Source organism: Sphaerisporangium fuscum, assembly GCF_018531465.1.
Lineage (GTDB): Bacteria > Actinomycetota > Actinomycetes > Streptosporangiales > Streptosporangiaceae > Sphaerisporangium > Sphaerisporangium fuscum.
On record NZ_JAHDTF010000031.1, the window covers coordinates 55,068 to 111,484 of the forward strand.

Annotated in this window: 55 protein-coding genes and 4 pseudogenes (1 of these 59 only partly in view); 27 read left to right on the forward strand and 32 right to left on the reverse strand. The window is 69.1% G+C overall.

Going from position 1 to position 56,417, the window contains the following annotated elements; all coding sequences use genetic code 11:
- Positions 1–1,173: 1,173 nt before the first annotated feature.
- Entirely contained in the window at positions 1,174–2,127 is a 954-nt protein-coding gene (locus KIK05_RS34570; protein WP_214415048.1) for a Gfo/Idh/MocA family protein, read from the forward strand.
- Between the two features lie 604 nt (positions 2,128–2,731).
- Here KIK05_RS34570 and KIK05_RS34575 read toward each other — a convergent pair.
- The gene (locus KIK05_RS34575; RefSeq protein ID WP_214415049.1) at positions 2,732–3,715 is read right to left on the reverse strand and encodes an AraC family transcriptional regulator; all 984 of its coding nucleotides are present in this window, start codon (positions 3,713–3,715) and stop codon (positions 2,732–2,734) included.
- Between the two features lie 81 nt (positions 3,716–3,796).
- On the opposite strand from KIK05_RS34575, the gene KIK05_RS34580 reads away from it, so the two are divergent.
- Together KIK05_RS34580 and KIK05_RS34585 are read left to right on the forward strand one after the other, a co-directional pair.
- The gene (locus KIK05_RS34580; protein WP_214415050.1) at positions 3,797–4,642 is read left to right on the forward strand and encodes an NAD(P)H-binding protein; all 846 of its coding nucleotides are present in this window, start codon (positions 3,797–3,799) and stop codon (positions 4,640–4,642) included.
- A 19-nt stretch (positions 4,643–4,661) separates the two neighbouring features.
- Complete coding sequence (locus KIK05_RS34585; RefSeq protein WP_214415051.1) at positions 4,662–4,892, forward strand: hypothetical protein; 231 nt, start codon at positions 4,662–4,664, stop codon at positions 4,890–4,892.
- A 71-nt stretch (positions 4,893–4,963) separates the two neighbouring features.
- On the opposite strand, the gene KIK05_RS34590 is transcribed toward KIK05_RS34585, so the two are convergent.
- Positions 4,964–5,896: a tetratricopeptide repeat protein gene (locus KIK05_RS34590; RefSeq protein ID WP_214415052.1), complete on the reverse strand. Its 933-nt coding sequence runs from the start codon at positions 5,894–5,896 to the stop codon at positions 4,964–4,966.
- A gap of 830 nt (positions 5,897–6,726) precedes the next feature.
- Here KIK05_RS34590 and KIK05_RS34595 point away from each other — a divergent pair.
- The 6 genes and pseudogenes from KIK05_RS34595 to KIK05_RS49530 all read left to right on the forward strand — a co-directional run.
- Positions 6,727–7,380 carry a hypothetical protein gene (locus KIK05_RS34595; protein ID WP_214415053.1) on the forward strand — a complete coding sequence of 218 codons (654 nt, stop codon included), beginning with the start codon at positions 6,727–6,729 and terminating at the stop codon, positions 7,378–7,380.
- A 95-nt stretch (positions 7,381–7,475) separates the two neighbouring features.
- Entirely contained in the window at positions 7,476–7,622 is a 147-nt protein-coding gene (locus tag KIK05_RS34600; protein ID WP_214415054.1) for a hypothetical protein, read from the forward strand.
- Between the two features lie 327 nt (positions 7,623–7,949).
- Complete coding sequence (locus tag KIK05_RS34605; protein ID WP_214415055.1) at positions 7,950–8,639, forward strand: L-2-amino-thiazoline-4-carboxylic acid hydrolase; 690 nt, start codon at positions 7,950–7,952, stop codon at positions 8,637–8,639.
- Between the two features lie 146 nt (positions 8,640–8,785).
- A complete protein-coding gene (locus KIK05_RS34610; protein WP_214415056.1) occupies positions 8,786–8,980 on the forward strand; it encodes a hypothetical protein in 195 nt (64 codons plus the stop codon).
- Positions 8,981–9,366: 386 nt separating this feature from the next.
- Complete coding sequence (locus tag KIK05_RS34615) at positions 9,367–9,870, forward strand: GNAT family N-acetyltransferase (protein WP_308250224.1); 504 nt, start codon at positions 9,367–9,369, stop codon at positions 9,868–9,870.
- 543 nt (positions 9,871–10,413) lie between these two features.
- Positions 10,414–10,647 (forward strand): annotated as a pseudogene (locus tag KIK05_RS49530) (IS110 family transposase); the annotation flags it as partial.
- Positions 10,648–10,843: 196 nt separating this feature from the next.
- On the opposite strand, the gene kilB reads toward KIK05_RS49530, so the two are convergent.
- On the reverse strand, positions 10,844–11,317 hold the full coding sequence (gene kilB / locus KIK05_RS34625; RefSeq protein WP_214415058.1) for a plasmid transfer protein KilB: 474 nt from the start codon (positions 11,315–11,317) through the stop codon (positions 10,844–10,846).
- Positions 11,318–11,682: 365 nt separating this feature from the next.
- On the opposite strand from kilB, the gene KIK05_RS34630 reads away from it, so the two are divergent.
- Positions 11,683–12,000, forward strand: a complete 318-nt coding sequence (locus KIK05_RS34630; protein WP_214415059.1) for a pentapeptide repeat-containing protein — start codon at positions 11,683–11,685, stop codon at positions 11,998–12,000.
- A 328-nt stretch (positions 12,001–12,328) separates the two neighbouring features.
- On the opposite strand, the gene KIK05_RS34635 is transcribed toward KIK05_RS34630, so the two are convergent.
- Together KIK05_RS34635 and KIK05_RS34640 are read right to left on the reverse strand one after the other, a co-directional pair.
- Positions 12,329–12,790 (reverse strand): hypothetical protein, encoded by a 462-nt coding sequence (locus KIK05_RS34635; protein WP_214415060.1) that lies wholly within the window; start codon positions 12,788–12,790, stop codon positions 12,329–12,331.
- Positions 12,791–13,352: 562 nt separating this feature from the next.
- Positions 13,353–13,916 (reverse strand): dihydrofolate reductase family protein, encoded by a 564-nt coding sequence (locus tag KIK05_RS34640; protein ID WP_214415061.1) that lies wholly within the window; start codon positions 13,914–13,916, stop codon positions 13,353–13,355.
- A 676-nt stretch (positions 13,917–14,592) separates the two neighbouring features.
- On the opposite strand from KIK05_RS34640, the gene KIK05_RS34645 reads away from it, so the two are divergent.
- Positions 14,593–15,249, forward strand: a complete 657-nt coding sequence (locus KIK05_RS34645) for a maleylpyruvate isomerase N-terminal domain-containing protein (RefSeq protein WP_214415062.1) — start codon at positions 14,593–14,595, stop codon at positions 15,247–15,249.
- 251 nt (positions 15,250–15,500) lie between these two features.
- On the opposite strand, the gene KIK05_RS34650 is transcribed toward KIK05_RS34645, so the two are convergent.
- Positions 15,501–15,869, reverse strand: a complete 369-nt coding sequence (locus KIK05_RS34650; RefSeq protein ID WP_214415063.1) for a TSCPD domain-containing protein — start codon at positions 15,867–15,869, stop codon at positions 15,501–15,503.
- A gap of 367 nt (positions 15,870–16,236) precedes the next feature.
- On the opposite strand from KIK05_RS34650, the gene KIK05_RS34655 reads away from it, so the two are divergent.
- Both KIK05_RS34655 and KIK05_RS34660 read left to right on the forward strand, forming a co-directional pair.
- Positions 16,237–16,713 (forward strand): LysR substrate-binding domain-containing protein, encoded by a 477-nt coding sequence (locus KIK05_RS34655; RefSeq protein ID WP_214415131.1) that lies wholly within the window; start codon positions 16,237–16,239, stop codon positions 16,711–16,713.
- A pseudogene (locus KIK05_RS34660) lies at positions 16,679–16,840 on the forward strand (IS5/IS1182 family transposase); the annotation flags it as partial. The gene KIK05_RS34655 and the pseudogene KIK05_RS34660, both read left to right, overlap by 35 nt.
- Positions 16,841–16,880: 40 nt before the next feature.
- On the opposite strand, the gene KIK05_RS34665 reads toward KIK05_RS34660, so the two are convergent.
- Positions 16,881–17,513: a TetR/AcrR family transcriptional regulator C-terminal domain-containing protein gene (locus tag KIK05_RS34665; RefSeq protein WP_214415064.1), complete on the reverse strand. Its 633-nt coding sequence runs from the start codon at positions 17,511–17,513 to the stop codon at positions 16,881–16,883.
- A gap of 76 nt (positions 17,514–17,589) precedes the next feature.
- On the opposite strand from KIK05_RS34665, the gene KIK05_RS34670 reads away from it, so the two are divergent.
- On the forward strand, positions 17,590–17,838 hold the full coding sequence (locus KIK05_RS34670; RefSeq protein WP_214415065.1) for a hypothetical protein: 249 nt from the start codon (positions 17,590–17,592) through the stop codon (positions 17,836–17,838).
- On the opposite strand, the gene KIK05_RS34675 is transcribed toward KIK05_RS34670, so the two are convergent.
- Both KIK05_RS34675 and KIK05_RS34680 read right to left on the reverse strand, forming a co-directional pair.
- Positions 17,823–18,008, reverse strand: a complete 186-nt coding sequence (locus KIK05_RS34675; protein ID WP_214415066.1) for a hypothetical protein — start codon at positions 18,006–18,008, stop codon at positions 17,823–17,825. The two genes, KIK05_RS34670 and KIK05_RS34675, sit on opposite strands and share 16 nt — an antisense overlap.
- 122 nt (positions 18,009–18,130) lie before the next feature.
- A complete protein-coding gene (locus KIK05_RS34680) occupies positions 18,131–18,325 on the reverse strand; it encodes a hypothetical protein (RefSeq protein ID WP_214415067.1) in 195 nt (64 codons plus the stop codon).
- Between the two features lie 129 nt (positions 18,326–18,454).
- Between KIK05_RS34680 and KIK05_RS34685 the strand changes: the two genes are divergently transcribed.
- The gene (locus KIK05_RS34685) at positions 18,455–18,793 is read left to right on the forward strand and encodes a hypothetical protein (protein ID WP_214415068.1); all 339 of its coding nucleotides are present in this window, start codon (positions 18,455–18,457) and stop codon (positions 18,791–18,793) included.
- A 998-nt stretch (positions 18,794–19,791) separates the two neighbouring features.
- Here KIK05_RS34685 and KIK05_RS34690 read toward each other — a convergent pair.
- Positions 19,792–20,358 (reverse strand): TetR/AcrR family transcriptional regulator, encoded by a 567-nt coding sequence (locus KIK05_RS34690; protein ID WP_214415069.1) that lies wholly within the window; start codon positions 20,356–20,358, stop codon positions 19,792–19,794.
- Between the two features lie 70 nt (positions 20,359–20,428).
- Here KIK05_RS34690 and KIK05_RS34695 point away from each other — a divergent pair, with 70 nt between their 5' ends.
- Both KIK05_RS34695 and KIK05_RS34700 read left to right on the forward strand, forming a co-directional pair.
- Positions 20,429–21,358: a zinc-binding dehydrogenase gene (locus tag KIK05_RS34695; protein WP_214415070.1), complete on the forward strand. Its 930-nt coding sequence runs from the start codon at positions 20,429–20,431 to the stop codon at positions 21,356–21,358.
- 33 nt (positions 21,359–21,391) lie between these two features.
- Positions 21,392–21,547 (forward strand): NAD(P)-binding protein, encoded by a 156-nt coding sequence (locus tag KIK05_RS34700; RefSeq protein WP_214415071.1) that lies wholly within the window; start codon positions 21,392–21,394, stop codon positions 21,545–21,547.
- Here the strand turns inward: KIK05_RS34700 and KIK05_RS34705 are convergent.
- Positions 21,544–22,851, reverse strand: a complete 1,308-nt coding sequence (locus tag KIK05_RS34705; protein ID WP_214415072.1) for an MFS transporter — start codon at positions 22,849–22,851, stop codon at positions 21,544–21,546. The two genes, KIK05_RS34700 and KIK05_RS34705, sit on opposite strands and share 4 nt — an antisense overlap.
- A 54-nt stretch (positions 22,852–22,905) precedes the next feature.
- On the opposite strand from KIK05_RS34705, the gene KIK05_RS34710 reads away from it, so the two are divergent.
- Complete coding sequence (locus KIK05_RS34710; RefSeq protein WP_214415073.1) at positions 22,906–23,781, forward strand: winged helix-turn-helix transcriptional regulator; 876 nt, start codon at positions 22,906–22,908, stop codon at positions 23,779–23,781.
- A 227-nt stretch (positions 23,782–24,008) separates the two neighbouring features.
- Positions 24,009–24,524 (forward strand): hypothetical protein, encoded by a 516-nt coding sequence (locus KIK05_RS34715; RefSeq protein WP_214415074.1) that lies wholly within the window; start codon positions 24,009–24,011, stop codon positions 24,522–24,524.
- 553 nt (positions 24,525–25,077) lie between these two features.
- Here the strand turns inward: KIK05_RS34715 and KIK05_RS34720 are convergent.
- The 11 genes and pseudogenes from KIK05_RS34720 to KIK05_RS34770 all read right to left on the reverse strand — a co-directional run bounded on the left by KIK05_RS34720 (position 25,078) and on the right by KIK05_RS34770 (position 36,970).
- Positions 25,078–25,977 carry a tyrosine-type recombinase/integrase gene (locus KIK05_RS34720; RefSeq protein ID WP_214415075.1) on the reverse strand — a complete coding sequence of 300 codons (900 nt, stop codon included), beginning with the start codon at positions 25,975–25,977 and terminating at the stop codon, positions 25,078–25,080.
- Complete coding sequence (locus KIK05_RS34725) at positions 25,974–26,600, reverse strand: hypothetical protein (protein ID WP_214415076.1); 627 nt, start codon at positions 26,598–26,600, stop codon at positions 25,974–25,976. Before KIK05_RS34725 ends, KIK05_RS34720 begins: the two co-directional genes overlap by 4 nt.
- A gap of 395 nt (positions 26,601–26,995) precedes the next feature.
- Positions 26,996–28,024, reverse strand: a complete 1,029-nt coding sequence (locus KIK05_RS34730; RefSeq protein ID WP_214415077.1) for an NAD(P)/FAD-dependent oxidoreductase — start codon at positions 28,022–28,024, stop codon at positions 26,996–26,998.
- A gap of 170 nt (positions 28,025–28,194) precedes the next feature.
- Complete coding sequence (locus KIK05_RS34735; protein WP_214415132.1) at positions 28,195–29,436, reverse strand: Tn3 family transposase; 1,242 nt, start codon at positions 29,434–29,436, stop codon at positions 28,195–28,197.
- The gene (locus KIK05_RS34740) at positions 29,358–30,746 is read right to left on the reverse strand and encodes a hypothetical protein (RefSeq protein ID WP_214415078.1); all 1,389 of its coding nucleotides are present in this window, start codon (positions 30,744–30,746) and stop codon (positions 29,358–29,360) included. Before KIK05_RS34740 ends, KIK05_RS34735 begins: the two co-directional genes overlap by 79 nt.
- The gene (locus KIK05_RS34745) at positions 30,634–31,263 is read right to left on the reverse strand and encodes a DUF4158 domain-containing protein (protein WP_214415079.1); all 630 of its coding nucleotides are present in this window, start codon (positions 31,261–31,263) and stop codon (positions 30,634–30,636) included. Before KIK05_RS34745 ends, KIK05_RS34740 begins: the two co-directional genes overlap by 113 nt.
- Before the next feature lie 728 nt (positions 31,264–31,991).
- Positions 31,992–32,231: pseudogene (locus tag KIK05_RS49535) on the reverse strand (FAD-dependent thymidylate synthase); the annotation flags it as partial.
- 131 nt (positions 32,232–32,362) lie between these two features.
- Positions 32,363–33,196, reverse strand: a complete 834-nt coding sequence (locus KIK05_RS34755) for an alpha/beta fold hydrolase (protein WP_214415081.1) — start codon at positions 33,194–33,196, stop codon at positions 32,363–32,365.
- A 498-nt stretch (positions 33,197–33,694) separates the two neighbouring features.
- Positions 33,695–35,434 (reverse strand): dihydroxy-acid dehydratase, encoded by a 1,740-nt coding sequence (locus KIK05_RS34760; RefSeq protein WP_214415082.1) that lies wholly within the window; start codon positions 35,432–35,434, stop codon positions 33,695–33,697.
- A gap of 21 nt (positions 35,435–35,455) precedes the next feature.
- Complete coding sequence (locus KIK05_RS34765; protein ID WP_214415083.1) at positions 35,456–36,214, reverse strand: SDR family NAD(P)-dependent oxidoreductase; 759 nt, start codon at positions 36,212–36,214, stop codon at positions 35,456–35,458.
- Between the two features lie 9 nt (positions 36,215–36,223).
- The gene (locus KIK05_RS34770) at positions 36,224–36,970 is read right to left on the reverse strand and encodes an IclR family transcriptional regulator (RefSeq protein ID WP_214415084.1); all 747 of its coding nucleotides are present in this window, start codon (positions 36,968–36,970) and stop codon (positions 36,224–36,226) included.
- 70 nt (positions 36,971–37,040) lie between these two features.
- On the opposite strand from KIK05_RS34770, the gene KIK05_RS34775 reads away from it, so the two are divergent.
- The 5 genes from KIK05_RS34775 (at position 37,041) to pdxR (ending at position 43,960) form a co-directional block, all read left to right on the forward strand.
- Positions 37,041–37,697, forward strand: coding sequence for an RraA family protein (locus tag KIK05_RS34775; RefSeq protein ID WP_214415085.1), 657 nt, complete (start codon positions 37,041–37,043; stop codon positions 37,695–37,697).
- Positions 37,694–39,256 carry an alpha-amylase family glycosyl hydrolase gene (locus tag KIK05_RS34780; RefSeq protein ID WP_214415086.1) on the forward strand — a complete coding sequence of 521 codons (1,563 nt, stop codon included), beginning with the start codon at positions 37,694–37,696 and terminating at the stop codon, positions 39,254–39,256. The genes KIK05_RS34775 and KIK05_RS34780 overlap by 4 nt, the downstream gene beginning before the upstream one ends.
- Positions 39,257–40,277: 1,021 nt before the next feature.
- Positions 40,278–40,616 carry an ArsR/SmtB family transcription factor gene (locus KIK05_RS34785; protein ID WP_214415133.1) on the forward strand — a complete coding sequence of 113 codons (339 nt, stop codon included), beginning with the start codon at positions 40,278–40,280 and terminating at the stop codon, positions 40,614–40,616.
- Positions 40,613–41,794 (forward strand): MFS transporter, encoded by a 1,182-nt coding sequence (locus tag KIK05_RS34790; RefSeq protein ID WP_214415087.1) that lies wholly within the window; start codon positions 40,613–40,615, stop codon positions 41,792–41,794. Before KIK05_RS34785 ends, KIK05_RS34790 begins: the two co-directional genes overlap by 4 nt.
- A gap of 714 nt (positions 41,795–42,508) precedes the next feature.
- The gene (pdxR, locus tag KIK05_RS34795; protein WP_214415088.1) at positions 42,509–43,960 is read left to right on the forward strand and encodes a MocR-like pyridoxine biosynthesis transcription factor PdxR; all 1,452 of its coding nucleotides are present in this window, start codon (positions 42,509–42,511) and stop codon (positions 43,958–43,960) included.
- A gap of 138 nt (positions 43,961–44,098) precedes the next feature.
- On the opposite strand, the gene KIK05_RS34800 is transcribed toward pdxR, so the two are convergent.
- From KIK05_RS34800 to KIK05_RS34815, 5 genes and pseudogenes are all read right to left on the reverse strand, one after another.
- Positions 44,099–44,611, reverse strand: a complete 513-nt coding sequence (locus KIK05_RS34800) for an HAD family hydrolase (protein ID WP_214415089.1) — start codon at positions 44,609–44,611, stop codon at positions 44,099–44,101.
- A gap of 400 nt (positions 44,612–45,011) precedes the next feature.
- Positions 45,012–45,236 carry a hypothetical protein gene (locus KIK05_RS34805; RefSeq protein ID WP_214415090.1) on the reverse strand — a complete coding sequence of 75 codons (225 nt, stop codon included), beginning with the start codon at positions 45,234–45,236 and terminating at the stop codon, positions 45,012–45,014.
- Positions 45,223–45,342 (reverse strand): annotated as a pseudogene (locus tag KIK05_RS49540) (hypothetical protein); the annotation flags it as partial. The pseudogene KIK05_RS49540 and the gene KIK05_RS34805, both read right to left, overlap by 14 nt.
- A gap of 87 nt (positions 45,343–45,429) precedes the next feature.
- Complete coding sequence (locus KIK05_RS34810; protein WP_214415091.1) at positions 45,430–45,588, reverse strand: hypothetical protein; 159 nt, start codon at positions 45,586–45,588, stop codon at positions 45,430–45,432.
- A 248-nt stretch (positions 45,589–45,836) separates the two neighbouring features.
- Entirely contained in the window at positions 45,837–46,493 is a 657-nt protein-coding gene (locus KIK05_RS34815) for a TetR/AcrR family transcriptional regulator (protein ID WP_214415092.1), read from the reverse strand.
- 106 nt (positions 46,494–46,599) lie between these two features.
- Here KIK05_RS34815 and KIK05_RS34820 point away from each other — a divergent pair, with 106 nt between their 5' ends.
- Positions 46,600–48,756, forward strand: a complete 2,157-nt coding sequence (locus KIK05_RS34820; RefSeq protein WP_214415093.1) for an MMPL family transporter — start codon at positions 46,600–46,602, stop codon at positions 48,754–48,756.
- Positions 48,757–49,260: 504 nt separating this feature from the next.
- Here the strand turns inward: KIK05_RS34820 and KIK05_RS34825 are convergent.
- The 4 genes from KIK05_RS34825 to KIK05_RS34840 form a co-directional block, all read right to left on the reverse strand.
- Positions 49,261–49,950 carry an alpha/beta fold hydrolase gene (locus KIK05_RS34825; RefSeq protein ID WP_214415094.1) on the reverse strand — a complete coding sequence of 230 codons (690 nt, stop codon included), beginning with the start codon at positions 49,948–49,950 and terminating at the stop codon, positions 49,261–49,263.
- Positions 49,951–50,621: 671 nt separating this feature from the next.
- The gene (locus KIK05_RS34830; RefSeq protein ID WP_214415095.1) at positions 50,622–51,479 is read right to left on the reverse strand and encodes an NAD(P)H-binding protein; all 858 of its coding nucleotides are present in this window, start codon (positions 51,477–51,479) and stop codon (positions 50,622–50,624) included.
- 119 nt (positions 51,480–51,598) lie between these two features.
- On the reverse strand, positions 51,599–51,862 hold the full coding sequence (locus KIK05_RS34835) for a hypothetical protein (RefSeq protein WP_214415096.1): 264 nt from the start codon (positions 51,860–51,862) through the stop codon (positions 51,599–51,601).
- Between the two features lie 151 nt (positions 51,863–52,013).
- Entirely contained in the window at positions 52,014–52,739 is a 726-nt protein-coding gene (locus KIK05_RS34840; RefSeq protein WP_214415097.1) for a GbsR/MarR family transcriptional regulator, read from the reverse strand.
- A gap of 235 nt (positions 52,740–52,974) precedes the next feature.
- On the opposite strand from KIK05_RS34840, the gene KIK05_RS34845 reads away from it, so the two are divergent.
- Positions 52,975–54,648 carry a CocE/NonD family hydrolase gene (locus KIK05_RS34845; RefSeq protein WP_214415098.1) on the forward strand — a complete coding sequence of 558 codons (1,674 nt, stop codon included), beginning with the start codon at positions 52,975–52,977 and terminating at the stop codon, positions 54,646–54,648.
- Here KIK05_RS34845 and KIK05_RS47465 read toward each other — a convergent pair.
- Positions 54,607–55,260, reverse strand: a complete 654-nt coding sequence (locus tag KIK05_RS47465) for a pyridoxamine 5'-phosphate oxidase family protein (RefSeq protein ID WP_250563947.1) — start codon at positions 55,258–55,260, stop codon at positions 54,607–54,609. The genes KIK05_RS34845 and KIK05_RS47465 overlap by 42 nt on opposite strands.
- A gap of 296 nt (positions 55,261–55,556) precedes the next feature.
- Here KIK05_RS47465 and KIK05_RS34855 point away from each other — a divergent pair, with 296 nt between their 5' ends.
- Positions 55,557–56,417 carry the 5' portion of a sensor histidine kinase gene (locus tag KIK05_RS34855; RefSeq protein WP_214415099.1) on the forward strand. Its footprint extends 285 nt past the window's final position, so the window shows 861 of its 1,146 coding nt (coding positions 1–861); its start codon is at positions 55,557–55,559; its stop codon lies off the right edge, out of view.

Genomic DNA, 56,417 nt, shown 5'->3' on the forward strand with positions numbered 1-56,417 from the left:
GGGGCGGTCGCGCGGATGCATACCGGGTGCGGATGGTCAACGGTGGCCAGGTCCAGGAACTTTACCGACCGGTCGTCTGCGCGAAAGGGGTGCGGCCCTGGCGGGTGGGCGTGCGGGCGGATCCCGTTGTGAGCGGGAGTCGGGCCGGGGTGGCGGCGGTGTGCGATTCCTGGGATGCGAGGACTGCGGGCATGTTGGCTTCGACGTGGCCGATGAACGCCATGAGATGGTCGGGTAGGGCGTTCACCAGGGGCTCCCTTGCTGGACGGGGGGACGGGCCTCGGCCGTTGGAAAGGCTGTCAGGATCTGCCCCATGCTCTGGGCGCCCACCTGCGCGGGGCGCGGGCAGGCGGACCTCGGCGGCCTGGGCGCCTTTGGCGATGGCGGCATGGCGGCAGTGTGGGCAAGGGCGTCATCGCATCATCCTGATCGGTCTGGCCGGGTTACACACCGCTGTGTCGCATACGGCCGGCCGCCCACGCGACGCCGGGGGCGAGGGATCAGGTGGAAGGGGGAAGTTCCTACTTGCTCACCGGAGATATCTCCCCGTATCTGCGAAGGGATGGTGCTCTAAACCCTCTCGGAAGGGGTTCGCGAACCCAGTCGAGGCGGGAGCAGAGAGTCCTCCTGACTGGGGCAGAGCCACCACAGGCTGTGGTGCTTTCTGGAAGAGGGGTCCCTAACTAGGTCGATCGTCTCTGCGCGTAACCCACCAGGGTGGTCTGGCTCCTCCTGCCTACTGATCGCGACGCCCTACCCGCGCCTGCCGTCGTCCGGGCGCTTTTTGTTGTACGACGTGGCGGCCTTTACATAGTAAGGCAGGGCCGTGCGCCGTAGGGGTTTCCGATCGGCCGACGCCGACTTGGGGAAGGCGGCGCCGGCGGCCAGGAGGGTGGGGGTGGCAGGAGCCGGGCGAGGTTCGAACGCCCGGCCGTCTGTCGTTCGGGGCGTGTCATACGGCCGGGCTCGCGCTCGGCCGGAGAGCGTCCGGCAGACGAAGCTTGGCGTGCCGCCGCTGCAGCTGATGCTGCCGATCGGCACCGAGACCGCCGTCGAGTTGCTCCCCGGGTCATAGCTGACACCTGGCAGGCGGTCGAATGGCTGGAGGGACGCGAGGCCTTCCCCACCGACCGCGACCTGGCCGGATCTGGACCGGTACGGCAGAGTGCTCACATGCTGTCGATGAAAGCGGCGATTATCGGTCTAGCTCATGTGCATGTACGTGATCACCTGGCGGTGATCGAGGAAGATCCTGGGCTGCATCTGGCCGCGGTGTGGGATCCAGACGCCGAGCGCACTCGGGCGCTCCCTCGTGAGATGGTCGTCGGTGACCTGCGGACCGCGGTGAACCGCGCCGACATAGTGATCATCGATTCGGTCACGGGCACGCACGTCGATCTCGTTCCTGTGGTTGCGAGCGCGGGCAAGCCGGTCTTCGTTGAAAAGCCCTTGGGGCGTCACCATGAGGAGTCACGGCACCTGGCCGCGGTGATCGAGCAGGCCGGTGTCCCCTTCGCTACAGGGTACTTCCTGCGATGCCTGCCCGCCTTGCGGCGAGTGCGCGACCTGCTCCGAGATGGGAGGCTGGGCCGACTGGTCCGTGTGCACGCCGAGTTCGGCCATTCGGGATGGCGGGACGGGGTGTTCAGCGGACCGGCGGCGTGGATGATCGATCCGGATCAGGCGGGCTTTGGCGGCTTCGGCGACCTCGGCACCCATCTGCTCGACACGCTGTTGTGGCTGCGCCCTGATCACCGCCTTAGAGTCAGGCAGGCGCAGCTCACAACCGTCCCCGCACTGGAGCTTGACATCGGCGGCAGCGCGGTGCTCGCCTGGGATGACGATGTCCACGCGACGATCACCGCCAGTTGGGACACACATCCCGGCGGCCTGCGCGTCCTGCTTGAGGGGACAGTCGACACGGCGACCGTGGACGACGGCACGCTGACACTGGCCAGCGGTCCGAGCTGGACTGGCGAGGGCCCGGATGCCCGAACGGCGCTTCGGGCCTTCATCGCCGACATCCGCGGTCAAGCCAGCTGGGACCCCCCGTCTCCACGTCAGCCCGTGAGTGTCGCGCGGCTACTCGACGACGCCTATCGGACCGCAACACGATCGTCCAAGTGACTGGCGTGGGGCGACACATCCGAGCTGCCCCCACGCCTCTCGCGGCGCGTTGAAAACGTGTCGAGAAGCCGAGGCGTTCAACGGGTGCCACCGGAATACGGCAGATTCGGGCCGCTGGGTCTCTGACCTGCGGCGTTGTGAGGCTAGCCATTCGCCGTTCAGACTTGTTCTCGGACGGCGAGCCCGCCTGCGCGAACGCCGTCCGAAAACCTGTGCCCAAGAAGTCCCTGCGGTTCGGCGGCCCATGTCAGCCGTATTCCGGCGGCACCCGCTGCGGCGCTGTCCTGCGCCGGCCGGAGAGCCGATCCCCGCGGTACTGCTCCACCGCCTGCCGCCAAGCGGCCTACCGCGACCGGTGCCGCGCCCGTCAGAACGCCGGGAAGGCCGGGCAGGTCCTGGCCGACATCCGCGAAGGCCGCTGCGGACACCATCGAGGACGTCCCCACTGCCACCGCGGCCCTCGGCGCGGGCCTCGAAGCATGGCTGGCGCGACCTGAAGGCCGCTGCGGAGGCCCGCACCGGTCGACCCGGCGCCTGAGAGCGACCCTGCCGGCGGCGACCGCGCCCCGCCACCGTCCGCCGGGTGGCCGGTACGGGTGTCGAGCTACCGCCTGGCCGGCTCGGGTCGAGCGTCGGACACAGTGGGCTCATCAGGACCGGTGCGCCGATTCCCCGCCCGGTGGTCACTGGGGCGCGTGCCGCGTAGCCGTTTGAACGCCACGCTCAGCGCGAAGGCGTTGGCGTAACCGACCTTTCTCGCGATCGTGCCCACCGTATGGTCCGTCGTGCGCAGCAGGTCCGCGGCCAGGGCGATCCGCCAGCTCGCGAGGTAGGACATCGGTGGTTCGCCCACCAGCGCGGTGAACCGCCGGGCGAGCGCCGCCCGTGATATCCCTACCTCGGCTGCCAGATCCGCCACCGTCCACGGGTGGGCGGGTTCGTCGTGCAGCAGCCGCAGTGCGGCGCCCACGACCGGGTCGTCCAGTGCCCGGCACCAGGCCGGGGCGTCGGAGTCCGGACCGTCGAACCAGGAACGCAGCGCGGAGACCAGCATCAGATCCAGCAGCCGGTCCAGCACCAGCTGCTGTCCCGGTCGGTCTCTGGCGACTTCCTCGGCCAGCATCTCCACCGACGGGTAGGGGCTGCTCTCGGCCGGCACCACCAGCACCGCGGGCAGGGCGTGCAGCAGCCGGTCGCTGAGTTCTCCCCGGCGCTCGAAAGCCCCGCTGACCAGGACGGCGGCCCCATCGGTGGGCGTGCCGCAGGTCCGGGCGGGTCCGGCGGCGTGCTCGACACCTTCGGCTCCCGGGCAGTAGTCGGCGCTGGTCACCACCAGCGAGGGGGTCGTGCCGGGGGCGTCGGTGACCGTGTAGGGCGCATCGCCCCGGATGACGGCGATGTCGCCGACGCCGATGGGCACCGGTTCGTGCCGGTCGGAAACGATCCAGGCGTGGCCGTTCAGCATCGTGGCCAGCGTCAGCGGGGCACCGCTGGCCATCCGCAGTGCCCAGGGCGGCCGCATGATGGTCCGCCGGAAGACGGCGCCGCGCGCCCGCACCTCCGCCAACAGATCGGACACGGCGTCCACAGCCCCCAATATAGACGTCCAGACATCAACGAGAGCTCTCTGGGCATGGCTCGTCTCATCCGCACCTGGTTGGCTGGGATCATGTCTGAACATCCGATTCTGGTAACCGGCGCGACGGGTAAGTCCGGCCGCCGCGTCGTCGGCCGGCTCCGGGCCAAGGGACTGCCGGTTCGAGCGGCGGCTCGCACCGGCGAGGTCGTCTTCGACTGGACCGACCAAAGCACCTGGGATGCCGCCCTGGAGGGTGTGCGGTCCGTCTACATCGTGCAGTTGGACGGCACGAACCTCGTTCGCCCCTTCGTCGAGCGGGCGGTGCGGCATGGGGTGCGGCGGATCGTGCTCGCCTCCGGGCGCGGGATCGACCTGCCCGGCTACGCCAAGGACAGCGGCGGCATCCTGGAGGACATCCTCGACAGCGAGGCCGCCGTGCGGGAGAGCGGTGTGGAGTGGACGATCAGCAGGCCGGGCTGGTTCGCGCAGAACTTCAGCGAGGGCTTCTTCGCGGACGCCATTCGCGCGGGTGAGCTGCGGCTGCCCGCCGGCGACGGAGCCGCCGCCTTCGTCGACGCCGAGGACATCGCCGCGGTGGTGGTCGCCGCGCTGACCGAGGACCGGCACGCGGGCCAGGTCTACGAGCTGTCCGGCCCCCGGGCGGTGACGCTGACCGAGGCGGTCGCCACGATCTCCGAGGCCACCGGCCGCGAAATCCGCTACGTGCCGCTCTCCGTCGAGGACTACGTCGCGGAACTCGTTCAGCAGGGATTGCCGCCCGCGGACGCCGAATCCTTCGCGGATGTCATCGAGCCGCTCAGGGAAGGTAAGGACGAGTACGTTTCCGACGGCGTGGGACGTGCCCTTGGCCGCCCCCCGCGGACCTTCGCCGAATTCGCCACGTCCACCGCCGCCGCGGGCGGCTGGCCGACCTGACGATCCGCCCCAGCGGACCGTGGAGGCGAACCTGCGCGCCTGCGTCGCCCACGGCCTCGCCCTGCACGTCGCGATCATGCTCGCATTCGCCGGGCTGCTCCACCAGCCGAAGGTGCTGGCCCGGTTCAAGGACGTCCTCGCCGAGCGGAGCCCTGCACCACGCTCGACCACGAGCGCGACAATCGGCGGAGCGATGAACGCGCCCGCCGACGAGGTGAGGAGCATGACGCGTTCGCGTAGGTCACGCTGAGGAGCTGTTCGACCTGGCGGAAGGCACGGTGTAATGGCCCCCGGTTACACCTCGCGCGGGGCGGCTCAAGCTCACCCGGCCTGGCCGCTCCGCGAAGCGGAGTCGCCTTCACAGAGCCGTTCACACCAGTAGTCGAGGTTCTCGCGTGCCTTCAGCGTGTCGGGGTGCTCCGCGCCGAGCGTCCGGGTGCGGTCGGCGAGCAGGGATTCCGTCAGCGCTTTGGCGGCCGCCCAGTCGCCTGCCTTGCCCTTCCATTCGGCCAGGTGGCCCCGCACTGTCAGCGTGTCCGGATGATCGGCGCCCAGGACCCGGGTGTACTCGGGGAGCAACTGCGCGATCATCGCCACTGCGGCGGGCGCGTCGCCGCCGTGTCCTCGCCACAGCGCCTGATGGGCGCGGGTGGTGAGAGTGTCCGGATGGTCGGGGCCCAGGACGCGGGCACGATCCGCGGCGATCCGGTCGAGCATCGTGGTCGCCCTTCGAAGCCGCCCGATGTCTCGGTAGAGGCCCGCGAGGCTCTGCCGGGCCGCCAACGCGCAGGGATGATCGGCGCCGAGGATCCGGACGACGGCCGCCGTCAGCCGGTCACAGGCGGCGAGGGCGTTGCGAGCCTCAGCGCGCAGCCCCAGGTCGATCGCCATGGAGAAGGCATGCCGCAGACCGAACCGTTCGCGATTCGCCAGGTGCCCGATCAAGCTGTCCACCGCGCCCAGGCGGGCGAGCTCCGCTAGGAGCGCGGCCAGATCCCCGGCGAAGTGGTCATCACGCCGGGCCCTCCGTTCGATCTTCTTCGTCAGTGCGCGCCGCACCCGCTCAGGGGGGAAGTCGAAGAAGGAGTCGGCGTGCTTAATAAAGACGCGCCACTCCGGCGCGTCACCGAGTTCGGCGGAGACCGCCTCGCGCAGCCGCGCCACGCATTCCGCCAGCTCGTCACGGAGGTCACCGAAAGCCGTGTCCGGCCGACTCATCAGCAGGTGATCCGCGACGTGCTCCAGATTCGTCACCATTGCCTCATCGAGGTCGAAGATAACGAGCTCGCCTCATCGTGTCGCCGGCGGAAGAACCGTCGGCCAGTCCCGTCCGACGAGGCGAACCACGGCGGCCTGAACATCGGCGGCGCAGGCCAAGGGCGTCAATACGGAGATTGACGACCAACTCGTCGACGGCCACCGGTTCGCCACCACGCCGCCCATGGCTCAAGGCTTCTTGGTCATGGTCGTAGCCGCAGTCGTCAAGGACGACGTTGGGCCGCCTGCGGGGGCGGGCGATGTCGGCAGTGCTGAAGCGCTGCGTTATCCACGCAAGCGGGAGGGTGGCCAGGGTCAGGGCGGCGCAGTGAAGGTGCGGCAGGCGTGGGCGGCCGTCACCACGACGGCGATCGCGGCCAGTCGGGGCCATGCAGGACGGGCAAGCGAGAGAGGCGAGCACACCGATCACGGTGTCGCGCGGGGAGGATTCTGGCAACCCCCAGAGTGGCTTCGGCTGGGGGCGAGACTCCGCTCACTGCCCAGGCCGGCGCTCATCGGGACGGCCAACTATGGGATACGACTGCGGCGGCCCCCAGGGGTGATCCGGCCCGGAGCGTCATAGGCCGGATTCGCGGCGCTCAGCCTCCGCCTGCCTTTGGCGGAGGCTCATGGAGTGCCGAGGTTCGGGCGCACCGCAGTGGGACTCGCCGGAGCCGCTACCGGTGCCACGCATTGGCTGAAATCTGCGCGAAGGGGAGCTTGCTCGTGGCCAGGAGGCGCGGCACGCTGGCGGCATGGTGAGTTCGTGGGGGCCGGCCGTGCTGCGGACGGTCGGGCGGACTGGGGGGTGGCTGGGAGCGTTCGCCATGGGGTCGTTCGCGGCGACCGGATTCACCCTGTTCACGGCATGGGCGGTGCTGACTCTGTGGGCGCACGGGCACCGGGTCCTGATCGCCGTGTTCATCGCGTGCGGCGGGGCGGCGGTCTCCTTGGTCGTCCCCGGGCTGGCGGCTGTGTATCTGCACTCCCGTGGCTGCGAGAAAGCGTCCTACGTCCTCGGAGGGAGCATGGGTCTGCTCCTTCTGTGTGCGTATGGCGGTGTGCTGTATTTCGGGTGGCAGGACTCCGATCAGCAGGCTCTGCATGACCGCGGGATCGCGATGACCGGCGTCGTGACCCGGCAGTGGGAGTCGACGACCCCGGACGGCACCGCTTCCGGGGTCGTCGTACGGCTGCCGGACGGGAGCACGCACCAGCTCCAGGGGGAGCAGTCGCCGGTGGGAACGCAGGTCGTCATGACGATCGACCCGCGTGGCCACGTCGACGGTCGGCTGGGGCCGCCGCCGGGGGCACCGGATCAGGTCGCGCTGAAGCTGGCAGTCGCCGGGGTGGCGGTCGGCTGTGCCGCATCATCCGCGTGCTGCGCGGGGCTTGTCACAAAGGACGTGCGGCGCCGGCCGCACCGAAGGGAACCGGTCGACCGGCCGTCCGGCGAGGGTACAGCGGTCGTGCAGAACTGAGCCTTCTTGGCGGCTCGGCCTGTGCCGGTGTCTCGGTGATGGCGGTGTTCTCTCGACGGAGGCCGGAGAGGCGACGGCTGCACCGGAGGGCTCTGGTGTTGCAGGTCGGCACCATCCCTGGCCACTTCAGACAGCAGGTGAACTGGTACTTCGACTCCCGGCCCGGCGCCCGGTGCACCATCGCGGTCTTCATCGCCGACGACCCCGCATCAGCCGGGAGGTTCAGCGCGACGGCAGCATGACCAGGTTCTCCGCCCTCCCCCCGTCCACCCGCGACCGGCTGCTCGCCACCGAGTGGTACATCCGCAGAGACGTCCCCTCCCCCAGCCCGGACACCGGCGACATCTCCGCCTGAAGGCCCACCTCTGGCCGGGCGGCGCAGGGCGTGGTTCGACACAGGACGAACCGCCATGCCATGATCGAGGCGACAGAATCCATTGAGGTTCGTCGGCGCCAGGTAGGTCGGTGGAGTGCGCCGGCGTGCTCGCTCGGTCGCGAGCACGGCCCGGCTCCGCCATGCGCGACGTCAGGTCGTACTTCGGGACCGAGCCCCTCCCGAAAGGACCATGATGTCCACCGACCACTACGAAATGACCGGCGGCGACTACGTTCCCGACCCCGAGCGCGAGATGACCGAGCTCATCGACGGCTTCTTCGGCCACATCTCGGCGACGCTGCGCGACCACTCGCTGCCCGACCTCATCCCGGCGATACGCGCCCGGCACGCCGAACTGGAGACGGCGAACGCCCACATGGTCGTCGACGAGCCATCGCGGCACAACCTTCGCATCACCCTCGCCCTGGTGGCGGGGTACGAGACGCTGCTTCCGCACCTCGGACGCGAGGCCGCCATCGACGCCGTGCGGGACGCGCTGGTCGAGCCGTACGGCGAGGCGATCCGGGCGAGCAACCGGGCGATGCTGGACGCCGCGCCGGACCCGTTCGCGACCATGGTCGCCGTCAGCAAGTCCCGAGAGAAGTACGCCTTCGGCTCGACGTTCACCTTCCGGCGGACGGCCGACGACGACCGGCGTTATCTGCTGGACATCCACCGGTGCTTCTACCACGACGTGCTCGTGGCGAACTCCGCTCCGGAGCTGACGCCCGCCATGTGCGCGTTCGACGGCAACTGGATCGAGGCCATCGACCCGGACCGGCACGGCTTCAGGTTCGAGCGTGCCACGACCATCGGACTGGGCGGCACCCACTGCCCGTTCCACTTCACCCGCACGGACACGCCGGACACCGACGCCGGTTGACCCCGGCGGCCGGCATGCCCGCCGCGCGGTCATGCCGGCGTCACGCGACGGTGACACCCGGCCTTCTGTGATGAGGAATGGCCGATCGCCTGCGAACCAGATGCCACCGAACGCGCGATCAGCGGTGACTCACACAGGAGGCAGCGATGGCGAAGAGATCTGGCAGGCGGGCACTGGTGGCCGTGCTGGGCGCCGGTTGCCTGGCCGCGACGCTGACGGCGACGGCGGGCCCGGCCGGTGCCCTGGCCACGAGCACCGTGACGCCGGCGGTCGCCGCGCCCGTCCAGCAGGCGCAGGCCCGTGGCGAGCCCTCACGGCCCGCCACGGGCGCAGCGGTCTAGGGCCTGTATCGGTCTGACCCGTTAGGCGGGTCCTAGATCGACAACGACAAAGGTCTCCGGTAATTGGTTGGTCCACCTAGACACACCTGAATACCGGAGACCTCGTGGCCACCTCAGCGGTGACGAGGCGGTTCGACCTGGCGCGGACGACTCTTCGCCGCGGGCTCGCGGGCCCCCTGATTGAGCGGTTGCCCGGACCAGCAGAGGGTCATTATCCTGTGCGACGGCGCGAAGGGCGCCTGATCACTCAATGACGAGGGAGGTTGATGAATATGGCTGCCAGCAGCCGTCTTCAGCATGCCCTTGTCCGGTCCGCGCGGGACTAGAGCGCGGACCGGGTCGTCACCAACGACCAGGAGACTCAGGTGTCTTCCTCTTTTCTCTCAGTGACCGATGCCGATCTGACCACCGACCGGCTCATCTTGCGGCCGTGGACCCCCGGCGAGGTCACCGCCGTCCTGGACGGCGCCCGGCCGGCGCACTGGGCGCAGGACTTCCCCGCCGAGGGTGACCAGGTCATCGCCGGGCTGTTCGCCGAACATCCCGCGTGGCTGGGCGACTACGGCCACCGCCAGATCATCGAGCGCGACGGCGGTCTGGTGGTCGGGTCGATCGGCCTGTTCTGGCCGCCCACCGACGGCACCCTGGAGCTCGGGTACGGCGTCGTGCCCTCCCGGCGGGGCCGCGGCTACGCTCCCGAGGCCACGCGGGCACTGGCCGCGTTCGCCCTCACCGCACCAGGCGTCCACACGGTCCACGCCAACGTGGAACTGTCGAATCCCGCCTCGGTCCGGGTCCTTGAGAAGGCCGGCTTCCAGCGGTCGCACACCGACGCCGAGCAGAACACCGCCCGGTTCGTCCTGAGCACGACGCCACCGGCTGAGCAGTAACCGACCCAGAGGGCCGGCAGCTGCATCCTGCTGCCGGCCCTCTGCCGACATCCACGAGACACACAGGCAGGCCTGGTGCCCGGGTCGCCGTCACCAGGGGCAAAGTAGCTGTGAGTGACGCTGTAACCGCGGCAGAACGGGCCAACGGCCCTGGTCTACCGGCGGGTGGGGGGTGCGGGAACTTGTGTTCCCGGGAGTCCGGAACCCCTCCTCGATCAAGGCTCCGACCTGCGCCGACTCGCTACTAATCACTCTTGACGAGTCCGCCACTGCGGCAGACTCGGGCCTGACAGCCGTCAGCGGTGAGCACTGACAGCTACCGGACGTTGAGTCCTCCGCAAAGATCGTGCCCCCGCTGGTCGGCCGGGAGAGTTCATCGCCGCTGGGATGTCGTGCCCGCCCTTACGAGCGTGAGCACTGCTTGATTGGTTCACTGACGGTTCTCCCGCGGGCTGTTGAGTTGATCGATGCCGAAGACCAGGAGAAGCGTTGCGTCTGTTCGTGGGAGATGACTGGGGCGAGCAGCATCACGATGTCGAGCTGATGGACGCCTCGGGACGCAGGCCGGCAAAGGCTCGCCTGCCCGAGGGAGTGGCGGGAATGGCCAAGCTGCACGCGATGATCGCCGGACAGATCGGCGACGATGGAAACACCGCCGAAGTCGAAGTCCTGGTGGGGATCGAGACCGACCGCGGCCCGTGGGTGCAGGCGCTGCTGACCGCTGGATACACGGTGCTGGCGGTGAATCCGCTTCAGGCGGCTTGGAGGCGTTCGAGGACCTGGTGGAAGACCATTTTGGCCGGCACCCGGCCGCTGAGATCGTGCTATCACAGCCTGGGCTGGGGACCTGGCTATGTCAGCGAGTTCTGGCAGCGCTTGTCGCCGAGTTTCGACAGCACTCCGCGATCTTCCAGCGTGCAGAATGTTGGCGAGAAGCAGCACCGGCCGGGCCTTCGCCGCCGTGGTAGCTGGGCTAAGGCGTGGCACGCCGAGGGGCGGCGAGGCGCTCTGCGGCGGCCGTGATGAACGCCGACACTGCGGCTTCGAACTCCGCCTCGCGGGTCTTGAGCTCACCGTGGTCGGCCGCGCCGCGCAGTACGTCCATGTGTGCGAACGCGGCGTCGGCGAGCGGCTCGGGCTGACCTGACACCAGCCGCAACCGGAAGCGTGCAGTCTCGGCCACAGCGCCAAGGCGGTCGGCCTCAGCGAGCGCCTGGTTGAGTGCGGCGGGATCCGACCGCCGCAGCCACGCAGTGACGACAGCGCGCTTAAGCTCGGTCACCGCGGCCGCGAACTCACTGTAGGCGGCCAGATGTTCCTGGCGCCGCAGCTCCTCGCGTGCGACCGCCTCAGCCCGCGCAGCGGTCCGCTGCTGGAACAGGTAGGTGCTGAAGGACCCCATCAAAGTTCCGAGGACGGCGATCAGGCTCCCGAGGACAGCGCTCACCCTCAAGAGTTGATCACACAAACCAGCGGCGAGCTAATCATCGTCTTCGGGAGTGGTACCCCGATCGATTACTTCACCGCCGGTACGAGCGGCAGCTATCCGGGGAGACGGACGTGAGCCCGGCTCCCCGGCCCGTGCGAAGGATGCTGTCGAAACGCGTCAACATAGCCAGGTGACTGCGCGAAGCGCTGTCGGCCTCGATCAACAAACGCTGTCGTGCCTCACCGACAAAGTCAGGGACCGGTCCTCGGCGCCCGGGTGCTCGCAGAGTTCGGCGACGCCGAGGGTCGCTACCTCCGGCCGCGACGTGTGCCAGGCGATGCGGGCGACGGGGATCGACGTACCGGTGGTCTTGCGCTCTGAGCTTGGAACGTGCGGTTTTCCATAGCGGGTTCTTCTTCCACAACGCCGTCATCGACGCGGGGGCGTTCTTCGACGGGGCCGTCTTCCATGGCTCAGTGAATCTGTCGGCCACCGTGTTCACAGGGGGGCAGGCACGTTTCCCCGAAGCCGAGTTCCACAGCGACGTCTACTTTCTTGAGACGGACTTCCACGGGAATGTTCGCTTCGACGTGGCGATCTTCCACGGCGACGTCTCGTTCCGCCGAACCGTTTTCCGAGCAGGCGTCTGGTTCGGGAGCTGGACGGAGGGGGCTCCTCATGTCCCCAGTGCAGCGTGCTGAGAAGCGATCTTCCACGGACAACTGAGATTCTCCGAGGTGTCCGTGCTGAACCCGGCAGGGCCCAACGTGTGGCCTGCGGGCTGGCAGTTCAGACCAGGTGGAGGCGAAGCGGCCACCTTGCGACTCGTACCTGCCCACGCCACACCCACCCCACCTGCTGTCACCGGCTCTTCAGCCACCGCATGAGACGTGTCGGCCACGTCCGGCGAGGTGGTCGACAGGCGCCATGGGTGTCGCCGGGCGCCAAAAGATGCCTGATGACCCGGCGGGGAGTCGGGGACGGCATGTGTCCGGCATGGGGCACCGAAAGACGTGCCGTCCCCGAGCGTCAGAAGCGCAGTTCAGGGCTCAGGTCGAACCCCCAGGAGTCCGCATCCCCATTCGTGTCGGTCCCGAACACTGTGGCCTGCGTCGCGTAGGCGTGACCGGGCGTGGCGTTGAAGTGCGGTATTTCGTAGTGCCCGGTGGCGCAGGGGAACTGCTGGCTCCGGGCCGTCCGGTGGATCGTCCGGTCTATCGCATACAGCACGACCAAGCAGTTACCCGGTATCCGGTCGACGGTGTTGATGTACATGTCCGGGTACACCTGGGTCTGCGTACCCCGGTTGCTGATGCAGTCCCCGATGTCCCAGCCGGGGAGGCGGAGGTTGGTGGAGTGCTTGTAGCAACCTCCCCCCGAAACGGCGAGGGAGGCCGCCCCCGATGACGACGCCTGCGCGACGGGTGCCGCGAGCAACGAGGAGACGATCGTCACCGTGCCCACGACCATGGCGGCATACCGCTTCTCCATAGAGCGAACCCTTCTGTTGGACGGGTCATCCGGCGCCTATCGCCGCGCACGACGATTCCGGAATCGGAACACCGAATGCGACCGGGAACGATGCCCGATCGATTGCCACCATCGCTGAATGAGGAGATACGCGCCAGTCCGCCGATGCACACGCGAACAAACAATCAATTCCTGAACAATGCGAACAACGGGTCTCTCCAAGACGGCCTGCCGTATCACCAGGCCCGACATGCCGGTCATGTCAGTACAGGGGGCAGGGAAATTCCGGCCGAAAATGCGCCCAAAGTCTTCGCCTCTTCGCTGGTTTGAACAATCGCAAATGGCGATGAGGCACCCGCCCCGGGCCCTCGAGGTACGTGGAATGCAGGCAAATCCGTACGGCGGTGGTCTCGCTTCCGGGGGGGACGGAAACGCCTTTTCGCCGTTCCGGCCTGCGGCCGGCTTGCTCGCCAAGGTCGGAGCGGTCGCCGCCCAGGACGTCGTCATCAGCACCTTGGAACTGCAGTGTCCACACCTTGGGGGAAGGCCCAGTAACGCCCAGCCCGGTCCGTGGCCGATCGGCTCAGCGGCGGACGCGGTAGCGGATGTGGGTGGCCTCGGGCGTGTCGAGCACCTGAATGATCTCCAACTCGATCTCCGACGACAGGACGTCGAACAACCGGCGCCCTGCGCCCAGGAGTACTGGAATGTGGTGGATCTGCACTTCATCCAGTACTCCGGCCTCGAGGGCCTGCTGCACCGTGTACGCGCCGCCACGAATCTGGACGTCCCGTTCCCCGGCGGCGGCCTTCGCCTGCGCCATCGCGCTTTCGATCCCGTCGTTCACGTAGGTCACCAGTGGATAGCCCCACCTGGCGGCCGGGCTGGGCGGCCGGTGGCTGGGAACGAAGATCGGGAGACCGCCGTGAGAGCCGCCCCAGTGGTCCATGAGCTCAGCGGTCCGCCGTCCCGCGAGGATCGCACCAGCCCCGTTCCATTCGTCTTGGAACTGCTTGACCGGCCCGGGATGCTGGTCCGAGTCAGCCCACTTGTGCAGCCGCTCGCCATCGTTGCCGCCGAGGAAGTCGTTGGGATCGGCGATGTACCCGTCGAGGGACATCGACATGTCGAGCACTGATTTGGACATGGCCCACTCCTTGTTTCACGGCGTGGCCCCTCGGCCACCGCCTGTTCCCGGGTCCGGAGATCGACTGTGTCCCCAGAACACCCGCCGGCTCCCTGGCCGACACCGCCCGCGCGAACCTCGGATACGCCGTCCGGTCGATCGACGCCACCCGAACCCCCGAAATCGCCACCAACCAGCGCGAACCCCAGGAGTCTAACGATCAGTGATCAAGAGCGCGGCCCGTTTCTGCCGTATTCCGGTGGCACCCCTCGATTCCCCAGAGTTCACGCGAACCGAAGGTTCATCAGGCTGAGCTGAGAGGCCTTCACTCATCGTGGATGGTATGGTCCGGCCGCAGTGCCGCCAGCGCGAAGGTCAACATGATCCCCAGTAGACGGAGGCCACCCGCACGTCAACCACCTTGACCGTTTTCGTCCGGTTTGGCGGGCCGGGGAACTCCTCTTCGGTGACCCGCCGGCGGCCAAGTTCGACAGCACGTCGGACTCGAGGGCCGACAGCCCCCGAGTCGTGCCGCAGGTCGCGGGCGACCTGGGCGTCGGGCAGCAGGCGCACCCCGCGGCACCCATCCACCCGCGTCGCTCCGGCCGCTCGACGTGTCCCCCGACATCGGCGGGCCGCACCAGCGACCGCCGAAACCCGCTTGTCGCCCCGCGGGGCACCGCTCTACCTTGCCGATGTGACCCTCTTCTCACACTCGTGGACGGCGCTGCGCGCGGCGGTCGCCGAACTGCCGGACGAAGATTTCGCCAGGCCGTCCGGCTGCGCCGGCTGGCTCGTACGGGACCTGGTGTGCCATCTGGTCATCGACGCCCAGGACGTACTGATCACCCTGGTGACCCCGGCCGACACCGAACCGACCCGCGACGCGGTGACCTACTGGGACGTCACCGCGACACCGCCGACCGGCCAGGACCCGCTCGACGCGCTGATCGTCCGGCTGGCCGCCGCCTACCAGGAACCCTGGCTGCTGAAGTTCCACCTCGACGACGTCGGCTCCGCCGCCGGCCGCGCCGCCGACCTCGCCGACCCGGGCCTTCGGGTCGGCACCCGCGGGGAGGTCCTCACCGCCGGCGACTACCTCGGCGCCTACGTCCTTGAGTGGACGCTGCACCACCTCGACCTGGTCGCCCACCTGCCGGACGCGGCGCAGCCGCCCGCGCAGGGGCTCGCCCGGTCCCGCGAGATGCTGGAGAAGATCGCCGGCGCCGCGTTCCCCGCGTCGTTCTCCGACAAGGACGCGCTGCTGGTCGGCACCGGACGGCGCGCCCCCTCGGAGGCGGAGAAGGCCGACCTGGGCGAGCTGGCCGCAACACTCCCACTCGTCCTCGGCTGATCAACCCCGCGTCACGCGGTCGGCGCGACGTTGACGACGATCGCGATGACGTGCCGCTGACCAGCGAAGGCATCACCGTGGACGACACCACCGGCCTGCCGGCCGCAAGCTCGGCCTGCCCTCGCCGAGAACGGCCACCGCAGAGGTGCTCGCCGATGCGGGCCGCAGTGGCGAATCGGCGCGCACCACCCGCCCATCTCAAGGCCGATCGCACATGCGCCCTCCCGCGGGCCGCGGGGCGTCTTCACCCGCTATCTGGTCAGCAGGCCGAGCGGGGCACGCTCGGCGTACGGCAGGTAGTCCAGTGCCAACCGCCGCCCGACGTAGTCCGTGATCGATTGGGCGATACGGATGTCGGGGTCGTTGGTCAGGCCACGCGGCTCGTAGGCCATCCCGATCAGGTCGGCGGCGATCTCGGCGAGAGGAACGTTGTGCGTGAGGCCAAGGTTGATCATCTTGGACAGGGCGTCTGTCATCCCGTGCAGCGTGGACCCGTGTTTGCCGAGGTGCACGACCACATGGCCGAGCGAGCCGTTGTCTGCGGCGGAGGTGATCAGGTGACCCTCTGCGCCGGCGATCGTGAAACGGCGGGTGTGACCACGGGCTGCACGGGGCGTCATGTCGGCTCCTGTCGACGGAGGTGGGATCGGCACGCCGCATCATCCCGCAGCCGCAGTCCCGCCCGTGTGAAAACGACATAGTGTTCGAGTCCGGGTTGCGTAGTGGATCAGTCGCATACAGTCCACGAGTGTCGGTGTGAGCTGCTACATGTGACCCATGACAACCCCTCGCGTCGATCTGGAGACGCTCCCACGCCTGCAATGGCCTCAGGTCCGGGCCCGCCACCTGGACACCTACAACAACCTGAAGAAGGCCCGCCTGCTCCCGATCAACCCGCCGGTCGCAGCGATCGAGTACAAGGGAACCCTCTCGGCCCTGTATGGGGTACTACTCGTAGTTCCGGCTGTGATTCCCACGAAGTAGGGCCTGACCTGCGCTTACAGGAAGACTGTTCGGTACGCCGACGCCCCCGTCGATGAGGAGGACGAGGGCTTCCGCCTCGTCCACGTCGGCGACGACCCGATCTACCTCATCAGCCGCCAACCTGACGACAGCCTCGCCAACCACCGCCACTCCCCCTGGATCGGCGGCTGTGAACGATGCCAGAACGAACTGATCAACGTGTGCCGCCAGCAGGGCTTCACCCCGCGCATCGCCTCGCTCAGCGACGACATGGTCGTCCAGGCCCTCGTCGCCGCCGGCAAAGGCGTCACCACCCTGCCGGGACTCGCCCTCCAGGCGCACCCCCGGCCCGACATCCACGCCACCGAGCTGACCGCCTTCACCCGCCGCCTCTACGCCGTCACCTACGGCGACCCACCCGACCCACCGGCCACCGTCGCCCTGATCCAGGCCATCCGAAGCTCTACGGCCGCGGTCCCGGCCCGATCACCTGACCGCTGATGAGGCCTACAGTTTTCGCGCCGACCGCTTCTACCTGCGGCGCCGCAGGATCTGCCATACGATTCCCGAGCCACGTGCCCAGCAGGCCAACCGCCGCCGACGCGGCTCGTCCGGAGGCCGCCCGGCTTCGACGGGCGACTCGCGGCGCTCGTGCCACGGCTGACTGGTCAGGACGTGGGGCCGGACTGCGCCGCAGGGCCATGGATGATCTGTGTTAGACAATCTCGGAACAGATCGTCGACGGTGCGGCCAGGCTGGAAGTACTCTGTCACGCCGGCCGTCACGGTGGGGTACGCCGCGGCGTACGCGGCCATGTCGAAGCCGTCCAGGGCGTCCGCGTCGGGGCGCCCGGCCTGTTCCTCCAGGACGTAGCCGACGGTGAAGCGCAACACCGTCAACACGATCAGGCGAGCCCGCCGCAGGGGAATACCGCGCCCGACTAGTGTGCTCATCGCCAGTTCGGAGATGGCGGCCATCTTGAAGGACAGTTGGGAGGCCGCGATGATCCGGGCTCCATCCGGATGGGCCAGGAGCGCGCGCCGCAGCCGCTCGGCCAGGCCGACCAGCCAGTCCTGCCAGCACTCCTCCGGCGCGGGCGACGCCAGCTCGGGGAACTGCTGCTCGAGAATCGCCTCGGCGATCGCGGTGACCAGCGCCGCCTTGTTCGGGATGTGCCAGTAAAGGGTCGGCGACTGTACGCCGAGCCGGGCGGCCAGTTTGCGCGTGGTCACGCCGTCGAGACCCTCGGCGTCCAGCAGCGCGACGGCCTCGGTGACGATCCGCTGCTTGTCCAGAGCCAATTCCGGCACCTCCCCTCCGTACTCTATCAGTGATAGAGTCCTCTATCAGTGATAGAGAGTGCCAGAGGAGGCAACGATGAGACACCGGCACTCGCTCCGCGACCTGCTGCACTGGGCGACCCATCGCATTCCGGGGGTTCCCGCGCACACCGAGCGGCCGGCCGCGCACCAGGGCCAGGTCCGCCACGCTCATGGGTGGCGGCACTCGCTCCCGCACCACCGTTCGCATCACCACGGGTTCAACCACTCTCCGGCCCGTCCGCCTCGCGCCCTGGCGGCCTGGCAGACGCGGATCGCCCGCCTGTTAGGTCAGGAACCGGGATGAAGGCAGCGGTGCTCCACGAGGCCGGCGGCGTTCCGCGCTATGAGGACTTCCCCGACCCTGTCGCCGGCGACGGCGAGGTGATCATCGACGTCAAAGCGGTCGCCGTCGAGAACGTCGACAAGGCGATCGCGGCCGGCACGCACTACGCCAGCGAGAAGCACATCGGCCACTTTCCGGCGATCCCTGCCTTCGACGGCATCGGCGCCCTCCCAGACGGCACCCTCGTCGGGTTCGGCAACATCCGCCTGCCCTATGGCGCTCTCGCCGAAAAGGCCGTGGTGCCCCAGGGCTCCTACGTGCCGATCCCCGACGGCATCGACCCGGCCGTGATGACCGTGATGACCTCGGCCATCACCGCGATGTCCATGAAGACGGCCGCGGGGTTCGTTCCCGGGGAGACGGTGCTGGTGCAGGGCGCCACCGGGGTCGCCGGGCGGCTCGCGGTCAAGGTGGCCCGGCTGCTGGGCGCCGGCCGAATCGTCGCCACCGGCCGCGACGACAACCAGTTGCGCGAGGTACAGGCCATCGGGGCCGACACGGTGATCAACACCGCGGTCTCCGACGAGGCGCTGGCGCAGGCGTACCTCGACGCCAGGGGGACGGCTACGACGTCGTCGTGGACTACCTGTGGCGCAGGCCCAGCGAGATCCTGCTGCGCGCGCTGGTGCCGCGGTCGTTCGCGTTCGGCAAGCCGACCCGGGTGGTCCAGATCGGCGAGTCGGCCGGCACCGAGCTCACCCTCGCCGGGTCGAGCCTGCGCACCTCCGGCATGGAGATCTACGGCGCCGCCAAGGGCCTCGACCCGCAGACCATGGACGAGGTGTACCAGCAGATCGTGACGTGGACCCGGTCCGGCGAGCTCACCTTCGACGTGGAGAAGGTCCCGCTGAGCGACATCGAGACCGCCTGGCAGCGAACCGACCTCAAAGGCAGGCGACTCGTCGTGATGCCATGACCGGCCCGCACCCCCCGACACACACACCAGCGGTCAGCGCTCCGTCGCCGTCCCCATCCACGACCTCGACGGAACCGTCTCGAGCGGCCTCCCAGGATCAAACGCCACTTAGGGCCTGCCTCGAAGTTCGCGATATGACCGCGTGTCGCGACCGGACAACCAGCGAGGTCTCCGATAGAGGGTTCATCGACCAAGAAGAACCTCATACCCGGAGACCTCGTGGCCACCTTCGCGGCCGAAGGACGGGCCCATGGCCGGGCTGACACCGTCCTGGGCACCGACGACCGGGAGGCTGAGGACGGGCCGGACTTACCGGCCCGGAACTGACCGCGGCCGCACCGACGCCGAGCGGCAGGTGGCCGCGCTCACCGCCGCCTACAAGGATCAGATCGCCGCGGTCACCGCCCACGCTGAGGAGGCCTCGGCCTGCGCGGCCCGCGCTGAGACGCAGGCCGAGGAGGACAGAGCCGAGCTGAAGGCTCTGCGCGCCGAACTCGGCGGCAAGGGCGACGGCACCAGCAGACCGCAATGCCCTCGTACCGGGGGCAACTCGACGGCCGGCGCCGGAAGACTTCCAGGAAGCGACGCCCTTCGCGTTCCTCGACAGCAGGAGGAGTACGCCATGGTAAGACGAGGACGACAGACATCCTTGTTGCGGGCCGGATCGGCGGGTCGTCGACGCCGGGTACTTCGCCATGACGGAGTACCCGGCAGGTTCCTGTGCCGCTGAGCAGCCAGGCGCGCCACCACCCGGACCGAGAGAGAACCGAGCCATTGACGGAGCCACCGACGCAGCGCTGACCTGTGCTGATCCGCACGGGGCGTTAGACCAGTGGTCGCCGTCCGTCGCCGGTGACAGGGACGAGATCGGGGGCGTCGTCTTCCACTGGCTGCGGCGGGGCGGATGTTGCTGCGGGAGTTCCTGCGCTTGGCGACGGCCCCGGTCACCAGCTCGCCTTCGTGACTGGGGTGGCAGGCGTGGCCGGATTCCTGGACGATCAGCTTGGCGGGCGGAGGCCGTCCATGATGACCGTGACAAAGCTGCTCGCAAGGTCTGAGGAGGCCCCGTTCGAGCGGGCGATCGCGTAGGTGGTCTCGCCCAGCACCAGCGGGAGAATGCCCGGGTCGATATCGCTCCTGATCGCTCCGGCCTCGCGCGCCCGGCGGATCAGTCCGATGAGGATCTCGCTGAGCTCGGCCCGGCGCGCGGTTGTCAAGGGCACCTGAAGCCGGGTGAGTTGCTCGCTCATGATCCAGTGTGCCGCCTGAAAATCGATCAGCTCCAGCAGGAACCCGCGCAGAGCCACGGCCGGGTCGGCTTCGGTCATTGCCTGAGTCCCCCGCTGAATGAGCGGTTTGAGCAGATCGCTCACGGCCGTGTCGATGAGTGCGTCCTTGGTGCCGAAGGCACGCACGATCGTCGCGGCGCCCAATCCGGCTTGGCGGGCGATGGCCTCCACGGTGACGGTGGCTCCGGGCTGGGCGAGCAGTAGCTTGGCGGCGTCCAGGGCCAGGCGGCGGTTGCGTATGGCGTCGGCCCGGCGGGGTTGTTCAGTGGTTGACATCTGAAATGCCCGTTCCATATCATTAACTGGAATGCTTATTTCAGTTAGCCTATGAGCTCAGGGAGACCCCGTGCAAGCATTGCTCAGCGATCCAGGCGCCCCTGCGGGCGTGCGGCTCGGCCAGGCGCCGGAACCGGTGCCGCAGCACGGAGAGATCGTGGTCGAGGTGGAGCGGTTCACCCTGCTGGCCCGCAACCTCGACCACGCGGCCACGCTGCCCGCAGGAAGCATCCCGGGCTTCGACGCCGTCGGCGTGGTACGGCAAGCGGCCCAGGATGGCACCGGCCCCGCACCCGGCACCCGAGTGGCCACACTCATGACCGGAAACGCCTGGGCGCAGCTGCGTGCTGTACCCGCGCATGAGCTGGCGGTCGTGCCAGACCAGGTCGACCCGGGTCAGGCCACCACTCTGCTGGTACCCGGGGTGAGCGCGCTGAGAGCCGTACGACGGCTGGGCGCGTTGACCGGGCGCCGCCTGTTGATCACAGGGGCCGCCGGCGCGGTCGGGCACTTCGCCATCCAGCTCGGGCGGCTCGCCGGCGCGCACGTGATCGCCGCGGTGCGCGACCCCGGCGGTCGTGACCGGCTCCTGGCCTTGGGCGCCGATGACGTGGTCACCGGGCTCGACCAAGTGCCCGCGCCGGTGCACGGCGTGATCGACGTGGTCGGCGGGCCACTGCTGGCCCAGGCCTTCGACCTGCTCGCCGAGGGCGGCATGATCCAGCAGGTGGGCGCCGGCTCGGGAGAGCCGAGCACGTTCGCGCCCTACCAGATGGTCGGATCGCGCCGGACTATCGAGGGATTCGGGGCGGGCGACCGCTTCGGACCCGACCTGGCCTATCTGCTGGACCTGCTCGCGGGCGGCAGGCTCGCCCCGCTGGACCACGAGCACGCCGAGTGGGGTGACGTCGACGCGCTTGCTGAGCGTGTGCGCGCGGACGGCGGACCCCGCCGGATGGTGGTGGCCATGCCACGAAGCCCCGCACATGGCACCGACTGAGTACGGCATCAACAACACCCTGGAGCGGAAACGATGAAGAAGGTTCTGATTTCGGGGGCGAGCATCGCCGGGCAGACCCTGGCTTACCGGCTGACCAAGCACGGCTTCCATGCCACGGTGGCCGAGCGGGCGCCGGTGCTGCGATCGTGCGGCGGATCACCGGCCGTTGACAGGCGGGAGTTCACTTAGAGGTTGGACGTGTCTGCTGGGGCTTCAGAGATGAGCTGCCGCAGATGCGGTGCCGAGCCGGTGGATCCTTCGCTCTGCTGATAGTCAGTGAGATCGCGCAGGTGCCGGATCGGTGAGGCCAGCAGGACCAGCGGTATGCAGATGGCCGCGACGACAAAGATCATCAGGGTGACCCGGCCGCTGAGCACCCCGGCGATCACTCCGGCGATCAACCCGCCGATCGGGATCGCGCCCCAGGAGACGAAGCGGACCGTGGCCATCACCCGAGGCAGCAGGTCGGGCGGGCTGGCGATCTGCCGGTACGTGCGGGTGACCACACTGAGCACCACGACGCCGGCGGCGAATACCACGTTGCCGGCAGCGAAAGCGGCGAAGCCTTGCCAGCCGGTGCCGAGGGGAACAACGAGCGCCCCGGCAACTGCGATGAAGCCGGCGACAATGAGGGTCCTGGCGGTGCCGAGCGTGGCCGTGATCCTGTTCGTCAAGGCCGCGCCGATCAGCGTGCCGACGCCGTCCGCCGCTAGCAGCAGGCCGACCAGGCCGGGCTCGGCGTGCAGCTCGCGTACGAGGTACAGCGCGTAGAGCGCGTGCTGTGCCCCGCAGACCGTGTTGGCCGCGGTGGCGGCCCACATGCACGGACCCATGACTGGGTGGTGCACGACGAAATTCCAGCCTTCGCGGATCATCGCGCGCACCGGTGGCCAGCGGTCGGGGGCCTCTGCGCGGCGTTCGGGCAGGGTCCACAGCAGCAGGGCTGAGACAAGGTAGCCGGCCGCGTCGACCAGGAGGGTGGGCACCGCGCCGAGCGCCTGGACGATGAGACCGCCGATCGACGGCCCAGCGAGCTGAGTAGTGGCGTGGGTGCCGGACGTCAGGCTGTTACGGGACTGCAACTGCTCCTTGCTCACGATCGAGGGCAGGAAGGTCGAGTTGGCGACGTCGAAGATGACGTTCGCGAAGCTGATCACGAGGGCCACGATCACCAGCTGGGCGACCGTCAGCCGGTCCAGCCACCAGGCCAGCGGGATGGAGATGACCGCCGCCGCGCGGGCCACGTCGGCGCCGACCTGAACCCTTCGCATGGGGAGTCGCTGCACCACCACCCCGGCGGGCAGGCCTATCACGATCCAGGCGACGTAACCAGCGGCGGCGATCATGCCCATCTCGAAGGCGGAGGCGTCGAGCACCGTCAGGGCCGTCAGCGGCAGCGCCACTGCGCTTACCGCCGAGCCGACCGCGCTCGTCGTGCCGGCCGTCCACCACCGCCAGAAGACGCCCGCCCCACCTCCACTGTCGATTCCCATCCCAGCGCCTCTCCTCGGGTAAGTTCCAGAATGGAACGCACTATAGTGGAGTACGTGAAGCGCGCCGATCTACCCGACTCCGACTGCGGTATCGCCCAAGCGCTCGGAGTGATCGGCGACTGGTGGACGTTCCTGCTAGTGCGGGACATCGCGGGCGGTACCACCCGCTTCGACAGCCTTCAGCGTGAGCTCGGCGTCAGCCGTCGAGCTCTGGCCGAGCGCCTGACCAGACTCGTCGAACACGGGGTGCTCGAGAGGCGGCCCTATTCCGATCGCCCGCCGCGCTACGACTACGTGCTGACCACGAAGGGCGAAGCCCTGCTGCCGGCGCTCATCGCCCTGCAAGATTGGGGCACCAGACATGTGATGGGCGATGGGGCGCTGACCGCGACCAGCGAGCACGGGTCCGCCGAGAGCCGTCGCGTGCACGAGCTGGTCAACCGGAAAATGCCGGATGTCGTGCTGGAGCGACATGACGGCGAGCCGGTCGCGCCCAACGCGCCGGGCGGCGTCTGGACTGTGCTCTACTTCTTCCCCGGCGCCTTCGCCCCGGGCACTCAGGACTACCCGCCCGGTTGGGCCGACATCCCAGGGGCGAAGGGTTGCACTTTGGAGGCTCTCACCTACGCGTCGCGGTGTGCCGACTTCGAAGCGGCAGGTGCCACGATCCGAGGCGTGAGCACCCAGCGACCCGACCAGTTGGCCGCCTTCGTCACGCACGCGAGGTTGTCCTATCCCCTCCTGTCGGACCAAGACAGCAGACTCGCCGCTGGGCTGCTGCTGCCGACCTTCCGGACGGCCGGCGTCGACCGCTTCAAGCGCCTCACCCTGTTGGTCGACCCCGACGCGATCATCCGGGCGGTGCAGTTTCCCATCAGCGATCCGGCCGGTTCAGTGGATGAGATGCTCGCCCTCGTCCGCAGTCGATGACAGCGACTATGGCAAGCATTTTCGCAGGTAGACGGTCGCCGGCCTGTTCGTTCGCTGACTCCGGCGGCAGCGGGCCACCGTCATGTGATGCGGCTGGTGAGCTTCCTGGGCGTAAAGGGGATGCCTCCTCTGGCGGTCGAGGCGATCAGCGTCCGGCCGCTGCGTTGATCGCGGCGGCGCGTCGCCAGGCCGCACCGCGCAGCAGGCGAAGCCAGTTGAGGCCAACGATGACAGTGGATCCCTCGTGCCCGTCCAAGCCCGTGCCGCCCAAGGGCACCGCCCGGCCCGGCAAGTACTGCAGCCGCCGGTGCACCAACGCCGCCAGCAACGCGCGCCAGAAGCGATCGGAGACCACGCTCGCCGCGCGGGCGGCCCAGCTCGCCGAGCTCACCACCGGCCACGCCCCCGCGCTGCAGCAACTGCTCACCGGCGTCACCGCCGAGCTGAACGTGCTGAACGAACTGCGGGAGGAGCTGCTACGCCGCAACGCCGACCTCGAACGCGAGGCCGCCGAGGCCACCGCCGAGGCCACCGACGCCGAACGCCGGGGCCGAGACGGCCGAGCACCGCGCCGCCGCCGACCAGGAGCAGGCCCGCGCCGACCGCGAGGCGCGCATCGCCGCCGAACGGCAGGCCCGCCAGGCGCGCGCCGAGGCCGAGCGCGCCAGGGACAGGCCTGGCATCGACGCCCGGCACCGGAAGCTACACAAGCTCCCGATTGCCCGGCGCCGTGGCGCGGTTGATCGCCGCCAGGGAGGCCACTTGCCCGGGCCCGGCGTATCGAGCATCGCCGGACGTCGGCTCACGATCCTTGGTGAACCAGGGCTTGATCGGCGGACTTCCGCGATCACCATGGCGACGAGATAGACCGTCATGTTCCAGGCATAGGAACTCGCGCCGCCGAGGTCGGCCACCGCGGTGGTCAGCAGGCTCGCCGCCAGGTAGATGTCGATCGCACCGACTAGCACTCCGCCGGCCAGCACGATCGCCGCGCCGAGATACTCCCGCCACGCGGGCGGGGTGAGGGCAGGCTCATGCGCTCACCTCCACGATGCACTGAGGCCCGCCCTGCGCCTCCCGAGGTTCGGAACCCGCCGCCCGCGGCCGAGGAGCGGCGCTGTGCCACGGCCGGTCTGCAGCGCGGCAGCGGGACGAATGTGTCGATGGCGGGCCCCGGAGTCCCCGTAGCAAACGGCGGAAATCCAACGGATTAAGGCCTAACCTGCGGGTTCTCACGTTCCGCGGTTCTTGTCGATCATCTCCGCTACGGGGAGACCCGGAGAAACACGTGAAGTGCTAGTCGAAGACTCGGTCGACGACGGCAGCTTGCTCGGCTGTGCCGGCGCGGAAATACCGAGCCGAGGTGTCGAGGGAGGCGTGGCCGAGGAGGGCCTGGACCTGAGCGACGTCGGCACCGCCTTCGCGGAGCCGGGTGGCGTAGGTATGGCGGAGCCGATGGGGGCGCAGGCCGGAGAGCTTGGCGTCGGCGCCGACGGCCAGTACGACCTGGACGATCCCAGAGATGGTCAGGGCTCCGCGCTGGCCGGTCCACAGCGGGCCGGGTTGGCGGCCGCGGATGTCGACCAATGCAGTAATGCGGGCCCGTGCGGTCGGTGGAATCGGGACTGTGCGGACTTGGTCGCCCTTGCCGTGCAGGCGGATGGTGCCGGTGCGGGCGGTGATCGCGATGTCGTCGGCCTCCAGCCGTGCGCACTCCTCCTCGCGGGCTCCGGCAAACAGCAGGACCGCGATGATCGCCGCGTCGCGGGCACTGCGGCGGGCGGCGGGGCGTTCGACGGCGCCCTGCTCGGTGGTGGCGAGGGCGTCGGGCTCGCCCGGTTCGGGGACGGTGGCGCGTTTGACGTCGATGCGCAGCCCCAGTTGGGCGTACATGAGGGTGAGTGCGGCGATCCCCTGGTTGATGGTGTTGGGCGCGGCCCTGCCGTCGATCCGGCTCCGGCGCCAGGCGGTGACTGCGGCCTCGGCGCCGACGACATCGGTGAAGGCATCGTCGTGCTCGATGCCGGGACCGGTCAGCCACGTCATGTAAGTGGCGGCCTGCCGCTTGTAGGCCTTGACCGTGTTGGCCGACAGCTTGCACCGGTCGAGGTGCCGATGCAGGGCGGTCAGCGCCCGGTCGGCGACGGAAGCGACGTCGCCGACATCGGGGCGCAGCGCGACGACCTCGGCGCTCACCGGCCGTTTGCTTCCGGCCAGTGCCCTTCGTCGGGAGCGGTGTCGTCACGGTCGACGTCGGCGTGCCCGTCGGCGAGAAAGGCGTCGCGGGCGGCCCAGTCATCGATCCCATCCACGAAAGGCGGTAGCCCCTCGGTGATCCATTCCGCCGGGTAGGGCCGTGCGGGCTTGTCCACGATCGTCACTACCGCCCGCCGAGGTGCCGGCGGTCGCCCGGCGAGGGCGTCGCGAGCGGCGGCTTCGGCGCTCCAGGCGTCGCCCATCTGGCGCAGGAGCTGGCCGCTGCGCTCCAGCCCGGCGTCCAGCAGGCGCATGGACTCGGCGATCAGGATGCGTCCTCGCCGGTCGAACTCGGTGCAGGCCGCCTCGTACGCGGTGCGGGCGGTGGCGATCGCCGCCTCGTCGCCGCTCTGCTTGGTGACCTGCAGGGCGTTGTCGGCGGCCCGCGCCCGCTCGTGTAGGGCCTTGAGCTCGGCGGCCAGGTCGGTGTGGCGGGCGCGGCCACCGAGGTTCTCGGCTCGGCTGACCACCTCGAGCTCGGCCAGGGCCCGCTGTTGAGCGTCGGCGTGGTCAAGCCCCTGATCGATCTCTGGTCGCCCGGTTCGGCCCTCGGGTGTCTCCACGCTCGCCGCCGTCCTTGTTATCCGCTGAGTTTCGCCCCGGGCCTCCGCTTGCACGGCGACGGCGTTATCCGCTGAGAGCGGATGCGGTCTTGTCTTCGTCTCCTCATGGTGGTTCGGATGCTGCACTATATCGGCCGCGATTTTCCGCTACCGGGGCTTGGCCGGCATCTTGGGTGGCCGCGACCAGCATGACGGACAGGGTCCTGATCATGACGTTCGAGCCGTCCCAGAAAGCGCTGCCGGACCAGCTCATGGTTTAGATCACGGCATCCATTGCGGCTCGAACAGGCCCGGGATGAGTCTGGCGTGATACTGATTAACAGGCCGTGTCCGCAGGTCGCAGCTGGTGCCCTGAGCTGTTCGACAGCGATACGGCCAGGTCATCGCTGGGAGAATCAGTGGAACCGCTCTGGCCGGCAACCGGCGAGCTCTGGGGCTGGTGACCCGGTGAGGATCTCGGTAGCGGCAAGGCGGCCAGCGGCGGCGGCCAGGGTGATCGCCGAGTGCATCACGGTGACGTACAGTCCCCGGGTGCCGGCAGGTCGGCCGATGACCGGTTCCCCGTCGGTAGGCATGGGGCGCCAGCCGATCTCGACAGAAACAATCTTCGTGTCGCTGGCTCCGGTGAAGGAAGCAGCGAACCGGTCGCGGACACGTTGGGCGGTCCTGAGCAGCGCGGCCTGGTCCGTCTCGCCGCTGTAGGCCATGGGGGCCAGGACCGTACCGTCGTCGAGCTGCCGGACCTCCATCGATGGCGTCGCGATGATCGTTCGGACCAGGCCCGGCGCTGCGCGCAACCGGACAAGGATGGCGGGTGACGGCTCGACGGGCAGGGTGACGCCGATCCCGGAGCACAACGCCACCGTGCCGGTGCCGGCGGCCAAGACGACGGTCTCAGCGGGAACAACTCCGGCGGTCGTCTGGACGCCGCTCACCGTGCCCGCCTGGCAGTCGAGGGCAGTCGCCAGCGTCCCCGTCAGCAACCGCGCGCCCCGATCGCGCGCGGCGGCGACCAGGAGATCGGTCGCCGCGACCGGGTCGAGCGCCGCATCTTCCGGGCGATGGATGGCCACGGCCGGAGGATCGAGCAGGTGCGGTTCCAGCGCTCCGACATCGTCCGTGCGCGGCCCTGAAGTCTCGTAGAAGCCGTCCCAGCTCAGCGAACCTGACCAGCGGATCGACAATTCGGGAAGCTCGGTCTCCAGCCGCCGGTACTCGTCCAGCGCGAGGTGACGCAGCGGCGCCGAGGGCAAATCGCTGGCGACCGGTCGTCCGGCGATCCACGCGAAAGAAGCGCGGGTGGCGCCCGAACCAGGCAGGCCCGCATCGATCAACGTGACGGGTCGGCCGCGCCCGGCCAGGTGGTACGCCAGTGACGCCCCGATGATGCCGGCGCCAACCACGACGATGCTGCGATCCTTCATGCCGGTGTTCTAGCAGGACAGGCGCTGCCGCGACAGCGGATATTGGCCACCAGAACGCCACTCATCAGGCGCATTGCTCGCCGATCTCTTTATGTCGGGCTCGGCATATCCTGCAAGCAGCGCTCCAGCCGGTAGCGGGAATCTCGGCCGGATATGACCAGCACCCCGGTTCAAGGGTTGAGCAGGAAGGTGGTGCCGGCCTCGGTGACCAGGGTCGGGCGCAGCGGTCGCCAGCCGTCGTCGAGCTTGGCGAGTTCGCCTTCGATATCAACCTCGATGAACCCGAAAAAGTTGATGTTCTCGCGGTGACCGGGCGCGATGAACGACAGCAGTTCATCGGAGACCTCGCGGCCCTGGGTGCGAAGTTCCTTGATCCCCATCGCGTAGTACTCGGCCGTCCAGGTGATCACTGCGTTGGCGAGGATCGTGAGGCACCAGGCCTGTTCGGTTTGATCCTGCAGGTGTGGGCGGACGATCGCGCCTTGCTGAGCGTAGTGCAGATCGCGACGCAGGGCGTGCAGGCTCTCGCCTTTGTTGAGCTGGCGGGAGATCTTCCGCCTGTAGACCGGGTCCGACAAGTAGCGAGCTGCGTGAATAGTTCGCCGCATGCGGCCCCACTCCTTGACCGCCGCCGAGAAAGTGTTCTGACGGGAGGCGGCCGACCACTTGCCGACGACCAGGGACGCGGTCGCCTCACCGAATTTCAGCGATCCGCCCATCCGCAGCAGGTCATCCCAGCACTCGGTGATGAGGTCTTCGTTCCACCGGTCGGCCGGTAGCGGCCCGGCGTGAGGGAATAGGGCGTTGGCCGCCGCAGGGGTGTCGACCCGCAGGAGTGTGATCCGGCCCAGGTCTCGCACCCGGGGCGTCAGGACCTTGCCGACCAGGTCGAACAAGCCGAAGTTGACCAGCGTGGCACCGTGAGTATCTGTCGCGTGCTCGTGGATCGGTAGATCGGTCTCGTTCCCTAGCAGTTCATCGAGGGTGTAATGGCCCTCGCGGGTAGTGGGGATGATCTGCTTGGTCCCGTACGTCGACCATTGGTCGGAGACGTGGGTGTAGGTCGACAAGACCTTCCCGCCGTGGATCGTCATGTCCCGGGCCGTCAAACTCTTGCCGCGCACAGGGAAGCGCTGCCCGTCGGAGGAGGACATGGTGCCGCCCCCGAACTTCTTGGCCAGTTCCAGCTTGTAGTGGTGGTTGACCAGCACGGTGTTCGCCTCGCGCGGCGTCTCCTCCCGCACATACCACTCTTGGGTCCAGGCGAGGGTGTCGTAGGAGACGCCGCACGCCTCGGACATGCGGGTGAGCCCGAGGTTGGTGGCGCCGGCGATCAAGACCGCCAGGATGTTGTGCTTCTGCTCGATCGACAGCTTGGTCTTGCGGCCGCCGGCATGGGTGAAGCAGTCCAGGAAGTGGGTGCGTGCGCCAACTCGATCAGCAGCGAGGCGATCGGCACGAACGGCAGCATCCCCGACAACTCCTCCCGCAGCGCCTTGGCCTCGGCCGGGATGTCCTCTGCCGACAGCGGCGGAATGACGAGTTGCCCCGCCTCGTCCAGCCGGACCGCGCCCACGTCGTTGGGCGCGGCGTTCGCCAGGGTCTCTTCAAGGTCTTCCAGAGCTTGGTGCAGTTCCTCCTTCACCTGGTCGATCGCCTCGGCCGCGCGGGAGGGCTTCCGGACCAGCTGGCAGAACTCCGCCCGCCGGCCCTCCCACTGCTCCGGCGTGAACAGGTAGGTGCCGGGATCGGCGTACCGGCGAGACCCTGGAACGAACACATCCCCCGAGCGGAGCCCGTCCCGCAGCGCGAGCACCAGGCACAGCTCCCAGTAGTGCCGGAACGCCTTCTCATCACCTGTCTTTCGGGCCTTGGCCAAGTAATCGGCGTACCGGGCGGGCACGAACGACGTCGGCGTCCCGGCCGGCACCTTGCGGCCACCGGTCCGGTTCAGCTCCTTCAAAACCTCGAGGGCGTCCATCAGATCGGCAGCGCCGGGGCCACCCTGGAAGTCGACCGCCGACAGCACCTTGGGAGTGAACTTGCGCAGGTAGGTGTAGGAGGCCTCCAGCGCGGCCAGGCGGCCGTGGTCGCGCGGCAACGGCTTCCAGTTGATCGCGGAAACCTCACGGAGCTTGTCCATCCCGATGCGCTCACGCAAGATCCCGCCCACCTGCTCATCCGAGATCCCGGGGTCGACCAGGATCGGGAGGATCACATCCATCAGCAGTTGGCGAGCCTCGCCCTTCTTGGCCCGCTCCGCCAGGGCCTCATCCGTTTTGGCCTTGGCGTGCGACTCGCGTGCCGACACCGCCTGGTCGAACAGCGCGATGACCTCGTCCAGCTGATCGACCGCGGACTGAGCCACCAGCGCGAGCAGAATCGGATAGCGGCGCTCCTCACGCCGTTCCAGCCCCTGAACCGTCGAGCGGCGGCCCACCGTGGCCAGGAACGGGCGCCGCTCCCGCGGCAGCATCGACAGATCCTGGTGATGCGCATCCATCGCCCGCAGATACAGCAGCTTGTCAATGGAGCCGCCGATCGCCAGTGGCGTAGCCTCCACCGCCGGCGTCGTCAACCACCGCAACCGCGGCATCCCGATCTCCGGATCATGCACCAGCAGCCGGTCCAGATCCGCTCGCATCGGCCGCGTCAGCAGGTGCTCGACTCTTTGAGTGGTCAACGCCCCTGCAGCAGAGCGGGCCGCGGTCACCAGTTCCATCAGTGTGACGACCCCGGGCCGTACCACCTGCGCTGATCAGATGCTCCACCGCCTGCTGGAACAGCAGCGAGGGAGTGTCGTGTTCCATCGCCCGGTCCAGTAGGAACTGCTCCAGCTCTTTCCACTGAATGCTGCCCGGTGAGGGGTTCTTCCACGTCAGGTACTTCATCACCAGCTTCAGGTGATCACTGCGGGTCTGCGGACGTTTCTTCGTGGCTCGCGCGTACTGTTCCAACATCCCTGGGAACACCGCCATCTGCCCTGCTAACCGCACCAACGCAGCCCGCGGAACCTCCTGGAGGTCGTCGGGGATGTATCCGAGCCAGGGCAGCGTGCACAGTTGTACGGCAAGCCCCAAGCGCGCTTCCGGTCCCCGACCCGGCGCATCCAAGAACGCGTGCTCGCGCGACGTCAGCGTGAAGTACTTGATCAGTTCCTCGCGTCCGATGTCCGGGAACGACCGAAGACGCTCCAACTGCTCATCCGACAGAAACCTCGTCGACATCAGCCACTCCACGAGTCACAGATCATCTAGTTCGTGACGAACCGTAGCGGAGATGATCAACAAGAACCGCGGAACGCGAGAACCCGCAGGTCAGGCCTTAATCCGTTGGATTTCCGCCGTTTGCTACGGAGACCCCGCCCCGCGCCGCCGGGCTGTTCGTCGTAGTCAGCACTCATGACTTCAAGGCTGTCGTTGAACCGTTCCCGGAAGCTTTCCGCCGCGGGTGGTCCACGGTGCTGGGCCGATGGAGGAAAGCTTCAAGCCGCGGAGGAACCTTGCCCCCACTCGCCGTTGGCGAAGATGCCCTGTCTCGTCAACTTGAGGTACGGGTGGTGCTGAACTGTGGTGCCTCAGGTCGGATGACACGCGCAGCCGATGAAGCCTCGCGGGCGGCATACTGCCCTGAAGCCGTTTTGCGTGATCGCGGATGGGGGGACGGCCGCCGGTGTTCCTGACGAAAGCATGCTCCCGCGCCATCCGCCGGACTGAAGCGCGCCGAGGAGCTCTTCGCCCTCTCGGCAGGTGCGGTTCATGAGCGGCCGGTTGTAGGACACCGCCTTCGCGCGGCTGCTCTTGTCGAACACTTCGGCGGTGCCGTACAGGTCCTTGCCGTCGCGCCGCCCTGGGCCGGGCCCGAACGCGTTGTAGGCGGCACCGAGCGGGCGACCTGGTAGCGGCCGGGCTTGCCCTCCTGCACCAGCTTCCGCTCCGGGCCACGCACGTAGAACATCGGCCCGAGCTCACGGTATCTGCCGCTCTCCTCGTTGAAGACAGCCGGACCTGTGACGCATCCATTCGCGGAACACGAAGATCGGGGCGTGGACGAAAAACTTCATGGAGTTGTGCTCGAAGGGTGTGCCGTGCCGGTTCCGCATCAGGTAGCCGATCAGGCCCTTAGACCGGTTGGTGTCCTGGCCGATTCCCTCGAGGGACTGTTCGCAGACGGTTGACACTCGCGCGGCCCACACCACGTCCGAGTCGCTCGCGTTTGTGCCGGACCAGGTCGACGGTGACGTCGCTTCGGAGAATCACCTGCCGTTCCCTCCCAGGGAGGGTGTTCGTCTCGGCCTCCGTGGGAGGCACCAGGGTGCGTGTGCGTAGCGCCCGCACCCTACTTGCCCGGGCGGACACCTGCCTCAGGGCGGCCTTGGGCGAACTGGCGTAGCGCGGAGGCGAGCACGTCGGCCGTGGTGGCGTGGTTCTCGCCGGGCACCGGCAGCAGGGTCGCGGTCGGCAGCAGGCCGGCCAGCGCCTGGGCCGCAGTGATCAGCCACGGCATGGTGGCGGTGCCGTGCATGACCAGGACGGGCACGCCGATCGCCGCCCAGCGGCCGGCCGGCAGCGGGGCGCCGGACATGGTGGTGCCAATGATCCGCCCGTCGTAGGCGATGGTGTGCGCCACCGCCTCCACTGCAGGCCAGAAGTCGCTCCGCCGCATCCCTGCGACGGCCTCTTCAGGGAGGCCGACCGCCGCGGTCATGAACAGCGCCGCCGCGTCCCCCGGGCGGCCCTCGGCCACGGCGGCGTCCAGCCGCTCAACGTAGTCGACCGGCAGCGGCGGGCGGCTGTCGTCGACGACGAACGGCGGCTCGAACAGCGCCAGATGGCTGATCGGCAGGCCGGCCGCCGCGGCGTCCAGAGCCAGCACCGCGCCCGAGGATCCGCCGAAAACGGCGGCCGGGCCGCCGCCGGCATCGGCGATCAGCACGGCGATGTCCTCGATCTCGCGTTCCACCGCGTACGGCGCGGTATCGGTGCTCTCCCCGCGGCCACGGCGATCGTAGGCGTACACCCGGAACTCGTCGGCCAGCAGCCGGCCCACCTCCGCGTAGACCGGGTTGACGGCGCGGTGGGCGGTGGCGCCATCGACCATGATCAGTGGCCGCCCGGTCCCCCACGCGTCAAAAGCGATCTTCGTGCCGTCCTTGGACCGAACGGTGCCCATGGTCGCCCCTTTCACCTCTCATCACACGTACCGTACGGTACTGTCGGCTGGTGCCGTACAGGCAGTCCAGCACGCTGGGCTTCAGCCGGGGACGCCACCATGCCAACTGGGGGCGGGCCGGGCGAGGGGGGCCGCCGTCCCGCTGGCTCGGCCGCCACCGCCGAGCGGCAGCGGCGGTGAAGGAAGTGAGCGCGGACAGGTGCCGGTTCCATGTCGCGGCTGTGGCCGCCGGTGACGGCGAGCAGCCGCGTGAGGGTCTCGGCGTAGCCGGCGCGGGTCGTGGCCGCGGTGATGGAGTCGAGGAAGTGGTCGGCCGCTGCCGCGGTCGTCGCGCCGACTGGGGCCGGGTCGGGCTGGCCGGGCAACGCGACGACGGACAAGCCAAGCACTTCCTACGCCGATGTGACACATAACGTTATCGAGTCACGCCCGTTGCGGCGAATGCCGAGCTGGGCGGACACGATCGGTTCCCAGCCGATGTGACACCCGGAAATCGGATCACCAGCCGCCGTGCCATCCGCTCAGCAGGCCCGTTGGCAGCGGGGTGGTGTCGGCGTCGGTGTCCGGCTCGTGGAAGGCGAAATCGCAGCCCTGATCGGCCTGCAGCACGTGCCCGGTGTAGAGGCGGGTCCAGCCGGAAGCGCCGGTGAACGTCTGGGGTGGAGACTCACAGAGCCTGCGCCTGATCTCGCTGTCGTCCACCTCCAGGTTCAGACGCCGTCCGGGGACGTCGAGGTCGATGAGGTCGCCGTCGCGGACGGCCGCCAGGGGACCGCCTACGGCGGACTCGGGCGCGACGTGGAGGACGACGGTCCCGTACGCCGTCCCGCTCATCCGGGCGTCGGAGATGCGCACCATGTCGGTGACGCCCTCGCGCAGCAGTTTCGCGGGAATCGGGAGCTGCCCCCATTCCGGCATGCCCGGCCCGCCCACGGGCCCCGCGTTGCGCAGGACGAGCACAGAATCGGCGGTCACCGGCAGCGCGGGATCGTCGATTCGTGCGGCCAGGTCGGAGACGCTGTCGAACACGATCGCGCGCCCGCGATGGCGCAGCAGCCGGCCGGAGGAGGCCGACGCCTTGATGACCGCGCCGTCGGGCGCCAAATTGCCGCGCAGCACCGCCAGGCCGCCGGGACCGCCGAACGGTTCGTCGAGCGTGCCGATCACTGCGCGATCGGAAGAGACGGGCTCGCGGAGCTGCTCCCGCAGAGCAAGGCCCGTCACGGTGCGGACGTCGGTGTGCAGCAGCGGCTCCAGCTCGCGGAGCAGGGCCGGAACGCCACCGGCGCGGAAGAAGTCTTCGAACAGGTGCTCGCCCGCGGGCCGGACGTTGACGAGCAGCGGCGTACGCGCCGCGGCGGCGTCGAGGTCGTCGAGCGAGAACGGCGCCCCGCTGCGCCTGGCCAGCGCGAGCAGGTGGGCGATCGCGTTGGTCGATCCGCCGATCGCGGCCAGCACGGTGGCCGCGTTGAGCAGTGCGGCGCGAGTGACGATCTGGCGCGGGCGCGGTCCGGAGCGCGCGAGGAACACCGCACGGGCGCCCGCGCTCTCGGCGGCGGCGTATCGCCGCGCGTCCCCCGCGGGGATGGCCGCCGAGCCGGGCAGCGCGACGCCGAGGGCCTCCGCGAGCACGGCCATGGTGGACGCGGTGCCCATCTCGGTGCAGTGCCCGACTCCGGGCATGGCCGCCTGCTCCAGTTCGGCGAACTCCGCCTCGCTCATCTGCCCGGCGCGCAGCCGGTCGGTGTAGCGCCACAGATCGGTGCCGACGCCGAGCCGTCGTCCGCGGAAGACCGCGGGTGCGGCGGGGCCGCCGGGCACCATCACGGCGGGTACGTTGGCCGAGGCGGCGCCCATGAGCTGCGCCGGGATGGTCTTGTCGCAGCCGCCCAGGAGCACGACCGCGTCGAAGGGATAGGCGCGCAGGCTTTCCTCGACGTCGATGGCCATCAGATTGCGGTACAGCATCGCGGTGGGCTTCATGAGGTTCTCGCCCAGCGAGATCGTCGGGAACTCCAGCGGCAGGCCACCCGCTTGGAGCACGCCCCGCCGTACGGCGTCGGCGAGCCCGCGGAAGTGCGCGTTGCAGCTGACCAGCTCCGACCAGGAGTTGGCGATGCCGACGATCGGCCGGCCGGACAGCGCGGCCTGGGACAGCCCCATGGCGCGCAGTGAAGCTCGGTGCAGAAAGCCCGGCAGGTCCTCACCCGCGAACCAGGCGGCACTTCGCAGCGACACGTGATCGGCTCCTTTCGGGGTTCAGTAGATCCGGGCCAGCAGGCCGCCGTCGACGACGAGATCGGTGCCGGTGATGTAGGCGGCGTCGTCGGAGGCCAGGAAGAGCGCCGCGGCGGCCACGTCCTCGGGTGCGGCGAAGCGGCGCAGCGGGTAGCGCTCGGCGAGCCGCGCGCGGGCGGCGTCGGGATCGGGCTGGAAGGCGAAGAACTCGTCGAGCAGCTCGGTCTCCACATCGCCGGGGCAGATGGTGTTGACGCGGATGCCCTCAGGTCCGTGGGCGGCGGCCAGGGCCCGGGTCATGGACCGCAATCCGCCCTTCATCGCGCCGTAGGCGGGCATGTCCGGGTCGCCCACGATGCCGAGCAGGGACGCGGTGATGACGATCGAGCCGCCGCCCCTTTCCCGCAGTGCCGGCAGAGCGGCCTGTACGCCGAGGTAGACGCCGCGGAGGTTGACCGAGTGCAGCCGGTCCCACTGTTCGGGGTCGGTGTCCTCGATCCAGCCCATGACCTGCACCGCTGCGTTGGCGTGCAAGATGTCGAGTCCGCCGAACCGGCGGACGGTCTGTTCGACCATTCGCGCGTTGTCGCCGGGGGATGCCACGTCTGCGGCGATGGCGAACGCGTTGGCGCCGATGCGCCGCGCGATTGCCTCCACTGCCTCTGCGCGGCGGTCCACGCAGGCCACCGAGGCGCCTTCGGCGGCGAACCTGGCCGCGGTCGCCGCTCCGATACCGCCGGCCGCGCCGGTGACGATCGCTACTTTTCCTGCCAGTCGCAATGGTCCTCCTTATTCGTTGGTCTTGATCCACGTCGACAGTCGCGTGCAGGCCTGGCGGACCGCTTCGCCGATCTGTGGCCACTGTGTCCTGGGCAGGCGGGCCGCCACCGCCGACACCGAGATCGCGCCGATCGGCCGGTCGGCGCGGCCGAGCACGGCGGCGGCCAGGCAGATGCCCCCGATCTCGGATTCCTCTTCGTCCAGGGCGTAACCATGGGCGCGGGCCTCGTCGAGAGCGGGGCGCAGCTCCGCCAGCGTCGTGCAGGTGGACGGGGTCAGCCGCGCGTACGGCTCCTGCCCCAGCAGCGCGCCCCATTCCCGTTCCGGCAAGGTGGCCAGGATGGCCTTGCCGATCGCGGTGCCGTGCGGGGGCACCCGTTCGCCCAGCGTCGTGGTCAGCCGGATGGCGTGCACGGCGTCCACGGTGTCGGCCCAGACGATGCGCCCGCGCCGCAGCACCGCGAGGTTGATCGTCTCACCGGTGAGCCTGGACAGCTCGGCCAGCACCGGCGCGGCCAGGGGAATCAGCGAGGCGGAGTCCGAGCGCGCCGTCAGATCGTTCAATGCCGGGCCGAGCCGGTACTCGTGAGTCTGCGGCAGGTGCCGGACGTAACCGCGCTCCTGCAGCACTGCGAGCAGTCGGTGCACGGTGGCGCGGGAGGCGCCGAGCCGCTTGGCCAGCCCGGCCAGCGTCGTCTCGTGGCCCTCGGCCAGGAGCTCCAAGGCGTCGAGGGCGCGTTCCAGTGAGCCGGACATCTCACTCCTGTCTCACATAGTGCAACAGTCTTGTTTGCATATATGAGATTAAAGCAGGCACACTCCCCGTATGTCACAACCCTCCCTCCGCCAGCTGTTCGCGACCGTCTCCAGCGCGCTCGCGGCGGACGCGCTTGACCAGCTCGACCTGAGAAACCAGTGCCTGCCCCCGGACGTCGTGCCCCTCGCGCCGTCGCACACGCTGCTCGGCCCGGCGTTCTGCCTGCGTGCCGAGCCGGCCCGCGAGGCCCGGCCCGCCGTGCCGTACCAAGGGCTGCTGCAGGCGATGGAACACGTCCAAGCAGGTGAAATCGTCGTGTTCGGCACCGGCAGGTCCGACGCCGCCGGCGTTTGGGGAGAGCTGATCACCACCGCCTGCCGAGCGCGCCGCGTCGCCGGAGCTCTGACCGACGGCCTGGTACGGGACGCGGCAACGCTGGCCGGCGGACCTTTCCCGATCTTCAGCCGGGGGACGGTCCCCTACGACAGCAAGGGCAGGCTCGACGTGGTCGCGCACGGCGAGCCCGTCACGCTGGGCGGCGTGCTGATCCGGCCCGGCGACGTACTGATCGGCGACCTGGACGGGGTCACCGTCGTGCCGGCCGAAGCCGTCGGCCGTGTTGCCGAACTGGTCGCGGACAAGCGCGCGGCCGAGGACGCCTTCCGCGCAGCGGCCGCCGAGAGCGGCTCGCTCGCCGACTCCTTCCACCGGTACGGCGTCCTGTGACGGCGACCACCTGGTGGAAACACGGCGCGATCTACCACGTCTACCCCCGCTCCTTCGCCGACAGCGACGGCGACGGCGTGGGCGACCTGCCGGGCGTCACCGCGCACCTGGACTACCTGTCCTGGCTCGGGGTCGAGGCGATCTGGCTCTCGCCGTTCTACCGCTCGCCCCAACGCGACTTCGGATACGACATCACCGACCACACCGCCGTCGACCCACTTTTCGGCACCCTCGCCGACTTCGACCGGCTGCTGGCCGAAGCACACCACCGCAGGCTGCGCGTGATTCTCGACTTCGTGCCCAACCACACCTCCATCGACCATCCGTGGTTCGCCGCGTCCCGCACGTCCGCCGACGACCCCATGCGCGACTGGTACATCTGGCGCGATCCAGCAGGCGGCGGGCCGCCCAACAACTGGCGCGCGGTCACCGGCGGGCCCGCCTGGACCCTCGACCCGCGGACCGGCCAGTACTACCTGCACTCGTTCCTGCCTGAGCAACCTGACCTGAACTGGCGCCACCCCGAAGTGCGGCAGGCCATGCATCAGGTGATGCAGTTCTGGCTGGAGCGGGGCGTCGACGGCTTCCGCGTCGACATGGTGGACTACCTGCTGAAGGACGAACGCTTCCGGGACGAGCCCCTCGACGGGCGCGGCGGCTACGAGCCCGCGCTGGCCCGTTACCAGCTCAACCAGTCCGGCACCCTGGACCTGCTCAGGGAACTGCGCGACATCACGGACGGCTATCCCGGGCGGGTGCTGATCGGCGAGGTCGAATACCGGCTCCCGCTCCCCCGGCTGGCCGGCTACTACGGCAACGACGACATGCTGCACCTTCCGATCAACTTCTGGCTGCTGTTCACCCCTTGGCGGGCGGACGACCTCCAGGCCTTCATCACCGCCTATGACCGCGCGTTGCCCGCGCACGCGTGGCCCAACTGGGTGCTGGGCAGCCATGACATCTCGCGCATGGCCACCCGGCTCGGCCGCGACCAGGTACGCGTCGCGCTGATGCTGCTGTTGACCCTGCGTGGCACACCGGTGCTCTACTACGGTGACGAACTCGGCATGACCGACGTGCCGATTCCTCCGCACCAGGCACGCGACCCCTGGGAGGGACGAGATCCTGCCCGCACCCCGATGCCCTGGACCGCAGGACCCAACGCCGGATTCTGCCTGCCAGCGGCTCGGCCGTGGCTGCCGTTGGGCGACCCGTCCGTCAACGTCGCCGCCCAGGCGGCCGACCCCGGCTCGCTCCTTAACCTCACCCGCGCCCTGCTCGGGCTACGCCGCGGACACGCCGCGCTGAGGGACGGGTCGTACCAGCCTGTGCCCGCCCCCGATGGTGTGCTCGCCTACCGGCGCGCCCATCCCGATGAAGAACTGCTGATCACGCTCAACCTCACCGGCTCGGCCCTCGACATCCCGATCCCAGGAAAACCGCTGCTGTCCACCCACTCGGGAAGCAGATTGCTACTCCCTCACGAGGGACGCATCACCGTACTCCGAACTGCTGGGCATGTCTCCGAGGTCGAACAAACCCTGGCGACCGCTAGATGACGCGCTCACTGTCCCCGCCCCGACGAACACCGGCACCGATCTCCGCATAACCATGCCGAAGACAATCGCTGCCTGGATCCTCGCGCTCCGGCCGATGTGATCGGGAGGAGAAGCCGTTCTGGTCGCATCAGATCTGAGGTTCCGTCGCCGTCGGGCGTAGTGGCCGCCAGTCGCCGCCGTCCAGTTTGGCCGGCTCCGCCTCGACGTCCATCGGTGATGACAGCGAAGAAGTCGACGTTCTCGCTGTGCGCCGGTGAGATGTGCGCCAGCGACTCGTCGGGGCATCACTGTCTGAGGCGCGAAACAGGGCCGCCGTTGCGGGGGCGAGAGCCGAATTCCATCAGCGCTCGCCCCCGCGACGTTGCCACCCAACCTGCACTCGAGCAGTCTTGAAGGTCACCCACCTGACGATCACAGCAGCGTCAGCGCACTATCTATGTCCTGCGCGAACATGGCCTTGTACGACGCATACGACGCGGCGTCTAGATCTAGGATTCTGCCGCGTTGATGCCACTCCCCCGCCGGCACACGCCTGGCAATGGCCCTGACAGCGGGTGGCACCACGAGACTCGATTCAGTTTCCCGGCGGTCGGCCGACTGGGTCGCTGCGCAAGACCTGCAGATCGCTCCCTGCGACACCTCCTGCAGGAGATGCGTAACGCCACCATCGGCACGAGGACACTCATGGTTGAGGACGCCTGCTACCCGCTCGCTGGTTCTGTCGACGTCTATGGCCTGTATTGAAGTCCGCTGTAGCGTGCGAGCTGGACTGACGGCTCAGGGCCGGTCGTAGATCGACCACGAGTTCTCCGGATAGACGGAACGTCGCCGTGCCGCTCGGCATCCCGGCTCGCGACCGCCTGCCGAAGCCGCCGCCGGCCCAGCTCGGAGCTGTCACACCTCTTGCAGATCGAGGCCGCGCCGCCACTGCCGCGGGAGGGCTTGGCGGATCAACTTGATCGTTCGAGAATTCCCGCACTATCATCGTGCGAAAATAGTCGAACGATGTGGGGTGGTTCTGATGGCGTCGTCACGGGTGTACGAGCATCCTGAGGCTGATGAGATCGCGATCCCGCGGGTGCTGTTCGCGTTGAGCGAGCCGCTGCGGTTGTCGATGGTGCGGATGCTCGCGGAGCGCGGTGAGGTGGACAGCATCGAGCTGGGACCGGACCTGCCACGGTCGACGCTCACACATCACACCAGCCTCCTGCGCGAATCCGGGGTGGTGTTCGTCCGCGCCGAAGGACGCAAGTGCATGATCCAGCTGCGCCGCGATGACCTGGAGGCGCGGTTCCCTGGCCTGATCAACACGGTCCTCAACGGCTATCAGGAAGCCGCTCCTGCGAAGGAGGACGCATGATCCGCCGCGTTTGGCCGCTTGTCGCGGCCGCGATCGCGCTGGGTATCGATGCCTATGTTCTCTCCGGGGTGCTGCCCTCGATCGCCGATTCGCTCGCCACGACGGTCGCGGCGGTTGGCCTGGGTGTGACAGCCTTCACTGCGGCATACGCTCTGGCGGGGCCGTTGCTGTCAGGAATGCTGATCCGTGGGAGTACCGCTAGGGCGCTGCTGATCGCGCTGGGTGTGTTCAATCTCGGCAACCTCATCACCGTGGTTTCGCCGGGGACCGAGGTGTTTCTCGCCTCGCGTGTGGTTGCAGGCGCCGGCGCTGGCGTGCTGACCGCGGTGGCAACCGCCGCTGCCGCCGCCATGGTCGCCGACCATGAACGGGGCCGCGCCATGGCCATGGTGACCTTCGGGCTGTCCACCGGAACAGTCGCTGGAGTGCCGGTCGGGATGCTCATCGGCAACCAGCTGAATTGGCGATGGACAATGGCCCTGGTCGTCGCTGTTGGTCTCCTCAGCATGGTCGCTCTGACTGTCAAGGCGCCCACGATCCCGTCGCTGCCCGCTTCGCGTGCTCCTGCCTTCGCGGTGCTGCGGTCGTCGAAGACTCTCGCCGGGGTCGCTGCTGCGTTTCTCCTCGGTGTGGCCAGTCTCGGGCTCTACACCTACCTGCTGCCCATGGCCGAGGCTCGAGGGCTCCAGGACTGGGGCTTCGCGCTGGTGTGGGCTTGGGGCATCGGTGGAGTCGCCGGCTCCGCCCTGGTCGGCAGGCATCTAGACGCGTTCGGGCCCCGTACGCTGCTCATCGCTCTGCCCGCAGTGCTACTGGGGGGCTTCGCCGCTACTTGGGTCTTCACCGCCCCGGCAGCGTGGCTCATCGCGGCGGCGTTGTGGGGTGGGGCAGGATGGACGAGCGTCCCTACCCTGCAGCAAGCCCTGACCGGAGACCGGCCTGAGCAGGCGATGCCGATCGTCGCGTTCCAGATGGCAGCGATGTATCTCGGTTCCGCCGCGGGAGCTGCTGCAGGCAGCAGCCTGCTCGCTAACGGCACCGATCCGGGTGACCTGTCCGCATGGGCGCTGATGCCTGCTGCTCTGGCGTTGCTGCTTACCGGGTGGCTCGGCATCGGTACGCTTCGCGCTCATGCTCGGCGCCGCGTCACTCGCCTCGCGTGCCAGGCCGCAGACTAGCGCCACTCTGGCTATCAAGGCGCGCACAGTCCCGTCGCTGCCCGCCGTCGCGTTCCAGATGGCCGCGATACACACGAACCCGCACCCTCTTCCCCCGGCATCCCCCGGCCCTCCTTCGATGGAGGCAGCCACCCCTGAGCACTCCGGCCGCCTGGGCGGGCCGTTCTTGAGTTAGCTCGGGAGCGGTTGACGAGATCCCGTCTGATCAGCTTGATCGGGCGGGATTTCTCGTTTCCGGGGTCGTGAAGCCGCTGGGTGGCCTGGTTTCTGGCTGGTGTGGCGGCCGGTGGTGGAGGGCGCTGCTGCCCATCTGGGGTGGAGCCGTGGGACTGGCAGCTTTCAAGCCGCCAGATGAGAACCCGAACCCCGGGCCGGCACCACACGGGACCGGGATCCCGTCACGGATGACGGTGATCCCGATCACGGTCTGGGGCAGGTCATCACGGAGGTCCTTGGACGTGCCGAACATCCGGAACCCTGCCAGCGGGACCTGGTTGCGGCACGTCCGCGGGACGGCCCGTCCTTCTGGCCCATCGCGCGATACCCCACAGCCGGTCATCGCATGATCGATCCCGTTGCGACACGCCGGATGGCGAACGCGAAGCTGCCGGGGAACCCTGCCCTAGGAGGTGGTCCGTGAGCCCGATGGCCGCAGCAAGGTGTCTCATACCTCAAACGTAGGGAGCATCTGGCTCAGGGATATAGTCCAGATCCATGGAGGATAAGTGGTCCAGATGGGGGTTGGATCTCCACCTCCGACCCGGCGCGGGGCGTGGCCTGCGGGCGGGACTCGAACACGCCCTGCGTGATGCCGTGCGAAGCGGCCGACTCCCGCCGGGAACACGACTGCCCTCGTCGCGGACACTCGCTCATGATCTCGGGATCTCCCGCGGCACCGTCACCCAGGCCCTGGACCAACTCGTCGCCGAGGGATATCTGGAGTCCAAGTCCCGGTCGGGCATTCGCGTGGCTCCCCGGCCCGCAGCCCCGCCCACGGAGACCACACAGCCGTCGCCCGTCACCCTGCCGCCCGTGCGCGGAATCGATCTCAGGTCCGGCTTCCCCGACCTGGCCGCCTTCCCGCGACGCGAGTGGCTCGCCGCCACCCGGCACATCCTGCAGACCGCCCCCAACACCGCACTCGGCTACCCAGATCGAACGGGCACCATCGAGCTCCGGCAGGCGCTGGCCGAATACCTCGGCCGGGTCCGCGGCGTCATCACCACGCCCGCCCACATCGTGATATGCGCCGGTTATGCCCATGCACTGCGACTGGTGTGCCAGGTCCTCCATCACCACATCGCCTGCGCGGGCATGTTCGCCTTCGAAGACCCGACCGAGCCCGACTATCCAAGGCTCGTCGAACAGATGGGACACCGAGCGCGTCGCATTGCCGTCGACCGGGACGGGTTGATCGTCGAGGCACTCACGAACGAAACCGCCGTCGTCGTCACCCCTGCACACCAGTACCCGCTCGGAGTCACCCTGAGCTCTGCCCGGCGCGTCGAGCTCGTTTCCTGGGCCAGGCGAGCCGACGGGTTCATCGTAGAAGACGACTACGACGGCGAGTTCCGCTACGACCGTCAACCTGTCGGCGCCCTCCAAGGCATGGCTCCCGACAGGGTCATCTACGTAGGAACCACCAGCAAGACCATCGCCCCCGGGCTGCGTCTGGCCTGGCTGGTCCTGCCCAGCAGCCTCATGATCCCGCTACGGGAGGCAACGCGCTGGGACGAGTCCTACGTCAACGTCATCGACCAGCTCGTGCTCGCCCGGCTCATCCAGACCGGCGAACTCGACCGGCACGTGCGCCGCTGCCGAACCCGCTACCGTAGGCGACGAGATCTCCTCGGCAAGGCCGTCACCCGGCAGCTGCCGCACGGACGGCTCTTCGGTATCGCCGCGGGCCTGCATGCTGTCCTCCGCCTCCCCGCCGATGCGGATCTCGAGGTCCCGCTTCTCGGGTACCTGGCAGAACGCGGCATCCTTGTCGAGGGCATCTCGTCCTTCTATCACCGGCCGGAGGAGTCTCCACTCGCCCTCGTCATCGGCTACGCGACCCCGGCAGACCACGCCTACAGCAGCGCCCTCAGCGCACTCATCAACGCCCTGCGGGAGCGCATGCCGGGTGACAACGCGGCTGGCTGTGGACGATGGGAGTCGTAGTATCGGCCGCCGCCTGGGTCATTCGAGAACGATAACCGCATGGACGGCATGGGGCGCGTGACGACCAGCTCACCGACCTGGCCCAGCACTGGTCGGCCGCTGTCGTCGAAGCCACCGGAGCGAGGCCGCTCCTGCGAATCAGCCGAGGTCCGGGTGGGGAACGTAGCGGTCGGGATGGATCAGTGCCAGTCCCGCATCGTCGGCCATCAATGTGTCCATGTCCGCGATGTGCCAGCCGGCACCGAGCAGCGCGGGCACGAGGGGATGCAAGCCCGGGACCGCGATTCGAGCGATGCGCGCCTGGGCGGTGGCGAGGGCACCGAGCACGGCGTCCACGCAGTCCTGCGGGCCGACCCCGCCAGCCGGACCGATCATGACATCGTGGCCGGTCTGGCAGACAGCGGCGTAACCCCGGTCCGTTGCGTAGAAGGAGACGCCCGGCAGGGCGGCGTACCAAGCAAGGGTGGCGTGCCGGGCACCTCCGGATGCGCGGGTGTCCAACGCCGCGATGTTCTCCGGCCGCGTTCGCCGCGCCGGTGGCGTAGGCAGTCCCGCGGTCGGCCCGGTCAGGTAGAGCAGCGGGGTCCAGGGACGCAGGCCGTGCCGGACGTAGAGGGCGATGGCGCGTGGGTCGGACGAGGCGAACGTCACTTTCGGCCCAGCTCCGCGCAGCAACTCCGAACTGATGCTCGGGCAACACGAACAAATCGCCCAGGTGGGTGACGGGGCCTCGTCGTAGCACGCCACCGAAACCGAGGGCTCCACCGGCGTCGTCCGGGGCGAAGAGGAGCGTGCCGAAAGAACGCTCGGCGTCGAGGAAGTCAGGCGTCCCGTACCATCCGGCCAGCAGGCCGAACCTCTTGGCGACCCCCCGTACGGCGTGCATGTCATCGGCTGTCGCGGCTCGAACCACTCGCCCTCCATCCGGCTTCATCTGACTCACTCCAGGAGGATCGGAAAGCGCGAACCGCACCCTGGAGATGCACCGACATAGCATCCCGACCGACTCGAAAAACGATCAGTACGCCGCACGCCGCAGACTTCGTGCGATCTACGGCGGGCAGTTGACGTCTGTCTCGGCCTCAGCGGCCGTGAGCCAGGCGAACCCGGCCACCTCCCGCCGGGCGGTCTCTTCCAGCACATCGATTCCAGCACCGTCGGTCTCCGCCTTTCCGCCGACGCCGGCGAGCAGACCAGCAGCATGAGCTTCCCCGCTGCCGCGCCGGATGAGCAGCCGGCGGCCATCCCGCTCCAAGAAGACCTCAACGTTCACCACAAAGGCCGGGCGGCCTCCTTGGGTCAGAGACGCACGGCACCAAGTTATTCCGGTCCCACCCGGAGCCGCCCAGCTGTCTACCGATGAGGTGGCACCTATTATCTGGACGAGGGGCCGCGTACCGTGCGGCGGACCACCGACATCCCGATCCGCAACCACAAGCTCACCGACCCCGCAAGGTCGACCATGTTTCCTAGATCACCTGTCGCAAGCCGGGCTGGGCCAAGAAGTCGCTGTGCTGGATGCCGTACACCGCGTACCAGTTGGCCGCCAGGTCGGTCACCATGATGGCGCAGGTCAGATCCGCACCGCCCCTCCTGCCGAGGGTCAGAAGCACAGCCGCCGCCGTCATCGAAGATCATCAATGAGGTCCAGAACAGGTTAAGCCAGCCGGGAACCCAGTGATAGGGCCGCAGGCCGCCGCGGGCGAAGTCGATGAGGTGCGACGCGGTGCCCACGAAACCAGGATGACGACGTACACGAGGACCAGCGCCACTGCCCATCGCGGGATCCGCCGCATCCGTCCGATCACGCCGTCCATCATCGCGCCGGCCACCTGCCATCGCACAAGTAAATCGTCGAGGGCCTACCGGTCGCTCCCTACTCCTTACTGGGATGAGGACTAGAGCCGATGACCGGCCCGAGATAGCCGCGCAGCACCTTCTTCAGCTCCCGCACCGTGGCCTCCCGCTCGCCGGCCTCGGCGGCGACCACCAGCGGCACCATCGCCTGGAAGACCTGGATCGCCACCCGGGCGGTGCGGGCGGCGTCGTCCGGCGCCAGGGCGGGCGCCCGCGTCAGGATGATCGCCTGCACGCGTCCCACCAGCACCGACTGGATTGGCTCGACGGCGGCACGCAGCCCGGCCGGCATGTCGGGGCGCGCGAACAGCGCCTTGAACCCCGGGTTGGCGACGTTGAAGGCGACGATCGGATCGGCCACCCGGTCGAGCAGCTCGTCCAGACCGATCGTCCGGAAGTCGGCCGCGTCGAACGCCTCCTGGTGCGCCTCGCGCATCTGCCCGGTGAAGCGGTCGGCCAGGGCTCGGGCGACGGACTCCTTGTTCGGGAAGAACTGGTACAGCGAGCCGGGCGAGATGCCCGCGCGGGAGGCGATCGCGTTGGTCGTCGCGCTCTCGTAGCCCGCCTCCGCGAAGACCTCCGCCGCCGCGTCCAGGATCTCCGCCATCCGCCGCTCCCCCCGGGCCTGCCGCCGTCGCGGCTTCACCTCTCCGCCGGGCACCTCATCCACCGTCACGACCACTCCTCGGCCAGCCAACCGTTGCGAACACGAGCAATCGCTCGTATTGTTGCCGCGGAACGCGAGCAACGACTCGTAAATCTGAGCCTACCAAGGGGAGTTCATGCCGCGCGGATTCGCCGCCGGACGGCCGTGGTGGACACTCGCGACGAGCCTGCTGGTCATGCTCGTCGCCGGTGTCATCGCCGCCGGCACGCTCAACGCACTCTCGCTCAACCGCTTCGAGGCCCCGGGCTCGGAGTCGACGCGGGCCCGGGACGCCCTCGCCGCCCGCTTCCACACCGGGAGTCCGAACATCGCCCTGCTGGTGACCGCGGAGCACGGCACCGTCGACGATCCGCGCGTGGCCGAGGCCGGGAAGGCCCTCACCCGCGAGCTGCGAGGCCACCCCGGCGTCGGCGACGCCTGGTCGTACTGGAGCACCGGGAGACCTTCGACGATGCGCGGCGAGGACGGCCGGCGGGCACTGGTGCTCGCCTGGGTGCCGGGTGACGCCGACCACGTCCGCCGGGAGGTGCTGCCGGAGCTGGCCCCGCGCTTCACCCGGGACGACGCCGTCGTCCGGGTGCGGGTCGGCGGCGGCGACGAGGTGTTCCGCGCGGTCATGGAACAGGCACGCGCGGACTTCGTCCGGGCCGAGCTGGTCATCCTGCCGCTCGTCGTGCTGCTGCTGTGGTGGGTCTACCGCCGGCTGGCCGCCGCTGTGCTCACTGTGGGGGTCGGCGTCTTCGCCGTGCTGGGCTCCCTGGCCCTGCTGCGCGGCGTCGTGCTCTTCACCGAAGTCTCCACCTTCGCCTCGAACATCGCCCTGGTGATGGGCATCGGCCTCGGCGTCGACTATGGCCTTTTCATGATCTTCCGCTTCCGGGAGGAACTGCGGCCCGGCGCCGAGGTGGGCGGAGCGGTCGCCCGTACGGTGCGCAGCGCCGGCCGTACCGTGCTGTTCAGCGGCGCGACGGTGGCCGCCTCGCTGGCGGTGCTGTTCGCCTTCCCCTTCCCGTTCCTCAGTTCCTTCGCCTACGCGGGCATCGCCGTCGTGGCCGCGGCTGTCGTCGGCGCCACGGTGGTGCTGCCGGCGGCCCTCACCGTGCTGGGACACCGCCTCACCCGCCGAGGCGGGACCCCGCACACCGGACGTGGGTTCTGGTACACCGTCGCCGTCCGCGTCATGCGCCGGCCGCTCGCGCTGGGCGGCGCCGCACTGGGTGTCCTGCTGCTGCTCGGCTCGCCGTTCCTGGGCGTGAGGTTCGGGGTCCCCGACGACCGCGTGCTGCCCGCGTCCGCACCGGTGCGGCAGATGTACGACGAAATCCGCCAGGACTTCCGGGCCGAGGACGCCGACGCCGTCCGGGTCGTCGCACCGCGGGCCCGCGCGGACGCGGCGACGATCGGAAGGTACGCCGCAGCGCTGTCCCGCCTGGAGGGAGTGGCGCGGGTGGACTCGGCGGCAGGCGCCTACAAGGACGGGGCTCCGGTCTCGGCGGGGAAGACCGAACCGATCTCAGGGTACGGCACGTGGCTGGCCGTCGTGCCCTACTCCGACCGGCTGGAGGCGGACTCCGCCGGCCTGGTCCGGGCCGTGCGGGCCGTGCCCGCCCCCTTCGAGGTCCTGGTCGGCGGGTATCCGGCCGAGCTCGCCGACTACCGTGACGGGGTCACCGGCAGACTGCCGCTCATCGGGGCGCTGATCGTCGTGGTGACCTTCGCCGTGCTCTTCGTGATGACGGGAAGCGTGGTCGCGCCGCTGAAGGCGTCCGTGCTCAACCTGCTCAGCCTGTCGGTGATGTTCGGCACCCTGGTCTTCGTCTTCCAGCAGGGCCACCTGTCGGGGCCGCTCGGGTTCACGCCCACCGGGTCGATCGAGCCGAGCATCCCGATCCTGATGTTCTGCGTGGCCTACGGCCTCTCGATGGACTACGAGGTCTTCCTGCTGTCGCGGATCAAGGAGGAGTACGACCGCACGGGCGACCCGGTGGGGTCCGTCGCGGCGGGCATCGGGCGCAGCGCCCCACTCGTCACGGCCGCGGCGCTCATCCTCGCGGTGTCCTTCGCCACCTACGCCACCGGACGCGTGGTCTTCCTGCAGGAGCTCGGGGTCGGCATGGCGCTCGCCGTGGTGGTCGACGCCACGCTCATCCGCGGCGTGCTCGTCCCGGCGTTCATGCGCCTCGCGGGGCCGGCGAACTGGTGGGCGCCCGCGCCGCTGCGCCGGTTGCACCGCCGCATCGGGCTGACGGAGACGCCGCCCGTCGTCAGGTGAGGTGCGGACCTCGTCCGGTGCAGGGATGCGATGGGTAGAGTGACCGGGATGCGACCGGCGGGCGTGGTTGTCGTTGGAGATGACCATCACTCCGGCGTAGACCGGCACGTCCACCGGGGTTGGCTTCGCGCCAGCGTGGCAGCGCCTTCAAAGGGAAGCTGAGCTGGACGAACACGAAGTCGGCCGTACGCTTCCACGTGGGCAGCGGGCGCAACCCGGCGGCGGTGCCAACCCGGAAGGCGGAACTCTCCGCGAAGGCGGGGTCCTCCACGAGGGAGCGGACCTCCTCAATCATTGAGCGGAAGGCTCGGCAGCGCATTGGCGAGTCCTTCGGGCCCACGCCTTTCGCCCGGCGCACGTCGCTCCGGCTTGGCGAACGCCGCCTTGGTCGTCCTCCATATGGCGGAGCCCTCGGCAAGAGGGCCGAGACCCGGCCTCGCCGCGGGCCCCGTGTCCACAGTTCCAAGTCCCGCGGGCGCCGCGCTCCCCTAGATCATCGAACGCTCACCTGGTCGCGCGAATCGCGGCGTCCAGGAGAAGGGTGTGGATCTCATCGGGGCACTCTGACATGACGTTGTGCCCGAACGGCAGGGAACGGACCGTCCAGGACGGGTCGGCGCTCAGCCGGTCGCGGAACCGGGTGAACGGGGTGCCCTCGTAGGCGCTCATGTAGACGTAGTGGCGGTGCTCGATCTTGTCCGAGGCGCCGGTGAGCGTGATGCTCTGGAGCATGGTGGCGAGGGGCTGCGACGTAACGCGCGGCTCGGCGAGGAACGGCGGCGGGGCCATCGAGAAGCCGTCCGCGCCGACGCCCGCCAGATAGCGGTCGCGCCAGACCTGAGGGCTCAGCGTCCACACCGAATCGCCGTCCCGCGGGACGAAGGCGTCCAGATAGACCAGCGCGCGAACCCGTCCGGAATCCGCCAGCCGGTCGGCCACGCCGGTGATGACCATGCCCCCGTAGCTGTGCGCCACCAGCACGACGTCAGTGAGGTCCGCATGCTCCAGAAGGCTCACCACGTCCTGGATGTGGGTGTCCAGGTTGACCGCGCCCGACGACACGTGCACCCGCTCCCCCACGCCGGTCAGCTCCGCCGCGCGGGCGTCGTGCCCATCCGCACGCAGCCGCCGCGCCAGCGGCTCGAACCACCGCGCCCCGTGAAAAGCCCCGGGCACCAGCACGAACGTCGCCATGACCACCACTCCTTCACTCAGCCACGAACCGTCCTGGCCGACCTGAATCCAAAGGATCGCATGACGTACGCGGACTCCCTGCGTCGGGGCTCCGCACACGGACCCCAGCGGAGGGCCCGGAAAGCCCAGGAAAGAATTTCTCACTATCCGTTATCCCGGATGTATGTCGAACGGGTTCTCAGCCGCTCTTCCTAGGGATCCCAGTAGCGCTGAAGAAATCTTCAATCAAGTAGCGTCTGACCTGTGGAAGCGTAGGAGTTCGACCTCCTATGGCGGGTTGATGATTACTGCCGCTATGTTCGTTCCTGTTTTGTCCAGTACGGCAGGTAGAGGCGATGCCTTGTCCGAGAAGGTGTTCTCCGAGGAGCAGTTGGAGCAGCTGCGCTCGTTCCCGGAGATCACCAGCGATGATTTGCTCCGGTATTCACGCCGACGGCGGCTGACATGGGTTCGTGAATCCCGGCGGGCGGGGCGGCTCCTGGAGGATGAGGTGCGCGGCTCGGCCATCGGCGGCCGCAGCACGCCGCCACCCAACTGCATGCTCATGGACGGCGCCCTGGCGGCGGGAGCCACCCGGCCGGCACCGACCCGGCGGCATCCGCGCGTGAGCTGGCCGAGCACGTCCTCGACGCCCCGCGGCGCGGCGCGGCCGACCAGGGGCCCCGGTCCGGTCAGGGGCGAAAGGCGGGGGCGTGGTCGGCCGCCCACTGTGCGAACGTCCGCGCCGGCCGTCCCAGCGCCTCCTCCACCGTCCGGGTCGGCTCGGCGGGCGGCAGCGCCGCGTGCCGGGCGTACCTAGCCATAAGCGCGGATACGAATGGCCGCGGCAGGCCGCGCCGCACCATGGCCTCCTCGGCGGCCTCCGGCGCGATCTCCTCGAAGCGCAGCGGCCTTCCGATCGCCTCGCCGATGATCGTCACGGCCCGCTCGTGGGAGACGCTCTCGGGGCCGGTCAACTCCAGCCGCCGTCCGGCCAGGTCGGCGGTGAGCAGGGCGCGGGCCGCGACCTCCACCAGGTCGCGCTCGTCGACGAGCGGCTCCGAAAAGCCCGCGTGCACGTACCGGACGACGTCGCCGGCGCGGATCTGCGCGCCCCACGAGACGAGCGCGTTGCCGGCGAACGAGGAGGCCCGCAGGCTGGTCCACTCCATGCCGCTCTCCGCCGCGGCGGCGTCGGTCTCCTTGTTGCGGTCGCCGCGGGCCCGGGAGGGCTGGTGGCCCAGGGGGTCGTCCACGTTGGTGGCGGACAGCGCCACCACCTTGGCGGCGCCGCGCTCCCGGGCCAGGGCGAGCAGCTCGCCGGGGTCGTCGCCGCACGCGCGGGGGTGCAGGAAGACGGTGGTGACGCCGTCGAGGTGCCGGGTGAGCGTCTCCGGCCGGGATGGGTCGCCCCGGACGACCTCGACGCCGCCGGGCAGGTGCGCCGCGCCTGGGTCGCGGGTGACGGCGCGCACCTTGGCGCCCTCGCGGGCGAGCAGGTGGACGAGGGGACGGCCGAGGGCGCCGGTGGCGCCGGTGATCAGGATCATGGGTCAGCCTTCCGATGGAGGGGGACGCGTCTTTTCTAGGTGCGGGTGACGTGGGTGAGCTTGTCGGGGTCGGTGACGGTGTAGATGCCGGTCACCTGGTCGCGTTGCCGCCGCGAGGCCTACCCTGGGCCGTGGCTGCCCGAGCCGATGATCGAGGGCGCCCCCGCCGGGAGCGCGAGGGAGGACGCGGCGGAGCCGGCGCTGCGCGCCGAGGCGGTGTCGATGGCTAGCGGCCCAGGCGAGCCAGGTCTCCTGGAGGACGTCCTCGGTGTCGGCGACGCCGCCAGCATCGCGTACACAACGGAGAACAGCAGCTTGCGATGGGCGAGGAAGATCGTGGTCGCCTCCTCCGCCGGGTGGGCGGCCGTCGGCGTGTCGGGCATCGCTGCCTCCTTCATCGGTCGTCGCGATCACCACCTGAGAGGGACGGCGCCCCGGAAGTGTGACACCTTGTGATGCACTTCACGCTCGACCGAGATGCGACAGCGCTGTTGGTACTTGACCAGAGCCACGTCGGCGGGCGTGGGTAGTGGTTCACTGCTGTTCGGCCGCCGATGGCGTACCCAAGGTCTGTCGCCTGTGTTCGGCCGCCCGGGCCATGTCCTCGGCGAGGAGCTGGAAGAAGCGGCCGGTGCGTTGCAGACGCGCGCCGGCGGGGGTCGCGGCGCCGAGGACGCCGGCGCCGCGCTCGGCGGTCCTGGCCCACATCGTGATGGACCGGGTGCTGGCCGACCAGGCGCGATACCAGACGTCGTCATCGATGAGGTAGCGCTCGCGTCGGCGCTCGGGGTCACGTTTGCGGGTGACCAGTTCCAGCTTCTCGAGGTAGGCGATCGCCTTGGAGACCGACGCCGGGCTGACCGCCAGCCGCTGGACCAGTTCGGCGGCGGTGGAGTCACCACTGTCCGCGGTGAACAGGCAGGCGAGAACTCTGGCCGCCATCGGAGGGAGCCCGGTGCGGACCATCATGGCGGTGAACTGTTCCTCGAAGTCACACACGGCGTGGACGTCGCGCCCGTAGCCGTCGGCAGCCGGCGTGGGTGCGGCGGCAGTGGGTGCGCGGCGGCGTGCGCGGCGCGCGGCAGCCTCATGGGCCCTTTCGGCCTGGTACGCCTCGGGCCCGCCGTTGCGCGCCACCTCGCGGCTGATGGTCGACGTCGGACGGGCCAGCCGCCGCGCGATCACGGCATAGCCAAGTCCTTCACCGAGCCATCCCGCGATGCGCTGCCGGTCCTCCAAGGTCAGCCGGTCACCTGGCATCCGTCCTCCTGTCGCTGCCGGATCTCATTCCCGGGCCAGTGCGGTCTTTCACTACAGTCATTGCAACACACGACAAGGTTGCGGCGTTGCAATAACCCTCAGATCGTTGCAACTGATTCTGTCTAGTCTGTCACATCCAGCGAATTTGCAGGAAGTGCTCTTTGACGCCAAGAGAAAGCAACAGTAGCTTTCTGCTGATGTGAACGAACATTGGCGGTGATGACACTCCATGAGGGTGCGCAACGAGCAAGAGTCAGACGTGCGGCCGGGCCGGCGCGAACGAGTCGTCGACCGGATGCTCTCCCGTCGCCTCGGGCTGCGTGCGGCAACAAGCGAGTACACGATCAACCGGCGCGTACGGATCCCGATGCGTGACGGGGTCGAACTTCTGGCCGACCACTACGCGCCGGTCGGGGGGTCGGTGGGCACGGTGATGATCCGCTCGCCCTACGGCTGGGAAGGGCTGAACTCGGCTCTTTACAGGGCGCAGTTTCCCACCCGGGGCTACCACCTGCTGCTGGTTCGCTGCCGAGGCACGTTCGGCTCTGCGGGAGTGTGGAATCCGTGGGTGCACGAGATCGACGACGGGGCGGACACGCTGGCGTGGCTGCGGACCCGGCCCTGGTTCGGCGGCAAGCTGGCGACGGTCGGCAACTCCTACCTGGGGTGGACGCAGTGGGCACTGCTGATGGATCCGCCCCCCGAACTGGCCGCCGCGGTGATCCAGACCGCACCGCACGACTTCGGTGATGCCGCCTACTTCGGCGGAGCCTTCAACCTCAGCGACTGGCTCGGCTGGAGCGAACAATTGGTGCGGCAGGAACGCATCGGTGGCATGCGTGCCATCGTGCGCATGGCCACCGCCGGGCGACGGCAGGCCCCCGCGATGTCGTGGCTGCCACTGTCACAGGCGGCGGACGTGCTCTGCGACGGTGAGGCGCCGTGGTTCGGGAACTGGGCGAGCGTACGCGACCTGTCCGACCCCTTCTGGGCGCCGATGCAGCTGGGCAGGGCCCTGGACCGCGTGCGGGTGCCCGTACTGCTGCAGTCCGGCTGGCAGGACATCTTCCTGCCGCAGACCCGGCAGCAGTACGCGCGCCTGCGCGAGCGCGGGCAGGACGTGGCCCTGACCATCGGGCCCTGGACACACCGGCAGACCGGCACACAGGGCATGTCCATGCTCGCCCAGGAGACCATGGACTGGCTCGATGAGCACGTGGCCGGCGTCCGGCGCGACGTGCGCCCGGCTCGAGTTCGGATGTTCGTCACCGGCGCCGGCACCTGGCGCGACCTGCCCGACTGGCCCGAATACCCCATGGACCTATCCCTGTATCCGGCATCAGGAGGCGTGCTCGGCGCGCGGCGCCCACCGGACGGCACGCCACCGGCCCGCTTCACCTACGACCCGGCCAGCCCCACCCCGACCGTGGGCGGTCGCCTGCTCGCCCCTGGCGGGGGTTACCGGGACGACAGCGCACTGGCCGATCGGGGCGACGTGCTCGCCTTTACCGGCGCATCCCTGGCGGAGGAGCTAGAGGTCATAGGGACCCCCTGGGTGGAATTGGCGCACAGCTCGGACACGCCGCATGCCGATGTGTTCGTCCGCCTCAGCGAGGTGGACGCCAAGGGGCGATCACATAACGTCAGCGACGGGTTCGTCCGGCTCGGCCCACGGCAGGCGGACGGCGTCGTCCGGATCGAACTGGATCCCATCGCGCACCGCTTCCGCGCTGGCCATCGCATCCGGCTGCTGGTGGCAGGCGGGTCACACCCCCGCTGGGAACGCAACCTCGGCACGGGTGAGGACCCGGCCACATCCACCCGGCTCGTCTCCTCTCACCACACCATCGACCTCACCCGGTCCCGACTACACCTCCCTGTCCAGGATCGAACCGGGCAACCCCTGTGAACCAGACCTTGCTGCCTGAGAACACTGTGTTGGAGAACCAGACCTCACTACCGGAGAACGTCGCGTTGGAGAACCAGACCTGACAACCGTCGGAGAACAGTGCGCCGTCGAACGAGACCTGGCCGCCGGAGAACAGGTGCCGGCCCCGGACGAGGAGGAGGGGGCGGAGCGGACCACGGCGACCTCCGAGGGAGTTCGAGGGGGACACGGCACGCGCGCCCCAACCGTACGACGGCCCATCGATGGCCAGGAGGCGGTTCGGAGGGCCCTGCCGTTGATGCGCAGCGTCTCGTTGCGCCCGGGGACGAGATAGATGAGGCCGACGTGCGGGTTGTCCAGCACGTTGAGGAAGCCGTCGACCCGGCGGTCGCCGGGACGGTCGGGGATGGCGATCGTGGTGTCGTCCAGGACGAGCGTGAAGCCCGCCGGGTCGCCCTTGGGCGAGACGTCGCAGGCGCCGCCGGCGTCGCTGGTGGCGATGAGGCAGAACGGGGACGCCGCCAGCCACTCCTTGTCGCCCTCGTGCAGCGCGAACCGCTCCTTGCCGATCGCCCTCGGTATCGGCTCGCCGAGCAACTCCCGGAGCTCGGCCCTTCGGCCGGTTTGCACCATCCGGGGTGCCCCGAGTCGGCATCGCGTCCGACAGCCCCATTGTTCTTGGTGAAAGCCTGAGCACGCGATCAACGAGGGCTACTTTTGGAAGAGTGATTCCGATGCAGAAGGTCACGTCCGCCGACGGCACCACCATCGCCTACGACCGATCCGGCGAGGGGCCGGCCGTCATCCTCAGTTAGCTCTTTCGCTCGGCCGACTTCCCTGAGTGGCCAGACGACGGATATGACGGACGGAGTTGAGCATGCGACCCTTGGGTCGTGCACGCCACGCCGTATGTCGAACCCCATCCGCCGATGATCAGGCGAATCCGGCCGGGGCACTGGCTGGCGCTGGATCGGCTCGCTGCGATCGGCTACGCGTTCGTCGCCTTCCTGCTGCTGGCCGACGAGGTCCGTGGACCCGAAAGGTTCGCGGTCGTCCCCCTGGGTGTGATCGCGTCGGCGCTGCCGATCGCGCTGCGCCGTCAGCGGCCGGTCGTCGCGTTCGGGATCGCCCTGGCCGGGCTGGTCGCGGCGGAGCTGGTCGAGCGCAGTACGATCATCTTGGGGATGCTGTCCGTGGCCTACGTCCTGTATGCGGTGGCGGTCCTCTGCCGCCCGCGCGCCGCCTTCCTCGCGCTCGGGATGGCGCTGGCCGCCGCCGCGGCGACCGGAGTTCCCGGTTTCCCGCGCATCGGCGGGGCCCCGGTGATCTCCGTGCTGCTCTTCACCACGGTCTGGACCGTCGGCTACGCCGTGGGCATGCATCGCCGCCACCTCGGGGAGTTGCTGCGCAACCAGGCCAGGCTGGCCAAGCAGAGTGTGACCGACGAGCGGATGCGCATCGCCCGCGAGCTGCACGACGTCATCGCGCACGGCATGAGCGTGGTCACCGTACAAGCGGGATTCGGCGCCCTGGTGATCGACGACAGGCCGCAGGAAGCGCGGGCCGCGCTCACGGCAATCGAGACCACGGGGCGCCAGAGCCTGGCCGAGATGCGGCGACTGCTTGGCGTGCTCCGCGAGGAGGATCGGAGCGAGAAGCCCGATCTCGCGCCCGCGCCCGGGCTGGCCGGCCTCGACCGGCTCCTGGAGCAGGTCGCCGGGGCAGGGGTGCGGGTGGAGCTCACCACCACCGGGCTGCCTCGCGCGCTGCCTCCCGGGATCGACCTTTCG

Excerpts from the sequence above, each read along its gene's own strand:
- KIK05_RS34775 (WP_214415085.1), top strand. The coding sequence starts at position 37,041 with ATGTCACAACCCTCCCTCCGCCAGCTGTTCGCGACCGTCTCCAGCGCG.
- KIK05_RS34690 (WP_214415069.1), bottom strand. The coding sequence starts at position 20,358 with ATGTCAACCACTGAACAACCCCGCCGGGCCGACGCCATACGCAACCGC.
- KIK05_RS34785 (WP_214415133.1), top strand. The coding sequence starts at position 40,278 with ATGGCGTCGTCACGGGTGTACGAGCATCCTGAGGCTGATGAGATCGCG.
- KIK05_RS34670 (WP_214415065.1), top strand. The coding sequence starts at position 17,590 with ATGAGACACCGGCACTCGCTCCGCGACCTGCTGCACTGGGCGACCCAT.
- KIK05_RS47465 (WP_250563947.1), bottom strand. The coding sequence starts at position 55,260 with ATGGTGCAAACCGGCCGAAGGGCCGAGCTCCGGGAGTTGCTCGGCGAG.
- KIK05_RS34820 (WP_214415093.1), top strand. The coding sequence starts at position 46,600 with ATGCCGCGCGGATTCGCCGCCGGACGGCCGTGGTGGACACTCGCGACG.
- KIK05_RS34825 (WP_214415094.1), bottom strand. The coding sequence starts at position 49,950 with ATGGCGACGTTCGTGCTGGTGCCCGGGGCTTTTCACGGGGCGCGGTGG.
- KIK05_RS34700 (WP_214415071.1), top strand. The coding sequence starts at position 21,392 with ATGAAGAAGGTTCTGATTTCGGGGGCGAGCATCGCCGGGCAGACCCTG.
- KIK05_RS34570 (WP_214415048.1), top strand. The coding sequence starts at position 1,174 with ATGCTGTCGATGAAAGCGGCGATTATCGGTCTAGCTCATGTGCATGTA.
- KIK05_RS34840 (WP_214415097.1), bottom strand. The coding sequence starts at position 52,739 with ATGCCAGGTGACCGGCTGACCTTGGAGGACCGGCAGCGCATCGCGGGA.
- KIK05_RS34740 (WP_214415078.1), bottom strand. The coding sequence starts at position 30,746 with ATGGAACTGGTGACCGCGGCCCGCTCTGCTGCAGGGGCGTTGACCACT.
- KIK05_RS34610 (WP_214415056.1), top strand. The coding sequence starts at position 8,786 with ATGGCGAAGAGATCTGGCAGGCGGGCACTGGTGGCCGTGCTGGGCGCC.
- KIK05_RS34810 (WP_214415091.1), bottom strand. The coding sequence starts at position 45,588 with ATGACGGCGGCGGCTGTGCTTCTGACCCTCGGCAGGAGGGGCGGTGCG.
- pdxR (WP_214415088.1), top strand. The coding sequence starts at position 42,509 with ATGGAGGATAAGTGGTCCAGATGGGGGTTGGATCTCCACCTCCGACCC.
- KIK05_RS34640 (WP_214415061.1), bottom strand. The coding sequence starts at position 13,916 with ATGTCCAAATCAGTGCTCGACATGTCGATGTCCCTCGACGGGTACATC.
- KIK05_RS34650 (WP_214415063.1), bottom strand. The coding sequence starts at position 15,869 with ATGACGCCCCGTGCAGCCCGTGGTCACACCCGCCGTTTCACGATCGCC.
- KIK05_RS34635 (WP_214415060.1), bottom strand. The coding sequence starts at position 12,790 with ATGGAGAAGCGGTATGCCGCCATGGTCGTGGGCACGGTGACGATCGTC.
- KIK05_RS34580 (WP_214415050.1), top strand. The coding sequence starts at position 3,797 with ATGTCTGAACATCCGATTCTGGTAACCGGCGCGACGGGTAAGTCCGGC.
- KIK05_RS34705 (WP_214415072.1), bottom strand. The coding sequence starts at position 22,851 with ATGGGAATCGACAGTGGAGGTGGGGCGGGCGTCTTCTGGCGGTGGTGG.
- KIK05_RS34790 (WP_214415087.1), top strand. The coding sequence starts at position 40,613 with ATGATCCGCCGCGTTTGGCCGCTTGTCGCGGCCGCGATCGCGCTGGGT.
- KIK05_RS34605 (WP_214415055.1), top strand. The coding sequence starts at position 7,950 with ATGTCCACCGACCACTACGAAATGACCGGCGGCGACTACGTTCCCGAC.
- KIK05_RS34770 (WP_214415084.1), bottom strand. The coding sequence starts at position 36,970 with ATGTCCGGCTCACTGGAACGCGCCCTCGACGCCTTGGAGCTCCTGGCC.
- KIK05_RS34715 (WP_214415074.1), top strand. The coding sequence starts at position 24,009 with ATGACAGTGGATCCCTCGTGCCCGTCCAAGCCCGTGCCGCCCAAGGGC.
- KIK05_RS34830 (WP_214415095.1), bottom strand. The coding sequence starts at position 51,479 with ATGATCCTGATCACCGGCGCCACCGGCGCCCTCGGCCGTCCCCTCGTC.
- KIK05_RS34595 (WP_214415053.1), top strand. The coding sequence starts at position 6,727 with ATGGGGTCGTTCGCGGCGACCGGATTCACCCTGTTCACGGCATGGGCG.
- KIK05_RS34755 (WP_214415081.1), bottom strand. The coding sequence starts at position 33,196 with ATGGGCACCGTTCGGTCCAAGGACGGCACGAAGATCGCTTTTGACGCG.
- KIK05_RS34835 (WP_214415096.1), bottom strand. The coding sequence starts at position 51,862 with ATGCCCGACACGCCGACGGCCGCCCACCCGGCGGAGGAGGCGACCACG.
- KIK05_RS34730 (WP_214415077.1), bottom strand. The coding sequence starts at position 28,024 with ATGAAGGATCGCAGCATCGTCGTGGTTGGCGCCGGCATCATCGGGGCG.